This is a genomic window from Agromyces lapidis, from assembly GCF_009749405.1.
In the GTDB taxonomy this organism is placed as follows: Bacteria; Actinomycetota; Actinomycetes; order Actinomycetales; family Microbacteriaceae; genus Agromyces; species Agromyces lapidis.
Genome location: NZ_WBIQ01000005.1, coordinates 169,997 through 225,255 on the forward strand (window position 1 = coordinate 169,997; position 55,259 = coordinate 225,255).

Consider the following 55,259-nt stretch of genomic DNA (forward strand, 5'->3'; position numbering starts at 1 on the left):
CGCCGCCATCAGCAGGTTCTTGGGATTCACGGCCGAGAGCAGGAAGCCGAGCCCCGCACCCTTGCCCGCATTCATCTGGTCGATCGCCGACATCCACTTCGGCAGCGCGGGCTCCTCGCCGGGTCGCGGCCGCGAACGCCACTGCTTGAGGGCCAGCAGCAGCAGCAGCGCGCCGAGGATGATCTTGACCGTGCCCGCGATCGGCTTGGACGCGTCGGGGTCCTCGGCGGGGATGACCGACGCGAGCAGCACGAACACGACGACCGCGACGACGATGCCGACGAGCCAGCCGAGCAGGAAGCCGACGCTCGTGCCCTTCGCCTTCGGCGAGAGCAGCATGAGGATGGCCGCGATGATCGGGATCGGGCTGATCGCGACCCCGAGCGCGAGGGGGAGGATGTCTCCGATGACGGTGCCCATGTCGGCCTCCTACGCTTCGACGATCTCGGGAGCCGACCACGTGGCGAGCTCGTCGAGCCGTGGCCGGTAGAGGCGGATCAAGCAGTTCCATCCCTCGGGCAGGTCGATGCGGTTCTTCACGTCGTCTTCCCAGTCGCCGAGGTGCACGGTCGTCGAGCCGTCGTCGTTCTTCGCCGCGAAGACCGAGTTCACGTTGGTGAGACCCCGTTCGCTCGGTTCGAAGTACCCCGCTGCGTTGTAGACGCTGAGCGACCAGAAGGCGTCGGCCGGAACATCGGTGCCGAACGTCATCGTGTAGCGGCCGACCGGCCGACGGGGGTCGAGGTTCAGATACGACGCCTCGGCGTCGGGCAGCCCGCCCCAGCCGAGTGCCGTGCCGACGAGGTGGCGAACGGGGTCGACCTCGGCCGTCGTGCCGAAGCAGTGGGAGAGTCCGCCCATGGTCTTGCCGAGCACGAGCAGCGCATCGCGCATCTCGCGGTGGCTCACGGGGTCGATGTCGCCGTACTCGAACGGCCGCTGCTCGGCGGTCTCGAGCTGCAGGGCGTCCTGCAGGCGGTGCACCTCGTCGAGGTCGTCCTCGCTCGTGGGGTCGAAGAGGATCCGCGCGGCGACCACGACGTAGTCGCTGCCGAATTCGGTGGTCGTGAGCTCGTGGCGGCCTCCCCCGTGGAAGACCCGGTTGATGTAGTGGTCCTGGTTGATCACCATGACCGAGATGTAGCGCTCGCCGACCTCGGGCACGGTCAGGGTCGCGCCGCCTCCGGCGAGGTCGACGACGGCGACGGAGTAGAGCGTGTCGCGGTTCTGCCGGATCACCGGCTGCCGGTCGAAGGGGGCCAGTTCACGGTCGTGATGGAACGCCCCCAGGCCGCCGATGATGGGCAGCATCCGGTGGATCATGGTGTCGGTCTCGACCCGTGCGAAGTTGTCGATGTCGACGATGATGCTCATTCGTTTCCTTTGGTCAGCGCCGAGATGGCGTCGCGGTTCGTGGGGTAGGTGCGGCGGTCGCCGAGCAGCCCGAGTTGCTCGATGCGCTGCCGCGCGTCGGGGCGCACCCGGCTGAACGAGAGATCGATCTGCTCGCGCTCGAGCCAGGTGAGCATCGCCTCGAAGCTCTCGGCGCCGGTGACGTCGACATCGGTCACGGCCTCCATATCGATGACGAGGTGCCGCACGGGTCCGTTGCCCGCGTCGACCGCACGCCGCACCGACTTCTTCACGGCGTCGCCGAACACGGCGCCGTTGGCGAAGAACAGCGGGGCTGCCAGGCGGATGACGATGACGCCGGGAGCGGTGACCTCGCCCTTCGGCGCCTCGTCGAGCAGCGAGCCTCCCGGCTCCCCGCTCGCCTCGAGCACGTCGATCGCCGGGTTCGCAGCCCGCTTGGCGAGGTTGATGAGGGCGAGCACGAACGCCACGACGATGCCGGGGATCGACCCGACGAAGAGCGTCACGAGGAAGCACACCGCACCGACCGCGAACTCGAAGCGGTCCGTCCGCCACAACGACGCGAAGTCCCTGATGCCGAGCAGCGGCAGGATCGCGACGCCCACGATGGCGCCGATCGCCGGCGAGGGGATGTCGGCGAGGAGCGCCGTGCCGAAGAGGAGGAGCAGGAGGGTTCCGGCCGCGAGCACGAACGACGGCAGCTGGGTGCGCGACCCCGCCTGGTCCATGGCGGCGGTGCGCGACGTCGACGAACCGACGGCGAAGCTGCCCGACGCGCCCGCCGCGAGGTTGCCGAGGCCGAAGGCGAACAGGTCGCGGTTGGGGCTGGTGCGGTACCCGCGCTTCTCGCCGTACGAACGGGAGACGAGCAGTCCCTCGGCCGTGGTCACGAGGGTGAGCGCCATCGCCGACGGGACGAGCGCGAGCCACATCGTCCAGTCGATGACCGGCCAGGTGAGCGCGGGCGGGCCGGCGGGAACCTCGCCGAGCACATCGACGCCGGCCTGATCGAGCTTCGCGGTCACGACGAGCACGGTCGCGGCGACGAGCACGACGAGCGCCCAGGGCACCTGCCCGAGGTACCGCTTGCCGATGAGCAGCACGGCGACCGAACCGGCTGAGATCGCGATCGACCAGAGGTTCGCGGTGCCGAGTCCGGTCACGAGCCCGGCGACCTTGTCGACGAACTCCCCGCCGGAGTCGATCTTCACGCCGAGCATCTTCGCGATCTGGCTGACGAGGATGTCGAGGGCGAGCCCGCCGACGAAGCCGACGAGGATCGGCTTCGAGAGGAAGTTCGCGAGGAAGCCCAGCTTGAACACCGCGAGCAGCACGAACATGATGCCGGAGAGGATGGCCTGGGCGAGCGCGAGCGTCGCGTAGTCGGCGCTGCCCGCCGCCGCGAGCCCGCCGATCGAGCTCGCGACGAGCGCGGCGGCCGCGGCGTCGGGCGAGGCGACGAGCTGTCGGCTCGAGACGACGAGTGCGTAGACGATCGTGGGCACGATGAGCGCGTAGAGCCCCGCGGTCGGGGGGAGCCCGGCGATCTGCGCGTACCCGATGTTGAGCGGGATCGCGATCGCGAGCAGCGTCACGCCCGCGGTCAGCTCGCGGACGAGGTTCCGGTGGGTCAGCCCGGCGAGCGGCTTCTGCATCTGGTTCCTTCGTGTCCTCGGTCGGTCGGCGGTGTCAGGACCGCGCCGGCTCGGCCGGCTCGGCGGGGGTCGTGGGCTCGGCGGGTTCGGGTGCGGTGATCTCGAGTGCCGGGGCTCTCGTCACCAACAACCAGACCGGCAGGATGACGACGCACATGACGGGCAGCACGAGCGGGTCGCCGACGATGATCGCGGCGACGAACAGGGCGATCCATCCGTCGCGCGTGGCGACGAGCACGGTGCCCAGCGCTCCACACGCGATCGCCAGCGAGATCGGCATGCCCGGGATGACCGCGTGGCCGACGAGCCCGATCGCGACGCCGATGAACACCATCGGGAAGATGCGACCGCCGCGGAACCCGGCGCTCGCGGCGACGAGCAGCGCGATGAGCTTGATGACGGCGAACATCACGAGCTGCAGCACCGTGTAGTCGTCGGGGTTCGCGAGGAGCTCGCCGGTCTCCTCGAGACCCTTGAACATCGTGATGGGCCCGCCGATCGCGCCGAGGATGCCGAGCACGAGCCCGCCGAGCGTGGTGAAGACGAGCGGGTTCCTCATGGCGTGGAATGCGCGGTGCACGTAGGGGAACGCCCAGGCGATCGCGATCGCGGCGAGCGCCGCGACTCCGGCGACGAGCGCCCCCGTGAGGAGGTCGATCCCTCCGACCTCGGTCATCGGCTCGACCGCGAATGAGATCGTCGGTGCGCCGAGCAGGTGCATGGTGATCGCACCCGCACTCGCGGAGGCGAGCGGGAGGAACAGCCGGTCCCAGAGGGAGCCGCCGCCCTTCACCGCGGCGAGCGTGCCGGTGAACGCCAGGGCGGCGCCGACCGGGGTGCCGAAGAGTGCGCCGAGCGTGCCCGAGGCCGCGAGCATCACGGTGAGGTTCGCCGGCACCGCTTTCGACATGCGCGCGAAGACGGCGACCGTGAGTGCGCCGTTGATCGCCATGATCGGGTTCTCGGGACCGAGGCTCACGCCGCCGGCGAGTCCGAGCACGACCGCGATGAGCAGGCTGGGCAGCGCGAGCAGCGGAGGCGGAGGCCCCTCCAGCCCCCCGACGGCCGAGTCGTTGCCGGCGTGTCCGGGCATGAGCCAGACGACGAGGCCGACGGCGGCGCCGATGAGCGTCATCGTGAGGATGATCCACCAGGGCGTCGAACCGGTCGCGCCGACGAGGCCGGGCAGGGTCGTCCAGAGCTGCTCCTGCAGCCACGCCGAACCGATGTCGAGCAGCCACAGCACGAGCGCGGAGCCCGCTCCGACCGCGACCGCGGGGAGCGCGAGCACGATGAGCTGCTTCACGGTCGGGCCGGCAGGGGTGAGCGGCATCCTGATTCCTTCCTCAGAGTTCCAGCGACGGCGTCAGCGGCGCGGAGGGCACGTCGCTCGTGACGACGGCGGCGATCCCGTGCGCGGCCAGCGCGGCCGACACCGCGTCGACGACGGCATCCGTCACGGCGATGCCGTGCAGCGGATGGTGCCAGAAGCGCACCCGATAGACCGAACGGTCGGGGGCGAGCGCGATCGGGCGGAGCTGGACCGACTCGCGACGATGCACGCCCTCGGCGCCGTTCGTCGCCTCGACGACGAGCGCCCGGACCTCGTCGGATCCTGCGCCGTCGGAGCCGGCCGCGACCCGCACCTCGATCTCGGAGCGACGAGCGCCGTGGGCGGAGTTGTTGACGAGCCGCTCCTGCAGCACCTGGCCGTTCGGCACATGGACGGTGCGCCCGTCGACCGTGCGGATCACCACGGCGCGGCCGTTGAGCTCGGTGACGACCCCGACGAAGTCGCCCGACTCGATCTCATCGCCGAGCGCGATGGGATGCCGCGTCTGGAGCACCACGCTCGCGGCGAAGTTGTCGGCGACGCCGCGGAGCACGAGCACGAGCACGACGGCGACGATGAGCGCGATCGCGAGCACCGGTTGCACGGAGGCGCCGAGGAAGCTCAGGGAGATGCCGATGCCGAGCAGCCAGATCGAGTACACCGCGATCCGCTCGGCCAGCCGCTGCACGCCGACGGTGAGGTTCGGCAGACGGGCGAGTGCGGCTCGCACGCCCTTGCGGGCGAGCGTGGCGAGCAACCAGCTCGCGAGCAGGGTGATGACGATCCCCGCGATACTCCAGCCGTTGATCTGCAACGACGCCCAGACATCCGCCATGCGCACCTCCCCGTCGCGAGGCTATCGCGCCGCGGGGCGCAGGCGCCGGTCCCGCACCGGGCGATTTCCGCGCCGTTCGCCAGATCGCGGCACGGAATCCCCCCGAATGGGCGCGCTCTCACGCTAGTGTCATGCTCAGGCCGTCTTCGGCCGGGGGGCACGGGGAGCTCGAACGTTCCTCACGACTCTTCTGCGGAGGGCGTCTCGGCACCGCACTCCTGCGGCGCCACCCTCGTATCGAAGAAAGGCTCGTAATGAGTTTCTGGGAGAGTTTCTGGGACCTGATCTGGTGGTTCCTCTGGGCGTTCGCGTTCATCGCCTACCTCTTCGCCCTGTTCGCGATCATCGGCGACCTGTTCCGCGACCAGAAGCTGAACGGCTGGTGGAAGGCGGTGTGGATCATCTTCCTGATCTTCGTGCCGTTCCTCACCGCGCTGGTCTACCTGATCGCCCGCGGCAACGGCATGGCCGAGCGTTCGGCCCGTGACGCCAAGGCTGCGCAGGCCGCGACGGAGGCGTACATCCGTCAGACCGCCGGCGCCGCAAGCCCGGCCGACGAGATCGCGAAGGCCAAGGCGCTCCTCGACTCCGGCTCGATCAACCAGCAGGAGTACGAGGCACTGAAGGCGAAGGCGCTCGCGCACAGCGCCTGATCCCCGCTTCTGACGAAGGGCCGGATGCCACGTGGCATCCGGCCCTTCGTCATCGCTGCGCTACTCGGCGTCGATCGCCGACGGCGCGACCGCCGCCGCATCCGCCTCGCTCGCCCCGGAGGCGGACGCCGTGCGGAGGAACACGATGATCCAGCTGAAGATGAGGCACGCGGCGACGAGTTCGACCGCGGTGAGGTTGTAGTAGCCCGTCGCGAAGAAGATCGCGACCACGATGATCACCACGACGTAGAGGTAGCCGAGGCCGACGAACACCTTCGGCACGCTGCGGATGAACCAGGGCAGCCCGACCACGATCACCGCGAAGCAGACGGCCATGCCGGTCGCGACGGTGTTGTGCACGATGAAGAACTCGTCGACGGGGAAGATGCCGACGCAGGCGAGGAAGATGCCGATCAGCACGAGGCCGACGCGCACGAGGTCGCGCCCTCGCCGAGCGGGCGGGGTGCCGATCGGCAGGGTCGCCGTCGCATAGCGGGCGACGATCGTGACGATCGCGCCGGCGACGATCAGGGTGACGTTGAACGCCATCGCCGAGATGTCGTCGGTCATGCCGAGCGCCGAGAGGTTCTCCTTCCACCAGTGCGGGTCGCTCGCCGAGAGCATGCTCGTGAGCGCGCCGACCACGAGGAAGACGGCGAGCACCAGTGAAAGCAGCATCGGCGTCATCCGCGCGGAGGAGAGGAAGGCGACGTAGCCGGTGAGCGCGATCGCCACGCCGGCCAGCGCGGTGGCGGGCAGCGTGAACACGACGGCGTCGCGGAAGCTCTGCTCGAGCACGGTCGACAGCGCCACCCAGCCGAGGAGCGCGATGACGGCGTGGGCGATCGCGAGGGCGGCGACGTCGAACCAGTGCAGCCGTGCGCCCGGCACCGAGAGTCCCTGGCCGATCTCGCGTCGCAGCGCCGCGTTCTCGGTTCGGCGGGCGAGCACCCGCCCGAGCACGAAGGCGAGCACCGCCGTCACCGCCGAGGCGATGGCGACGAACTCGCCGAGCGAGCCCTGGCCCGAGATGGGCAGGTCGCGCCCCCAGAACGCGATGCCGCCGACGAGGCCGCCGACCACGAAGAACGCGGCACCGACGAGCAGCGCCGCCGATTCGAGCGACTCGACGTTCTCGGCGGGATGTCGCAACGCTGCGCCGACGGTGGCGGTGTGCTGCGCGGTGGGTACGGGGGCCTCGGCCTCGGTCCGGGTCTGCGTCATGGTGGCTCGCTCCGATCTCTCGGGCACCACTCTAGGGGCGAGGCTCACCCATCGGTGGGATCGAGCACCTCGAGCATCGAGCCCTGCACGAAGCCCGCCCATTCGTAGGCGGCGCGAAGGTAGTCGTCGCGGGTCTCGGCGTCGACGTCGGGCTCGTCGTCGTCGAGGTCGTCGACACCGACCCGTTCGGCGAGGATGAGCCGGAGGTCGGTGAGGAAGGTGAGCCAGCCCCACGCCTCGGACTGGTCGAGTTCGATCTCGACGACCCCGCTCCCGGCGGGCGCGGCGGTCGCGTCGCGCACCCGCTGGGCGGCCTGCCGCTTGCCGTCGACGAGGCTCTCGCGCGTGTAGCGGGTGTACTCGGCCGAGGCCTCGGCGTCGTCGGGGTACGCGCTCGGCAGCAAGCGCCCGAGCGCCGGGTCGTCGGGTTCGCCGAGCAGCAGCACCGAGTCGACCTGGTCGGCGAGCTCGGAGAGGAGCATCGCCTCTTCGGTCTCGAGCACGAGGCGCACGCCCTCGCCGCCGCCGCCGCGGCCCGCGACGATCACCCCTCGCCCCTCACGACCGTCGCCTGCAGTCCGTACCCGTGCATCGCCTGCACGTGCCGTTCCATCGCCTCGCGGTGGCCGGAGGCGACGACCGCCCGCCCCTCGTTGTGGACGAGCAGCATGAGCCGCTCGGCCTCGTCGCGGGGGTAGCCGAAGTAGCTGCGGAAGACGTAGCTGACGTAGCTCATCAGGTTGATCGGGTCGTCCCACACGATCGCGCGCCACGGCACCTCGGCGGCGCCCTGGGCGGCGAGGTCGAGGTCGAGCTCTTCGAGGGTTGCGGTCACCAGTCCAGCCTGACACGAATCCGGCGAAGCGGACACCCACCCGGGGTCAGGCTGCGCGCACCGACGCCGTGATCGTGAACTTCGGGTTGCGTGCGATCTGCCGTGTCGGCCCGACCGTGCGTTCGAGCAGCGGCCGATAGCGCAGGTGCGAGTTCCAGACGCACCAGAGCTCGCCGCCCGGGGCGAGCACGCGGCCCGCGTCCGCGAAGAGGTGCGCGGCGATGCCGGTCGAGATCGCCGACTCGCTGTGGAAGGGCGGGTTCAGCACGATGAGCCGCTCGCTCGCGTCGGCGAAGTGCTCGAGCCCGTCGGCCTGCTTCGCCTCGACGCGGTCGGCGACGCCGTTCGCCTCGGCGGTGAGCCGGGCCGACGCCACCGCGGCCGCCGAGCGATCGGTGGCGACGACGACGATCCCGGGGCGCGCCGACGCGAGCCCGGCCGCCACGATCCCGGTGCCGCAGGCGAGATCGACGGCGCGCGTGGCATCCGGCACCGCCTCGCCGAGCTGCCGCAGCAGGAACCGCGTGCCGATGTCGATGCCGGTGCCCGCGAAGACGCCGCCGTGCGCGACGACCTCGAGGCCCTCGGCCTCGTGGCGTTGGCGGCGCGGCCATCCCGGGTGCGACGCGCGCGCGGCGGGCCGCGCCTCCGACGCTGTGAGCGCCCGCGACTTCTGACGGGCGAGGCTCACGTCGACCCGGCCGAAGTGCCGGCCCAGCACCTCGTTCATCGCGGGGGTCATGTGCTTCAGGCGCCCGGCAGCGACGATGACGACCTCGGATGCCGCGTGGCCGGCGACGAGCTCGGACAGCTCGTCGAGACGGTCGAGCGACCGCGGCAGCCGCACGAGCACGAGGCGGGCGCCGGCGACGAGTTCGGGCGCGAGGGGCATCGACACGACCTCGTCGCCGAGCGCGAGCCGCTCGGCGTTCGCGGCGAGGGCGCGTTCGCCCGTCACGAGATCCTGGTGCACGCGAATCGGTCGGGCCGCGGTCGCGCCGAACCGCTCGGCCGCCGCGAGCGCGATCGCCCCGTACGCGTCGTCGACGACCACGATCTCGTCGGGCGCGGGCTGCGGTGCGGTCGACGAGGCCCGCTCGGCCGCAACGTCGAGGAGGAGCCGATCGGCGGCGTCGGAGGCCTCGAGCCCCTGCCCCTCGACGTCGGGGTACCGCCTGAGGGCGCCGAAGTCGAAGGGCATGCCACAAGGGTACGCGGCGGCGCACGACCGGATTCCTGAGTGCGGCGTCCGGTTCCATTTGCTACCCTCGGCTCCGCATGCGGCGAGATCGGCACGGGGGCGCGATTCGCGGCGGGCGATCCGTCCGCCGCCCGTTCGGCGTACTCGCCGCGATCGCCGTGTTCGGCCTCACCGCGACGGTCGCCGTCGCACCGCTCACGAACCTCGAGACGATCCGCGCCGCTGCCGCCGATGGCCTCGCACGCGACTCGGTCGCGGCGGCCGCGCAACGGGTGAGCGTCGAGCCGGGCACCGAGCCGGCGGCGCTCTCGACCGAGTCGTACGTCGCCTCCACCGGCCCCGAGACGCTCATCGACGGCGGCACCAACCTCGACTGGGCCAAGCTCGTCATCGTCGAGGGCGGGTGGCCGCTCACCGAGGAGAACGTGACGTTCATGATGCGCTGGATGCGTCAGGAGAACGGCGCAGACAACTGGTGGAACCGCAACAACCCGCTCAACAACGGACAGGGTTCGGGCGGCGGATCAGGCCTCGGCAGCTACCCCACGCTCGTCGAGGCGGCGTACTACGCGGCCGAGAACCTGCAGTCGGGTCGCTACCCCGAGGTCGATGCCGCGCTCGCGCGCGGCGACTCGGCCGACGCCACGGCGCAGGCGATCTGGGCCTCGGCCTGGGCGTCGAGCCATTACGGCTACGGCACGCACTGGAGCTCGCGACCCTACGAGGTCATCGAGGCGCCGCCCTCGGCCTGGGGCCGCTGACTCGGGCTACCCGCGTTCGAGCGGCCGCCACACGACGACCGCGTTCTCGCGGCGCACCCGGGTGCCGGCCTTGAGGCTGATCACCTCGCCCGCCGAGCCCGCCGCGAAGACGCGACGGCCCGGGCGGTTCAGCATCTCGTCGGCGAGCGCGCCCTCGAGTTCGCGCACGCGTGCGCGCAGGACCGCGACCTCCTCTTCGAGCCCGAGCACCCGGCGGATGCCCTCGAGGCTCACGCCCTCGCTCGAGAGCTGGGCGATCTCGCGCAGCTGGACGACGTCGTGCATCGAGTACCGACGCGACTTGCCGGCGGTGCGGGTCGGCGAGACGAGCCCGAGCCGGTCGTACTGCCGCAGCGTCTGCGGGTGCATGCCGGCGAGTTCGGCCGCGACGGAGATCACGAAGAGCGGGCTCCTCTCGTGCATCTCCATCGCCTAGCCCTTCGCCTTCGCGAGCAGTTCGTCGCGCGGGTTCTCGTCGGGCAGCGCCGCGGCGAGCGCCTCGACGGCGGCCTGCGCGTCTTTCGAGAGGTGCGAGGGCACCGCGATCTGGACCACGGCGAGCAGGTCGCCCGTGCCCTTCTTCGTCTCGACGCCGCGACCCTTCACGCGCAGCACGCGCCCGCTCGGCGTGCCGGGGGCGACGCGGAGCTTCACGGGGTCGCCGCCGAGGGTCGGCACCTGGATGGTCGCGCCGAGCGCGGCCTCGGCGAAGGTCACCGGCACGGTGACGCGCAGATTCAGGCCGTCGCGCTCGAAGACGGGGTGCTTGCGCACGTTGACGGTGAGGATGAGGTCGCCCGCCTCGCCGCCGTCGGGGGACGGATGCCCCTTGCCGCGCAGGCGGATCTTCTGGCCGTCCGAGACGCCGGCGGGGATGCGCACCGTGAGCGGCTTGCCCTCGGCCGTCTGCAAAGTGACCTGGTCGCCCTTGGTCGCGGTGATGAAGTCGAGGGTCGTGGTCGCCGTGACGTCGCGCCCGGGCGTCGGCCCGCCGTAGCCGCGGTAGCCGCCGCTCGGCTGGCCGAATCGGCCGCCCCCGAAGAGGCCGCCGAGCAGGTCGTCGTAGTCGCCGCCCTGCTGGAAGGTGTACGACTGGCTGCGGCCCGGACCGCCCTGGCCGAACATGCCGCCGAAGACGTCGTCGAATCCGCCCGCACCGTTCGCACCGCCCGGGGCGGTGAATCGCGCACCCGAACCCATCGCCCGGATCGCGTCGTACTCCTTGCGCTGCTCGGGATCGGCGAGCACGGAGTGCGCCTCGCTGATCTCCTTGAACTTCGCCTCGGCGGCGGCGTCACCCGCGTTGGAGTCGGGGTGGTACTTGCGCGCGAGCTTGCGGTAGACCTTCTTCAGCTCCGCGTCGCTCACGTCTTTGGAGACGCCGAGCACCTGGTAGAAGTCCTTGTCGAACCAGTCCTGACTGGCCATCGGCACCTCCTCTCTCTGAGTCTGTCTGAATGTGGGACGCCGGTCGAGTGGCGAAGGGTCGCCACTCGACCGGCGTCACGGCGGTTCGCTACGCCGACGGTGTCGTGACGACGACCTTCGCGACGCGCAGCTGCACGCCGCCCAGCGTGTAGCCGGTCTCGACGACGTCGGCGACCGTGTCGACCTCGACCTCGTCGCTCGGCTGCTGGAAGATCGCCTCGTGGCGCTGCGGGTCGAACGGCTCGCCGACCTCGCCGAACGCGGCGAGCCCGAGCTTCTCGACGGCGCCACGGAGCTTCGCGGCGATCGTCGCGAAGGCGGTGTCGCCCTCGAGGTCGCCGTGCTTCTCGGCGCGGTCGAGGTCGTCGAGCACGGGCAGCAGCACGGACACGGCCGCACCGACCGCGCGCTCGCGCTCGATCTCACGGTTCGCCTCGGTGCGCTTGCGGTAGTTCGCGTACTCGGCGGTGACCCGCTTGAGGTCGGCGAGGTGCTCGTCGCTCGGGTCCTGGACCTCGGCGTTCGCCGCGTTCAGGATGTCGTCGACCGTGAGTTCGGTCTCGTCGTCGAACGAATCGGATGCCTCGGCGCCCGAGCCGTTCGAACCGCCCGTCTCGGGGGCGCCCGCTTCGGGCGCCCCGTCGGCGGCCGGCTGCCGAACCGCACCCGTCTCGGGGTCGATGCGACGCTTGTCGCGGATCACCGGCTCCTCGTGGTTCTGGTTCTGCTCGTCGGTCATGATTACTTCTTCTCGTCCTCGTCGTCGACGACCTCGGCGTCCACGACGTCCTCATCGGAGGACTCGTCGGAGGCCTGGCCGGTCGCCGAGGCGTCCTCGCCGGCGGCGGAGGCATCCGCCTGCGACTGGGCGTAGATCGCCTCGCCGAGCTTGGTCTGCGACTGCGACAGCTTCTCGAACGCGGTCTTGACCGCGTCGTCGTCGTCGCCCGCGAGTGCCGACTTCAGCGCGTCGACGTCGCCCTGCACCTCGGACTTGACGTCGTCGGGGAGCTTGTCGTCGTTGTCCTTGATGAGCTTCTCGACCGAGTAGGCGAGCTGCTCGGCGGAGTTGCGGGTCTCGGCCGACTCGCGACGCGCCTTGTCTTCGGCGGCGTGCTCCTCGGCTTCGCGCACCATGCGGTCGATGTCGTCCTTCGGAAGGCTCGAGCCGCCCGAGATCGTCATCGACTGCTCCTTGCCGGTGCCCTTGTCCTTGGCGGACACGTGCACGATGCCGTTGGCGTCGATGTCGAAGGTGACCTCGATCTGCGGGATGCCACGGGGCGCGGGTGCGATTCCGGTCAGCTCGAAGGTGCCGAGCGCCTTGTTGTCGCGGGTGAAGTCGCGCTCGCCCTGGAAGACCTGGATCGCGACCGACGGCTGGTTGTCGTCGGCGGTCGTGAAGGTCTCGCTGCGCTTGGTCGGGATGGCCGTGTTGCGCTCGATGAGCTTGGTCATGATGCCGCCCTTGGTCTCGATGCCGAGGCTGAGGGGGGTGACGTCGATGAGCAGCACGTCCTTGCGCTCGCCCTTGAGGACGCCCGCCTGGAGGGCCGCGCCGACGGCGACGACCTCATCGGGGTTGACGCCCTTGTTGGGCTCCTGGCCGGTCTCCTTCTTGACGAGCTCGGAGACGGCCGGCATGCGGGTCGAGCCGCCGACGAGCACGACGTGCGCCACGTCGGAGAGCTTGATGCCCGCCTCGCGGATGACGTCTTCGAAGGGCTTCTTCGTGCGGTCGAGCAGGTCGCTCGTCATGTTCTCGAACTCGGCGCGCGTGAGCGTCTCGTCGAGGTTCGCGGGACCGTTCTCGGTGAGCGAGAGGTAGGGCAGCTGGATGGAGGTCTTCAGGTTCGAGGACAGCTCCTTCTTGGCCTGCTCCGCCGCCTCCTTCAGGCGCTGCTTGGCGATCTTGTCGTTCGCGACGTCGACGCCGGTCGAGTCCTTGAACTTCTTGACGAGCCAGTCGACGATGCGCTGGTCCCAGTCGTCGCCGCCGAGGCGGTTGTCGCCGGCGGTCGCGCGAACCTGGATCGTCGAGAAGTCGTCGTCCTTGCCCACCTCGAGGAGGGAGACGTCGAAGGTGCCGCCACCGAGGTCGAAGACGAGGATGAGCTCGTCCTCCTTGCCCTTGTCGAGGCCGTACGCGAGGGCGGCGGCCGTGGGCTCGTTGATGATGCGGAGGACGTTGAGGCCCGCGATCTCGCCGGCCTCCTTCGTGGCCTGGCGCTCGGCGTCGTTGAAGTACGCGGGCACGGTGATGACCGCGTCGGTGACGGTGTCGCCGAGGTACTGCTCGGCGTCGCGCTTGAGCTTCTGGAGGATACGGGCCGAGATCTCCTGCGGCGTGTACTTCTTGCCGTCGATCTCGTCGGTCTTCCAGTCGGTGCCCATGTGGCGCTTGACCGAAGCGATGGTGCGGTCGACGTTGGTGACGGCCTGGCGCTTCGCGGTCTCGCCGACGAGCACCTCGCCGTCCTTGGTGAATGCGACCACCGACGGGGTGGTGCGGAAGCCCTCGGCGTTCGCGATGACGACGGGCTCGCCGCCTTCGAGGACCGAGACGACCGAGTTGGTGGTACCGAGGTCGATTCCTACTGCACGTGACATGTGTTTCTCTCCTTCTCCCCTCCCGCCGGTCGAGCAGGCGCGCAGCGCCGTATCGAGACCCTTGCGAGGGATACCGGTTCGGCCTTCCTGGCCCGCAACCGAAGTCAGATGCGTCAAGACTTGAGCCTTGACGACTCAAGCCTCCCAGTGCCGAATGAACGTGTCAAGTCGAGACCGTGAAACTTGAGTGCACTTGACTCAACTCACGGCTGGCGTTCAGTATTCCACTAACCTGCCGGTGTGGACGCACGCGACCAGGACGAACGACTCGTCGCCGCCGAGCTCGCCCGGTACGACCGCGAGCTGCGACGGTACCGTCGCCTGCGCAGTCGCATCGAGGCCGACTTCGCGCGCCGCCTCGACGCGGCCGGTTTCCGGTACTTCCAGGTCACCGCGCGGGTGAAGTCCCGCGAATCGTTCGAGCGCAAGGTGCGCCGCGCGCCCGACCGGGAGGTGCGCGACATCCTGGGCGTTCGCGTGATCGCGCACTTCGAAGGCGACCTCGCCGCCATGGAGCAGGTCGTCCGCGAGGCGCTCATCGTCGACGACGACTCCTGGGTCGACAAGTCCGAGCTGCTCCCGATCGATGCGTTCGGCTACCGGTCGGTGCAGTTCGTCGGACAGATCCCCGGTTCGTCCGACTCGGGCGGCGGTGCTGCCGACCCTGCCGGAGACGCCGGCTCCGGCGACGCCGAGATCGATGCACCGCTGGTCGAGGTGCAGCTGCGCACCGCCCTGTCCGACACCTGGTCCGAGCTCGAGCACGACTTCCGCTACAAGTCCGCGCGTCAACTCCCCCGCGAGGTCGACCGCCTCTTCGCCCTGTCTGCGGCGCTCCTCGAGCAGGCCGACGGCAACCTCGACCAGATCCGCCTGCAGGTGGAGGAGGCGCGCACGGCCGGCCCGGCCACCCGCGGCGACGGCGGCGGCGAGCGCGGCTACATCGGCCGGTTCATCCAGTACGACGGCGACTCCCGCACCCTCGACCAGATCGTGACCGCCGCGCTCGACGTGCCGTTCGGCATCGTGACCGGCGCGGGCCGCGAGCTGCGCAGCGTCGTGCGCGCCGCCGGCTGGCACAGGTACGAGGCGCTCGTCGACGGCTTCGGCGAGTTCTCCGAGCTCGGGCGCCGGCTCGCGATCGCGTGCGCGTCGACGAGCCACGACCTCCTCCTGGCCGATGCCGAGCCCCAGCGCCCTGCGCGCGCGTTCCGCGGGATCGGCACCTACTGGACCGCGCTGGCGGCGGCGCTGCTCGGGGGCGAACCGATCCGCGAGAGCCGCGTCCCCGACGGGCGCCTCGCCGAGTACCGGGTGGTCGCGGCGTACCTGTACGCGAACCCGGATGCCTCGGCCCTCGGTGTGCGCAGTCGATACGGCGCGATCGCGGCGCCGGTCGGCACGCTCGACGATGCAGGGTTCCGGCCGATCGACCTCGGCTGAGCCGCGCCCCTTCCCGACTTCCGGCGAAGCGAGGAGAATCGAGGCATGGACGAGACCGAAGAGGACCGTACTCCGACACGATCGCTCACCGAGGCGGACTGCTGGGAGCGGCTCGCTCGTGCACCGTACGGACGCATCGCGATGGCCGCCGGCGGCGAGGTCGACATCTTCGCCGTGAACCACGTCGTCGACACGAGCGGACCGGGCGGGCCGGTCATCGTGTTCCGCACCGCGGCGGGCACGAAGCTGCTCGAGCTCACGATCCGGCACGGCGTGGCCTTCCAGATCGACGGGTTCAGCGACACCGAGGCGTTCAGCGTCGTCGTCAAGGGCACCGCCGAGGAGTTCGACCACGAGCGCGAGATCGAGGCCGCCGAGGCCCTCGGCATCACCCCGTGGGCGCCCGAGTCGAAGGATCGCTGGGTGCGGATCACCCCGACCGAGGTGCATGGCCGCGAGTTCGACCGGGCGACCACGTGAGTCGGCCATGAGGCGATGCGCATCAGGGCGCTCCCCGATGCAGGCGACTCCGGTCGACGCATAGACTCCGGCGCATGCGTGCTTCCCTGCAGAGCCTCATCGTCGCCGCCGCCTCCCTGCTCGTCGTGGCCGGGCTGAGCGCCTGCACCGCTGCAGGCGCACCCGACGGCTCGGCGGAGCCCACCGCCGCGCCCACTGCGGCGCCGACGACCTCGGCGAGCGCGACACCGACCGACTCCCCGGCACCGACCTCCGTCGCCGTCACCTGCGACACCGTCCTCGCCCCCGAGGCGTACGCGCAGCTCGAGAGCGACGGGCTCACACCCCGCGATCCGATCGCGCACACCGAGTTCATGGGCGCGATGCTCGACGCCGGCGCACTCGGCTGCCGCTGGGGCAAAGAGGCGACCGACCTCTCGCTGGATGTCGCGCGACTGACCGTCGACGACGCCACCTGGCCCGAATGGGAGGTCGCGCTCACCGCGGCGGGCTACACCTTGACCGACGACCCCGTCCCCGGTGCATACACGGGGCCGGTCGACCCCGGCACCGGCCTGAGCCCCGTCGTCGTCAAGACCGACGACGCGATCGTCTACGTCGGTGCGCCCGTCTTCGCGGGCTGGATCGCCTCGCCCGACGAGAGCGAGTGAGCCGGGCCGGCGCACGCTCGGACGTCACACGGCGCGGCCGGAGGCATCCGGCCTGATTGAATCGTCGGATGCGCCGAATCACCGTGACCGCCCGATGAACCCGCTCGAGTTCGCCGCCCTCGTGCTCGGCGGCATCGTCGCCGGCGGCATCAACTCGGTGGTCGGGTCGGGTTCGCTCGTGACCTTCCCGATCCTGCTCGCGTTCGGCTACCCGCCCGTGCTTGCGAACGTCACGAACAACGTGGGCGTGCTGCCCGCCTCGCTCGTCGCCACGTTCGCGGGGCGTTCCGAGTTCCGCGGCGAGTGGCGCCGCCTCGGCGTCTTCCTGTGCTTCTCCGCGGTGGGCGGCGTGACCGGCGCACTCCTGCTGCTGCAGCTGCCGAGTGAGGCGTTCGACATGATCGTGCCGGCGCTCATCGTGCTGGCGCTGCTGCTCGTCGTCTTCGGACCGCGGATCAAGCGGTGGACGACCCGGCTGCACGGCCAGGCCGAGCACCACGACCATCCCGTCGCGACGATGGCGGTCGCCGGGCTCACGGCCGTCTACGGCGGCTACTTCGGGGCGGCGCAGGGCGTGCTGCTGCTGGCGCTGCTCTCGATCACGATGGCCGGATCGCTCGTTCGTGCGAACGCGTACAAGAACGCGATGGCCGCGACCGCGAACCTCGTCGCCGCGATCGTGTTCGTCGCCGTCACCGAGGTCGCCTGGCTCGCAGCGCTCGCGATCGCGGTCGGTGCGTTCGTCGGCGGGGCGCTCGGCGGTCGCTACGGCCGGTACATCCCGCAGACGGCGTACCGAACCGTGATCGTCGTGATCGGGCTCGCGGCGCTCGCTTACTTCATGGTGCGGTAGGCCCGGGCGGCGCGACCCCGACCGCCGCGACGACGAGGGTCGCCATCGCGGCCGGGATGCGCGCCTCCTCGAGCGCGCCGACGAGGATCGGCGCGAACTGCGCCTTGCGACCCGCGTGGGTGCCCATGAAGCGGTGGAGTTGCGCGTCGAGCGCGCGCCCGCGCTGGAACGGCTGCCGTTGGAAGGTTCGGAACCGCGCCAGTTCGCCCTGGTCGGCGAGCAGCTCCTCGACCCGGGCGGGACCGAGCGCGCGGATCAACTCGCCCTCGAGGTCGGGCTCGCACGAGTAGAACCCGCGTTCGTCGAGCGGTGCGCCCGTGCCTCCGAGCCCGGCGCCGTCGACGGCGCGGCGCACGTACGCGGTCTCGGCCGCATCGAAGAGGCCGAGCACGCGGCGGTGCGGACGGCCCGCGGGCCCGGTCTGCGCCTCTGCCGCGAGCGCGGCGAGGTGGTGGTGCAGGTTGGTCACGCCGTGCATCGGGACGACGGCGACGTCGGCCGCCGCGAGGTCGGCGCCGAGGCGCACGGCGAGCGCCTCGAGGGCGAGGCGGTCGCTCTCGCCCTCGACGAGCACGACGGTGGATGCCTCGGCGATGACCACGTCCCGCATGGTGCGACCCTACTCCGCACGCCCGGCGCGCCTCCTGCTCGGGTCTACCGGCGGTGAGCGCGCGCGTCTAGAGTTCAGCACGTACGCAGGCCGGACGATGACGGAGAACTCGTGAACAGGATGCGGGCACGACTGCTCGGCGGCGCGACCGTCGCGGCACTGGCGTTCGGCGGTCTCGGCGCGATCGGCGCCGCCGCAGCCCCGAAGGGGCCGGGGCCCCGGTACACGGCGGGCGCCACCGGCGCCGGCGACGCGTACTTCCCGTTCGCGGGCAACGGCGGCTACGACGTGCGGCACTACGACCTCGACCTCGACTACACCCCGCCCGAGCCCGAGCCCGCACCCCTCGAGGGCGAGCTGCACGGCACCGCGACGATCGACCTCGTCGCGACCCAGGACCTCGACCGCTTCAACCTCGACCTCCGCGGCATGGAGGTCGAGTCCCTCACCGTGAACGGCAAGCGCGCGGCCGCCGTCGCGCCGCCCGCACCCGGTGCCGCCGTCGACGGTGCCGCGTACTGGCACGTGCAGGACGACGAGGCGCGCGTCTGGGAGCTCACGGTGCAGCCCCGGCCGAAGCTCAAGGCGGGCCAGCACGCGCAGGTGGTGATCGAGTACGGCGGTGTCACGACGCGACCCGAGGACATCGAGGCGGCGCTGTACGGATGGGTGACGACGCGCGATGGCGCGATCGTCGCCAGCGAGCCCGACGGCTCGATGACCTGGTATCCCGTCAGCGACCACCAGACCGACAAGGCGAGCTACAGCTTCGCGATCACCGTGCCCGAGGGCAAGGTCGCCGTCGCCAACGGAATACAGCCGAGGCCAGAGGAGACGGCCGACGGCCTGACCACCTGGTACTGGGATGCGCCCGACCAGCAGGCCAGCTACCTCACGACCGCCTCGGTCGGCGACTTCGAGCTCCGCGAGGCGACCTTCTCGGCGAGCGGGGTGCCCATCATCGACGCGGTCGATCGAAACCTCTCGCCCGCCCGTCTCGCCACGACCAACGCGAGCCTCGCCCGGCAGGCCGCGATGATCGACTTCTTCGAGAGCCGCTTCGGACCGTACCCGTTCACTGCGTTCGGCTCGATCGTCGACGACGACTCCGTCGGCTACGCCCTCGAGACCCAGACCCGTCCGGTGTACTCCAGCCAGGCCGGTCAGGGAACCGTCGCGCACGAGCTGGCGCATCAGTGGTTCGGCGATGCCGTGAGCCCCGAGCGCTGGCAGGACATCTGGCTCAACGAGGGCTGGGCGACGTACGCGACCTGGATGTGGACCGAGCAGAACGGCGGCGCCACCGCGCAGCAGAGCTACAACACCTGGTACGACACCCCGCGGGCGGCCTCGTACTGGCAGCTGCAGATCGGCGACCCGGGGCCGCTCGGGCTGTTCGCCACGCAGGTCTACAACCGCGGCGCCGGCACCCTGCACGCGCTCCGCGTCGAGGTCGGCGACGAGGCGTTCTTCGCGGGCGCCCGGCTCTGGCTCGAGCGCTACGACGACTCCGCGGCGACCGCCGACGATTTCCAGGCCGTCTACGAGGAGGTCTCGGGCGAAGACCTCGACGACTTCTTCGAGATCTGGCTCTTCGACCAGGTCAAGCCGCCGGCGACCTGGCGGCTGCCGTAGTCGCCTCGGCCGCCGGACCTACGATGACGGGATGACCCGCGCTTCCGTGCCCGCCACCGCACCCGAGCCCGGCAGCGCCGCCGACGTCGTGCGCTCGTGGGACGCGCGCGCCGACCACTACCTCGAGCTGTTCCGCGACGAGCTCGAGGGCAAACCGCACGACCTCGCGCTGCTCGCCGACTTCGCCCGCCGCCTCGGCGAGGGCGCGCGCGTGCTCGACGTCGGGTGCGGGCCGTGCGGGCACGTCGCGGCCGCGCTCGACGCGCACGGGCTCGACGTCACCGGCCTCGACCTCTCACCGCGGTGCATCGAGCTCGCCCGTCGGGAACGGCCCGGGCTGCGATTCGAGCTCGGCGACCAGCGCGCGCTCGACCTCGACGCCCTCGGCGGTCCGTTCGACGGGATCGTCTCGAACTACTCGCTGCACGACCAGCCGAAGGCGCTGCTGCCGGGAACGTTCGCCGCATGGGCCGCCGCGCTGAACCCGGGCGGCCGCCTGCTCGTCGTGGCGAAGGAGGGCGATGCCGACGGCGTGGTCGCCGACCCGCTCGGCTCCGGCATCGCCGTGTACTGGGCCGAGGTCACCGCCGCAGAGCTCGCCGAAGCAGCCGAGGCGGCGGGGTTCACGGTCGAGCGACTCGCCGATCGCGCACCCTACGAGCAGGAGATCGCGTCGCAGCGGCTGTACCTCGAGGCATCCCTGCCCTGAGAATCGGGTCTGGACGTCGGCCGCCGCGCGCCCTAGACTTCCCAAGCCGCGTGCATCGCGCGGAATCGGGTCCGGAGCGTCCGGCTGAAGGAGAGGAGACGACCATGGCTGTCTTCGTCATGCACCTCGACATCCCTTCATCCTGCGAGGCCCTCAGCCGCTAGTCGCGGCCCGGTGGCCTCCGCAATCTTCGGAGAAACCACCTTGCATCTCATCTCGTCACTCGACGAATCCGCTGTCGTGCGCTCGATCGTCACCGCACGCGACGCATCCACGCCCCTCACGACCCCGCGCTTCGACGCGGGCGACCTCGCCTTCCTCGACGCGGAACCCGGCGAGGGCCAACGCTGGTCGACCTGGCCGGCGACCACTCCCTCCGAGCGCGGCCCGGCGCCGCGACCCGACTGGCTCGTGACCTCGGCCGCGGCGATCGACACCGAGCTCGGCATCGTGAAGACCGGCAAGGAAGCCGACCTCTCGCTCATCGAACGCGCCGTGCCGGGCGCCGACCCGCAGGTCGCCGGCAACTCGGTGCTGCTCGCGGCCAAACGGTACCGCGGCACCGAGCACAGCGACTTCCACCGCTCGACCGTCTACACCGAGGGCCGAGGCACCCGTCGCAGCCGCGACGCGCGCGCCCTCGCGAAGGGCACGACCTTCGGCCGCGAGGTCGCGCGGGTGCAGTGGGCGTACGCCGAGTTCGAGGCGCTGTCGCGGCTCACCGAACTCGGCGCGGCCGTGCCGTATCCGGTGCAGGTCGGCGGCACCGAGGTGCTCATGGAGTTCATCGGCGACGGCCGCGTCGCAGCGCCCCGGCTCGCGCAGGTGCGGGCGACGCCCGACGAACTGCGCGAGCTGTTCCACCAGATCGTCGGCTTCATGCACACGCTCGCCGCGGCGGGGCTCGCGCATGGCGACCTCTCGCCGTACAACCTGCTCGTGCACGAGGGGCGGGTGGTCGCGATCGATCTGCCCCAGGTCGTCGACCTCGTCTCGAACCCGCAGGGCTTCGACCTGTTGCACCGCGACTGCGTCAACGTGTGCTCGTGGTTCACGCGGCAGCGGCTCGAGTGCGACCCCGAAGAGCTGTTCGGCGAGCTCGTCGGCATGGTCGCGATGTGAGCGCCGGCGGCGCGCGGGCGAGCGAGGCGACGTCGTGGATGCCTCGCCGCCCTGCGGCGCGGTAGTGTGCAACTCGATCGACGCGGATCGGCCCCCGGTGCGCGTCGTCACCACCCGTTCACCGGATGCCGGGAGACTGCCCCCATGACCGACCCGACCGAGCACGGCGCGAACGACGCGTACGGCGCCGTCAGCGTTCCGCCCGCCACCGCCGACAGCGGCGCCATCCGCGTGATGGGGCTGCAGCGGCAGGAGGGGCGCAAGGTGCCGCGCCGCCAGGTCGTCTCGTGGGCGCTCTGGGACTGGGCGACGCAGCCGTTCAACTCGGTGATCCTCACCTTCGTCTTCACCGCGATCTACCTCACGAGCGGCACCTTCCTCGATCCGGCGGTCGCTGCGCTCGGCGAGGACGATCCCGCCTACGAACGCGGACTCGCCGAGCTCGCCTCGAGCCTCGGTTGGGCGATCACGATCGCCGGCATCCTCATCGCCGTGCTCGCGCCCGTGCTCGGCCAGCGCGCCGACGTCGCGGGCCGCCGCAAGGTCTGGCTCGGCGGCGCGACCGCCGCGCTCGTCGCGTGCATGCTCGCGCTGTTCTTCGTCGAGGGCTCGCCCGCGTACTTCGTGCTCGGCATCTCGCTCATCGCGGCGGGCACGGTCTTCAGCGAGATCGCGGGCGTCAACTACAACGCGATGCTCGTGCAGGTCTCGACCCCGAAGACGGTCGGCAAGGTGTCGGGCCTCGGCTGGGGCCTCGGCTACATCGGCGGCATCGTGGCGCTCGTGCTCGTGGTCGTGGCGACGAGCTTCGACTGGTGGGGCATGCCGACCGACAACGGTCTCGCCTTCCGGGTGATCGCGGTCGGCTGCGCCATCTGGACCGTGATCTTCGCGTGGCCCGTGCTCGTCTACGTACCCGAGGCGCCGCCCGCACCGCGCGGCGAGCGGGTCTCGTTCTGGCGCAGCTACGTCGTGCTCGCGAAGGACATCACGGCGCTCTGGCGCGACTCGCGTCCGACGTTCTGGTTCCTGCTTGCGAGCGCGGTGTTCCGCGACGGACTCGCTGGCGTGTTCGCCTTCGGCGCGGTGATCGCCGCGGTCGCGTTCCATTTCAGCTCGAACGAGGTCATGATCTTCGGCATCGCGGCGAACCTGCTCGCGGGTGTCTCGACGATCGTCGCAGGCCGCTTCGACGACCGGTTCGGTCCGCGCGCCGTCATCCTCACCGCGCTCGGCGGCCTGATCGTGGCCGGAATGCTGGTCTTCTTCCTGCACGACTCGGGCAAGCTCGTCTTCTGGATCTTCGGCCTCGTGCTCACCCTGTTCGTGGGGCCTGCGCAGGCGGCGTCGCGGTCGTTCCTCGCCCGGGTCACGCCCGCCGGCCGCGAGAGCGAGATCTTCGGCCTCTACGCGACGACGGGGCGCGCGGCGAGCTTCCTCTCGCCGATGCTCTGGGCCCTCTTCATCGCGCTGTTCGGCGCGACCTACTGGGGTGTGCTCGGCATCGTGCTCGTGATCGCGGCGGGCTTCGTGCTCATGCTCTACGTGAAGGTGCCCGAAGCGCAGCGCTGAGCGGCGCCCGGCCCGCTGCCCACGTGATCAGTCGCGCGGCCAGGCGGCGACGAAGCGGGTGAGCAGCCGGGCGAACTCGGCGGACTCCTCGGGGCTGAACCCGGCGAGCGCGGTCTCGACGGCGCCGCGGCGGGTGTCGCGGGCGCCGGCGAGCACGCGCCGGCCGGCTGCGGTGAGCACGATCGCGCTGCGGCGCGCGTCGGCCGGGTCGATCTCGCGGCGGGCGTGCCCCGCCTCGACGGCGGCCTGCACGAGCCGGCTCGCGCGAGGCTGGTCGACGCCGATCGCCTCGGCGAGCTGCCCGACCGACGGCGGCTGCGGCGCCGCCTCGAGCGCGTCGAGCAGCCGGAAGCGCGCCGCTTGCGCGAGCCCCGGACCGCCTCGGCCTCGGCGATGAGGCCGGCCCGCGGCATCCGCTTCGTGCTCGTGCGCGTGGTCGTGGTGCCCGTGGTGGTCGCCGTGCGGGCCGTGCCCGTGGTGCGGCCCGCCGCGCTCGCCGCGGCGCTGCAGCCGGCGGCGACCCGCGTCGCGTCGCATCGCGACGAGCGCCGCCTCGACGGCGGCGACCGGGTCGGATGCCTCGGGGTCGCCCGCAGCTGGGTGTTCGCCGGGAGGGACTTGACGGCCGTCATTCATGTATGTCATTGTACATATACATGTCATGCGACATGCAATCGACCGGAGTCTCCGACCGCCCGCTCCATCGGCGCGGAGGAACTCGCAGCACCGGCGCGCCGCCAGAGCCGCCGACCCCGACGCGCGTCGCGTCACGAAAGGAACCACCATGACCTCCCCTGAGAACACGCAGCACCCCACCCCCGCCCAGCGCCCCATCGGCTACTGGCTCCGCGTCGTCGACCGCAAGCTCGACGACGCCATGCTCGAGCTCTTCGCCGACGAAGGCATCACCCGACGCGACTGGCGACGGCTCAACGTCATCGCCGGCACCGTCGACGACGCGCGCCTGCGCGACAAGATCGCCGCGCACCCCGACCGCCTCGCACCCCTGGTCGAGCGCGGCTGGGTCACGGACGAGCCCGACGCACCGCGCCTCACCGAGGAGGGCGAGGCGTCGTACGCTGCGCTCCTCGAGCGCGTCACCGCGCTGCGCTCGCGTGTCGCGGGCTCCGTGACGCCCGAGGACTTCCAGACCACCCTCGACTCCCTCGAGGCGATCGCCCGCGAACTCGGCTGGTCCGAGGGCGAGCGGATGCCCCGGCACCACCGCCGCGGCGAGAAGCACCGCGGTCGCGGGCACGAGCACGGGCACGGACACGGGCACCACGAGCACGGGCACGAGCACGGGCACCACGGGCACGGGCACCGCGGGCACGGGCACCGCGACTTCAACGGTCACCCGCACGAGCACCACCAGCACCCTCGACACGAGCACCACCACCGCCCTGCCCGCGGCGACCTCGGCCACGGCGCCCCGTGCGCCCATCCGCAGCGCTTCGCCGACCACCAGGGCCCCTGCCGGTGACCTGATCTCGACCACGCCAGGGGAGCCGCTGAGAATACCCGTTGGCTCATGGGCCGCCGCAGGATAGTATCGCCTGACCCCCTACCACCCCAGGACGCATGATGCCCGAAGCATTCGTCATCTGCACGCCGACGCCGGCCCCCCGTCCGGCATGGGCGCGCCCCCGAACCGGCCCCGCACCGCTGCACGGTGCGCGAGGTCGCCGGCCGTGAGCGCCGACGGCACGCCGCGCCGCGATCGATCGCATCGGCGGCATCGACGGCGCCGGGTGTGGGTGATCGCCGCCGCCTCCGTCGTGATGGTGCTGCTCGGCGGCGGCGTCGCGACCGCGGTCGTGCTCACCGGCCAGGGCGGTGCGGTCGGTTCGACGCCGACCGCCTCGATGACCGCGGAGCCCGGCATCTTCCCCTCCGACCACCCGTCGGCCCACGACGGCAAGAAGCCGTGCATCTCGCTCAACGTGCTCTCGTCGTACGAGAACGCCGAGCTGGCGACCCGCCTCGTCGACGGCTACAACGCGCAGCCGCGCAGCGTCGAAGGACGCTGCGTCGACGCCGTCGCGACGAAGGCGGTCTCGGGCACGGCCGCGACCGACGCGGCGGGCGGCTTCCCCGGCGTCGCCGCCGACGACAAGCCGACCGTCTGGCTGCCCGATGCGAGCTCCTGGCTCGCCGTCGCGCAAGACGCGGGCGGGGCCGAGAACGTGCCCACCGAGGGCACGAGCATCGGCTCCTCGGCGATCGTGCTCGCGATGCCCCAGCCGCTCGCCGACGCGATCGGCTGGAGCGAGACGCCCCCGAGCTGGAACGACGTGTTCAACGCCGCACGTGACGAGGCCACCTGGAGCTGGATGGACCACCCCGAGTGGGGCACCTTCAAGCTCGGCAAGACGAGCCCGCTCATGGCGAGCTCGGGCCAGGCCGCCATGCTCGCCGAATTCGGCGCCGAAGCGGGGAGTCTGGCCGAGCTCACCACGAGCCAGATCCATGACACCGAGGTGACGAACGCCGTCCGGCAGGACGAGCTCGCCACCAGCCACTACATGGCCACGCCCGAACGCTTCCTCGCCCAGGCTCGCGCGTCCGAGAAGCAGGGTTCGATCGCCGACTTCCTCTCGGCGGTCATCGTCGACGAGAAGACGGTCTGGGACTACAACCGCGGCATCACGAGCTCCGACGGCGTGAGCCGCGCCGAATCGACCCCGCCCGGCGAGCAGCTCGTGCCGATCTATCCGAGCGACGGGTACTACGTCGCTGACAACCCCCTCACCGTGCTCAACGGCCCGTGGGTCGACGCAGCCGAGAAGGAGGCGGCACGCGACCTCCTGCAGTTCGCGGGCACGAAGCAGGGCCAGCAGATCGTGCGCGCTTCCGGCCACCACGACCTGAACGGTGCGCTCGATCCCATCGTCAGCGAGGTCGGGCGCCTGCCCCAGCGTCCGTCGGGCGCTCTCCCCTTCCCGGGCCGCGAGGTGCTCGCCGCGATCGACAGCACTTTCCCCGACGTGCGCAAGCGCGCCCAGGTACTGTTCCTCGTCGACGTATCGGGCTCCATGGAGGAGAAGATCCCGACCGGCGAGACCAAGCTCGCCGCGGCCAAGCAGGCGATAGAGAAGGCGCTCGGCCACTTCTCGAAGGGCGACAACATCGGCCTCGCCGCGTTCAGCGCCGTCGACGACGGGCCGGTCACCCCTGGTCTCGTGAGCCCCGTCGCCGATGCACGAACCGACCGCACGAAGTTCCTCGACGCGCTCGGCGCTCTCCAACCCGTCGAGTTCACGCCCCTGTACACGGCGATCGAGACGTTCGCGAAGCAGCGCGGCGAAGACTGGGACCCTGAGCGCATCAACGCGATCGTGCTCCTGAGCGACGGCAAGAACGAGACGCTCGGGCCGAGCCCGACCTCGAAGAAGCAGATGCTCGCGGGCCTCGAGCGGCTGCGCGACGACACCCCCGTGCTCGTCTTCACGCTCGCGTACGGCGCCAACGCCGACACCAAGACCCTCCGCGAGATCTCGACGGCCACGGGCGCGCAGTTCTACGACGCGACCGACCCGACGAAGCTCACGGCCGTGCTGGGCGACCTCGTCACGAGCTTCTGACCGACGAGGAGGCGGTTTCGCGGCCTGGCATCCGATGCGTATCAGGTGATCGGAAGCTGCTCAGGACGCGTTCCCCCTGCTCGTCCTGAGCAGCTTCCGACCCCCTGAGTCGGTACCGACGGATGCCTCAGCGCCGCTGCTCCTCCCCCGAGAGCCGCTGGGCGATGTAGATCGGGATGATCGAGACGAGCACGAGCACGACCGCGATCACCGAGACGATCGGCGCCTGGTTCGGCCGGAACATGTTGTTCAGGATGAAGATCGGCAGCGTCGTCACCCCCGATCCGGCGGTGAACGTCGTCACGATGATCTCATCGAAGCTCAATGCGAACGCGAGCAGGCCGCCCGCGAGCAGCGCCGAGCGCAGCTGCGGGAAGGTGACGAGCCGGAACGTCGTCCAGACGCCGGCGCCGAGGTCGGCCGACGCCTCCTCGAGGTTGAGGCCGAGGCGGCGCAGCCGCGCGATCACGTTGTTGAAGACGGTCACGATGCAGAACGTCGCGTGGGCGATCACGACCGTCCAGATCGAGAGCGGCACCCCCATGATCGTGCGGAAGAAGTTGTTGAGCGCGATACCGGTGATGATGCCGGGCAGGGCGATCGGCAGGATCACGAGCAGGCTGATCGCCTCGCGTCCGAAGAACTCGAACCGCTGGAGCGCGAGCGAGATGAGCGTGCCGAGCACGAGCGAGACGGCCGTCGCGACGAGCGCGACGACGATGCTCGTGCCGACCGCGTCGAGGGCGCCGGCGCTCTGGAACGCCTTGCCCCACCACTCGAGCGTGAAGCCCGGCGGCGGCCACGTGAGCGAGGTCGACGTCGAGAACGAGTTCACGAGCACGACGAGGAGGGGCACGTAGACGACCACCAGGATGACCGTGGTGATGACGCCGAGGGTGATGCGGAAAGGCCGCGACAGTCGCATGCGTTCGCCCCTTAGAGGTTGTCGAGGGCGCCGGTGCGACGCACGAGGAAGAGGTAGCCGAAGATGATCACGATCGGGATGAGCGCGATGGCCGACGCGAGCGGGAGGTTGTTCGCCGCGCCGACGTTCGTGTAGACGAGGTTTCCGAGCATCTGGCTCGCACCGCCGACGATGTTGACCGTGATGTAGTCGCCGAGCGAGAGCGAGAAGCTGAAGATCGTGCCCGCGATGATCGCCGGCAGCACGAGCGGGAACACCACGTGCCTGAGGGTGGGCCAGGTGCGTCCACCGAGGTCGGAGGAGGCCTCGAGCAGGGAGTCGGGCACGCGCTCGAGCCCGGCGTAGATGGGCAGGATCACGTACGGCAGCCAGAGGTACGACAGGGTGATGATCGTCGCCGGGAGGCCGTAGCCGATGGTCTCGCCGCCGAACGGCGCGACGAGCCACTCGAGGATCCCGTCCTGCGAGAGCACCGAGCGCCACGCGTACGCCTTGACGAGGTAGCTGGCCCACAGCGGCGTCAGCACCATGATGAGCAGCACCCGCCGCATGCGCGGCGTGGCGACCTTCGCCATGAAGAAGGCGATCGGCAGCGCGAGGGCGACGTCGATGAGCGTGACGGCGAGGGCCACGCCGACCGTGCGCACCGTGACCGTCTGGTACAGCGAGCCCGTCAGCACCTCGATGATGTTGTCGAGCGTGAACTCGGTCGTGATGTCGCCCGTGAAGCTGTCGACCGACCAGAACGCGGTGACGAGCAGCAGCACGAGCGCCACGATGTAGACGATGCCGAGCCAGAACAGCGGGGCGCTGAGCAGCAGGGCGAGGCGCGTGCGCGGGTGGGTGCTGAGGAAGACGGAGGCCGCGCGCGCGGGGGTCCGCCGCGGGCGCGGGACCGATGGGCGCGCCGGTGCGGGCGCGGTGACCCGGGTGTTCGTCGTCATGCGTGTCCTGTCGTCTCGTACGGAGGGTGGGGCGGCCCGGCAGTCGGGCCGCCCCGTCGGTCGGGCTGCGTCAGCCCTTGATCTCCTGCCAGGCCGCGGTCCAGGCCGCGTAGTCGGTGCACTGCACGTCGGTGCGCCCGTCGATGCAGTCCTCGATCGGCGTGGTCCAGTACCAGATCTGCGACGCGTAGTCCTCGTCGCCCGCGTGGTAGGCCTCGCAGTCGTCGCGGAAGTCGCACGCGGCGTCGCTCGAGGGCGCCTCGCCGAAGTACGCGGTGGCGGCGGCGTTCGCCTCGGGGCTCGCGATGTAGTCGAGCCACGCGTAAGCGCAGTTCGGGTTCTTCGCCTGCGACGAGATCATCCAGGTGTCCGACCATCCGGTGGCGCCCTCCTCGGGCAGGGTGACCGCGGTCGCGGCGCCCTCGGACTCGAGCACGTTCTGGATGACCTGCCAGCTCGTGCCGACGACCGAGTCGCCGGTCTGGAACGCCTGGATCTCCTTCAGGTAGTCCGACCAGTACTCGCCGACGTTCTCGCGCTGCTGCTTGAGGAGGTCGACGGCGGCCGCGAGCTGCTCCTCGTCGAGCGAGTAGGGGTTCTCGATGCCGAGGTCGGGCTGGTGCGCCATGAGGTACATCGCGGCGTCGGCGATGTAGATCGGCGAGTCGTACGCGGTGACCTTGCCCGCGTAGTCGCCCGACTTGTCGAACACGACGTCCCACGAGGTGGGCTCGGCGGTGAACACGTCGGTGCTGTACATCAGCAGGTTGGCGCCGTAGCCGTGCGGCACGCCGTAGTTGACCCCGTCGACGGTGTTCCAGTCGCGGTCCTTGAGGAAGTCGTAGATCCCGTCGTAGTTCTCGAGGAGGTCGGTGTTGACGGGGGCGACGTCGCCGCCCGCGACGAGCCGGAGCGAGGCGTCGCCCGAGGCCGAGACCACGTCGTAGTCGCCCGTCTTCATGAGGTTGAGGGCCTCGTCCGAGGTGCCGAAGGTCTTGGTGGTGACCTCGCAGCCGGTCTCCTCCTCGAAGGGCGTGACCCAGTCGACGTTCGGGTCGTTCGAGCCGTCCTCCACGTAGCCGGGCCACGCCAGGATCGAGATCTGGCCCTCGGTCTCGCCGAGCTCGGTCGCGGCGTCGCCGCTCGTGTCGCCGCCGCCTCCGCCGCCCGAGGTGCCGCAGGCGGTGAGCAGCGCGACCGAGGCGATCGCGAGTCCGACGGTCGCGCCTCGTCGCGCGTTCCGCATTCGCATCATGGTTCTCTCCTGTTTCTCTTGGTGGTGCAGTTCGGGATGCCTCAACCGGCCGTGCCGGGGAGCATGGCGCCGATCGAGGCGGTCGGCGTCGGGTTCTGGGGGCCGACGGCGGTGCCGTCGACCGCGACGACGTCGCCGTCGTGCCACGAGACGACGACCCGGTCGCCGTGCTCGTCGTCGTGCACCCGGCCGCGGACGTTCTGCTCGAGGACGCTCACGCGGGGGCCGGCGTCGAGGTCGACGACGAGCCGCACGCCGCTGCCGAGGTAGATCGCCTCGACGACGGTGCCGGCGGCGTTCCGCACGCCGTCGCCGTGCTGCACCTCGGCGCTGACCGTCATCTTCTCGGGGCGCAGCGAGTGGTGGCCCTCGCGCTCGAGCAGCGCGAGCGAGTGCTCGGGGTCGAAGAGGTTCGAGGTGCCGACGAAGTCGGCGACGAAGCGCGAGACGGGCCGCTCGTAGAGCTCGGCCGGCGTGCCGAGCTGCTCGATGCGGCCGGCGTTGAAGACGGCGATGCGGTCCGAGAGGGTGAGCGCCTCCTCCTGGTCGTGCGTGACGAAGATGAAGGTGATGCCGAGCTCGCGCTGGATCTGCTTGAGCTCGACCTGCATCTGCTCGCGGAGCTTCAGGTCGAGGGCGCCGAGCGGCTCGTCGAGGAGGAGCACCTTCGGCTGCACGACGGTGGCGCGGGCGAGCGCGACGCGCTGGCGCTGGCCGCCCGAGAGCTGCGAGGGCTTGCGGTCGGCCATCTGCTCGAGCCGCACGCTCGCGAGCGCGCGGCGGGCCCGCTCGTTGCGCTCCTTCTTGCCGAGGCCGCGCACCCGCAGGCCGTAGGCCACGTTGTCGAGCACGCTCATGTGCGGGAACAGCGCGTAGTCCTGGAACACCGTGTTCACGTCGCGGTCGAACGGGGCGCGCTTCGTGACATCCTCGCCGAAGAGCTCGATGACGCCGCCCGTCGGCTGCTCGAATCCGGCGATGAGTCGCAGCACCGTGGTCTTGCCCGAGCCCGAGGGGCCGAGCATCGAGAAGAACTCGCCCGCGGCGATCTCGAGGTCGACGTGGTCGACGGCGGTGACGGCGCCGAACTCCTTCGTGAGCCCGGTGAGCCGGATCGCCGGCTGCGCTTGGGTCATGACATCTCCTTCGATGCTGACGACGTTCAAACATCTGGTTCCAGATGTTCGTCAGTTCCAAATCATATGACTCCAGATGTAAATGTCCAGACCCCCGTGTTACGGTCATGTCACAGATCCGAAGCGACACGTGCACAGGAGGTCGGATGCCGCAGGCCACCAGCCGCGCCGATGCCACCCACGCCGTCGTGTTCTCACCGCTCGACGGCGCGGGCCGCGCCGAGCTCGTCGAGCAGCGGCTGACCGATGCGATCGTCGCCGGCGTGCTCCGCGACGGCGAGCGGCTGCCGAGCGAATCCGAGCTCGCCAAGCGCCTCGGCGTCGCCGTCGTCACCGCGCGCGAGGCCCTCGTCGCACTGCGCGACAAGGGGCTCGTGCTCACCCGACGCGGCCGCGACGGCGGCAGCTTCGTGACGCACGACCGCGATGCCGCGGTGCGGATGCTCGACGAACGGGTGCGCGCGCTGAGCCGCATCGAACTGCGCGATCTCTCGCTGCACTACGCCGCGATCGCCGGCATGGCGGCCGAGGTCGCCGCCGACCGGGCCAGCGACGACGACCTCGCGAGCCTCGCCGACATCGACGCCCGAGCCGACCTCATGTCTGCTGGCGGCGCCCGGCGCGCGATCGGGCGGTTCCAGCTCGAGATCGCCGCGGTCAGCCAGTCGCCCCGCCTCGTGCACGAGGAGTTGCGACTGCAAGCCGAGGCCGGGCCGTTGCTCTGGCTGTGCATGCGCGAACAGGCGTATCGTGACCGCAGCAGGAAGACGAGGCTCGATGTGATCCAGGCGATCCGCTCGGTCGATCCCGCCGACGCGCGCCGGGCCACGACCGCCCACATCGAATCGGCCGTCGAGTGGCTCATCGACGAGAAGGTCCGCCTCGAGACCCCGGCTCCCCTGCCGTAGCGACGGCGATCCGGCGGCACCGCGTTCGACCACCCTCCCCCGACGCTCGACGCCCCTCCTTCTCCTCAGTCCCGTTCTCCAGTCCCCCGTCCCCTGCTCCCGTTCCACCTCCCCCACAGAAAGGACCGAGGCCATGACCGTCACCGTCGACGTCTCCGCGCTGCAGATCGCTGCGCGCATCGCCTCGACCATCGATCCCGTCTTCACGATGATCGATCGCTGGCGCGACCGCATCGAAGCCGAGCTCCTGGCCGTCGCGACACCCAGCGCCGCTCGGCTCGACCCGCGCATCGCCCAACTCGTCGGCCCCGCACTCGAGGCTCCCGGCAGCCTCATCACGGGTGCCGGGTTCGTCGCCGCGCCGGGCTACCTGGCCGACGCGCCCTGGCACCTCGCGTGGTGGCTCAGCGGCGCGAACACCTTCGGTGCCGGCGAAGGGCAGGGCCTGCGCCGGCTCGATGCGGTGAGCGACCCCGACGCCGAGCAGTTCCGCGACTACACGGTGCTCGAGTGGTGGCGGGTGCCCGCCCGCACCGGCACCCGTCACCTCACCGGCCCCTACGTCGACTACCTCTGCACCGACGACTACACGGTGACCATCACCACCCCCGTGCGCGCCGCGGGCGAGATGGCCGGCGTCGTCGGCACCGACCTGTACGTCGCGAGTCTCGAACGCGAGCTGCTGCCGGTCGTGCGCGAGTCGGGGTATCCGTGCACCCTGGTGAACGCGTCGGGCCGCATCGTCACCTCGACCGACTCGCACCGCGCCACCGGCGCGCTGCTCCGCCTCGACGGGCTCGGCGAGGCGCTCGCGCCGCTGCGCGAGCGCGAAGGCGGTGCACCGGCGGATGCCACGGCGCTGCCGGGTGGCGGGGCGCTCGTGCCGTGCGGCGACACCTCGCTGGCGCTCGTGCTCGAGAACCTGCGCGACTGAGGCGCTGACGGGTTCGGGCGGTCACCCGCCCGCGACGACCGCCTGCTCGATCAGCCGTGCAGTGGCGGCCGCACCGTCGGCGCCGCGGTACGCCTCGCGCACCTCGTCGGCCGCGATGCGGATCGCCGGGTCGTCGAGCACGCGCCGCACCGCGGCCGTGAACTCGGGCCGACCCACGTGCTTCGGCGGTACGGCGATCGCGTTGCCGCGACGCTCGCAACTGCGCACGTGCCAGGTCTGCTCGGGCTGGAGGCCCATGCCGACGAACGGCACGCCCGTCGCGCACGCGGTCTGCACAGTGCCCTGGCCGCCGTGCAGCACTGCGGCGTCGACGAGTCCGCCCAGCTCGTGCGCCGGCAGCAGCGGGGTCACGTGCACGTTCGCCGGCACGCGATCGCCGGCTTCGAGGTAGTGGCCGATCGGCGCGACGACGTTGACCGGCAGGCCGCCGAGCGCCTCGGCCGCGGCGAGCGCGAGCCTGCGGTCGGCCGACGACCCGAGCCCGAGGTAGACGAGCGGCTCGGGCGCGGCGGCGAGCTCTGCGACGATCGCGGGCATGGGCGCGTCGAGGTGCGCGAAGATCGGGCCGACGAGTTCGAAGTCCCGGGGCAGTTCGAAGCCGTCCATCTCCCACGGCATCTCGGTGATGAGGTTGCGGTCGGCGGTGAGCAGCGACGAGACGGTGCGCAGCGGCGGCACGCCGTTCGCCTTCGCGACGCTCGTGAACGCCCGCGGCGCGAGCGGGGCGGAGTTGTAGATCCACCGGAACGCGGCGGTCGCCACCCGGTCGGCGGCCCGTGCCAGTCGCCCGGCGCCGGTCACGAAGCCCATCCGCTTCGTCTGCGCGACCTGCGGGCGGGTGAGGGGGAACGGCACCGGGTAGAACAGCGGCACGCCTTCGGCCCTCGCCGAGATGAACGAGGTGAGGTTCGACCCGGTCACGACGGCCGCCGCACCGAGCTCACGGATCGTACGTCGCTCGAGCTCCACCCGCGCGCCGACGAGCTCTCGGGTGAACGGGCTCCGGAACGAGTGCCCCTGGTCGAAGGCGATCGCCTGGTCGCGCTCGGCACGGCTCCAGGCGGGCTCGCCGGCGAGGTATTCGAACCCCGCGTCGCGGATGAGGTCGACGAAGTCGGTCTCATAGCCCTGGAACACGACCCGGTGCGCCGGGTCGAGTGCCCGCGCGACCTGGATCATGCGAGTCGTCTCGGCGAGGTTGAAGGTCACGGGGCAGAACAGGATCGTCGCCATGCGAGCAGGCTAGCGGTCGCACGACGACGCACGGCGCCGATGCAGCCCGGTGTCTGCGACGACGAGGCGACGGCGACGCTCCTTCCCGCCCTGGTCGGCATCTGAGATCCGAGTCCGCCCGGGTGTTCCTCCTCCGCAGCGGGCGGCCACATGACCACATGACCACACGTTCTCCAAAGGGACGCCCCGGCAGTCGGCACGGGGAACGCCACGCCCAGGGCGAGGTGCACGAGCACCGCGATCGAAGCGCGCGGCCGAGCCGCGGCCTGGCCGCGGGTCGCACGGCGACATGCGGCGCGACTTCGGAGGCACGGTTTGCGACGATGGTGCGATGACGACGCTCGTTCCCGCCCTGGTCGGCATCTCGCACGGCACCTCCTCGCCCGAAGGGCGACTGGCGGTGCGCGGGCTGCACGAGGCGGTGACCACGGCGCTCGCGACGAGGCATCCGGATGCGACGCCGAACGCACGCCTCGGGCACGTCGACGTCGAACAGCCCGACGTGCCCGCATCGCTCGGGTCGCTCCCGCCCGGCGAGCCCGGGGTCGTGGTGCCGCTGCTGCTCTCGGCCGGGTACCACGTGCACGTCGACCTCACCGAGGCCGTCGAGGCCACCGGCGACCGGCAGGTCGTGCTCGCGGGCGCCCTGGGACCCGACGATCGTCTGGCGACGGTGCTCGCGCGCCGGCTCGCCGAGGCGGGCACGCGCGCCGACGACACCGTCGTGCTCTCGGTCGCCGGATCGAGCGACGCACGTGCGGTGCGCGACTGCCACGACATGCGCGATCGCCTCGCCGCGGCGACGGGGCGCGAGATCCGGATCGGGTTCCTCTCGGCGGCCGAGCCTCTGCTTCCCGACGCGATCGCGCAGGCGAGAGCGGATGCCCCGGGCTCGCGCGTCGTCGTCGCGAGCTACCTGCTCGCGCCCGGCTACTTCCAGGATCTCGCCGAGGCGGCCGGCGCCGACCTCGTCACCGAGCCGCTGCTCGTGCCCGATGCCGCGGCGCCGGCCGAGCTCGTCGAGATCGTGCTCGACCGGTACGACGCCGCGGTCGAGCATGCGATCGCGGCGGGCTGACGGGAACGCCGGTCACACGCCGAGCATGCCGATGCAGGGTCCGAGCACCACGATCCAGGCCGCCGCGGCCACGATGAGCATGCCGATCGCGACGCCACGCGTCTTCGGGAAGAAGAGCATGACGATCGCGGCGAGCGCGACGAGCACGAACGGCCAGACGAGGCCGAGCACGTTCGGGCCGGTCGTCGACATCGCGAACACGGTCGCGAGCATGAGCACGAACGCGACCACGTGCGCGCCGCAGCCGATGCCGACCCCGATGCCGATGCCGGCGCCGGTGCTGAGCCCCGGCTTCGCCGCCCCGGCGTCCGGCGCACCCGGCGTTCCCGGCGCGCCGTAGGCGGGAGGCGCTCCCGGTGCGCCGTAGGCCGGCGGCCCTTGCGGCGCGGCCGGCACCGCGGGCGGGCCGTACACCGGCGGCACCGGCGGGGGCGGCGGCACGTCGGGAGGCGGGGTCGCAGCGGGCGGCGCCGGCGGGGTCGCAGCGGGCGGCGCCGGCGGGGTCGGCTCGGTCGGCGGCTGCGACGTCGGCTGCTCGGGCTCCCCCTCGGGCGCGTCGGGCTGATCAGGTTCTGGCACCATCGACGTTCATCCTCTCCGGTTGTGCGGCGAGCCGGCCGCGCGACGCCTTCCAGGCGAGGCGGGCGACGAGCAGCGGGATCGTGACCAACAGGAACATCTGCGGGCGGGTCAGGCCCATCCACGCGACCTCGTTGCCGCGCACGAACTCCACGAAGAACCGGAAGATCGCGTACGCGGCGATGTAGATCGTGAGCGTCTCGCCTGCGGCGATCGGCCGATGTCGCAACCAGAACCACAGGGCGATGAACGCGGCCGCCTGGAAGACGATCTCGTAGACGAAGCTCGGATGCAGCGGCACCCCGGCCGGGCCGCCGACCCGCGCGGCCGCCGCCTCGTCGAGCACGATGCCCCAGCCGGCACCGGTCGGGGTTCCGGGCAGCTCGGTGAAGAGGCATCCGAACCGGCCGATCGCCATGGCGAGCGCGACCGCCGGGGCGAACAGGTCGCCCGTGCGCAGCGGATACTTCACGATGCGCTTCGCGACGTGCACGCCGAGCCACGCGCCGACGAGGGCGCTCAGCACCGAGGCGTTGCCGCGCGTGAGCTGGGTCACGAGGTCGAGGTTCTGCGAGGGATCGAGGTGCTGCGCCCAGGTGCCGAGCCGAGAGAAGATCGCCGCCCCGGCGAGCGCGCCGAGCACGAGCGCCGCGACGCGGGCGTCGGTCTGGCCGCGGCGGCGCGACTCGACGACGAAGACGAGACCGGCGGCGAGCATCGCGAACCCGACGAACGCCGAGTGCGTGTCGATCGGCGGGCCCCAGCCGAGGAGATCCTGCAACGTCGGATACACGGCATCAGCTCCAGACGCCGGCCCAGAGCATCACCCAGAACGGCACGGCGACGAGCGCGAGCACCTCGAGCACGATGAGGTAGGCGAGCACGTTGCGGGTGTCGCCGAGCTTGCACTTCGAGCGCAGCAGGCCCGCCCTGCGGGCCTTCGCATACCCGGCGATCGCGATGCCCGCGAAGACGGCGAGCGCGATCGGGCCGAAGACGCAGGTGATGAGGGCGATCGTCGCGAAGACGCACAGCCGCAGCGGGTCGTAGGGCGCGGCCGTGGGCGGCGCACCGACCGCCTCGTCGAAGCGGTTCAGGCCGGAGGCATCCCAGGTGCCGAACTCGTCGCCCGCGCTGCTCATGCGCCCGTCCCCTCGCCCGTCATGCCCTCTGCCCTCTGCCCTCGGCTCACGCCACCGTCACGGGCAGCCGGCGGCGACCGCCGGCCGCGCCGGCGCCGCCTGCCGCCCCGTCACGAGCGGCGGATGCCCCAGCCGAACCCGTCGCCGTCGAGATGCGCGTGCGCCCGAGGGGCGCCCACGCCTGCACGGCGCAGAACGGGGCGCACTGGTGCGCCGAGGTCTCGGCGTTGACGGTCGCGACGTGAACGCAGCACTGGGTGAGGCGCTCCTCGATCATCGTGTTGATGTCCATGAAGGGCTTCACGGTGATGCGCTTGACGCGTTCGCCGAGGAACCGCCGCAGCCGCTTGTGCTGGCCCGGCAGCGCCGAGGTCGCAAGCTGGGTGAGCGTGCCGATGCCGAGGTCGCAGCCGGTGCAGATGTCCTTCCACAACGACCCGATCGACGGGTGCGACAGCGACGACTGCTCGCTGAGCAGGTCGAGCAGCGACTGCTTCACGCTGTCTTTCAGGGCCTGGTTGATGTTGCTGTCGGCGATTCGGTTCGCGATGAGGTCGGGGTTGAGGTCGAGGAACTGCTTCAGGCGGTCGTGGCCGACGAGCGCGGTGAGCGAGTTCCACGTGCCCGAGTCGTCCTGCAGCAGGTAGCCGACCGAGCAGCAGTGCGGGTGGCTGCAGGGCAGTGCGGTGAGGTCGCGCCAGGTGACCTCGCCGCCGGTCTGCGCCTCGAGCCGCGCGAGCACGCCCGTGTGGGTGAGCCGGTCGTTCGGGTCGATCCCGGCCGAGCGGCCCGAGCCGAACACGGGCTGGATCGTTACGCCGCCCACGTACGGCGTCGTCATCGCCCGGCGGATCACCGCACCGATCTCGCCGTCGTTGACGCCGAGGGCGGCGGTCATGGTGAGGGTCGTGAACACGCCCGCCTCCGACAGGCGCTCGAGCGCGCGGTCCTTGAAGCGGCGGATGTCGGCACCACGGTGATAGGCGGACGCCTCGGCGCTCTCGCCGTCGAACTGCAGGTAGACCTCGACGCGCTCGCGGTGCTTCTTGAGCGTGGCGACGAGGGCGTCGTCCTGCGCGATGCGCAGGCCGTTCGAGTTGAGCAGGATGCGCACGACCGGCCGCGCGACGAGGTGGTCGAGCAGCTGCTCGAGCCACGGGTAGAGGGTCGGCTCGCCGCCCGAGAGCATGAGCACGTCGATGCGGTCGTTCTCGCGCGCGAGCTTCGCGTCGACCGAGGCGAGCACCTCGGCGAGCGGCGCGACCGCGGTCGCCGCGGGGCCCGACTCGGCGAAGCACGTCGGGCAGCGCAGGTTGCAGTGGTCGGTGAGGTCCTCGAGCAGGATGCACGTGTGCTGCGTCTGCATCTCGGGCAGTCCGTCTTCATAGGCCGACGGCACGGGCTTGAAGTTGCCGGCCAGGTCGGGCGTGTGCACCTTCGTCGGCGCCGTCCACTCCTCGAGGTAGCTCAGGATCTCGGGCGACTCGTCGTACATCGTGCTCACGAGCCCATGCGTCGGGCAGCCCCGCTCGAGCCAGACGCGGTCGTCGCGGATCGCCAGCCAACCCGACAGCCGAGCGACCTCGGCGAGCGGCCGCTCGGGGTCCTCCTCGTGGCACCGCGGGCAGAACGCGTTGACGTAGCGGTGGACGCGGTAGTCGCGCAGGGGCATCCCGGTACCAGCGGTGGTCGGCATGCGCTCACGATAGCGGGCGGTCCGCCGGCGGTCGAGAAGTGATCCGAGCGTCGGGCCGAGGAGGGGCGCTCGCGGCACGTCGCGAGTCGCTAGTACTCGCCGACGACGCAGACGCTCTCGCCGTCGAGGGCGACCTGACCCGGGATGATCGTCATCTCCATCCCTTCCACAGGACCGCCACGCCCGGTGAGCCAGATCAGCGTGTCTCCCGACTTCGAGCGATCATCGACGTCGGTGACGAGCCCCGCCGATTCCCAGTGGGCGCGCACCTTGTCGACGAGCTCCGCCGGGTCTGGGTCGGTCTCGCCGGCCCAGTACCGGGCGTCGACGAAGTTAACGCCCGCTTCGTCGTTCGAGAGGCTGCAGGGGTCCGGCTCGAGCTCGTACGCAGCGTCCCAGCCGGCCTCGTCGAGCCCCATGACCGCCCGCGTCGAGGCCATGAGATCGACGAGTGCCTGTTTGGAATGCTCTGGAGTCATCGTCTGCTCGCCATCGGTCGTTCGCTGTGCGCATCCGGCAGTCAGCGCCACGGTCAGAAGTGCGACCGAACAGGTTGCGATCGCGGCGGGAATCGTGCGGTTCATCGGGGGCCATCCTGTCCGAGGTCGGTCCATCCGTATCCGCGGCCGGGAGTGAGATATCCGCGTTCGGTCATGGTCAGCCCCGGTTTCACGTACTCGCTGATGTCCGCCTCGCGGCCGGTGGTCACGAGGGCGACGTTCCTGAGCGATTCCGTGCGATCGTCGAAATAGCCGGCCCCGTCCGTCGCGTCGTACGGCATCAGCGGGTCGTGCGCCGTGACCGGGCGCTGGTTCGCGTCGTCGGGCTCGCCGTCCACCCCGAACGCGATGAACCCGGAACCCGGGCTGATCGGGTTGGCGCGGCCGCTGAGGTCCCGTCCGATCCCGGCCCACTCGTCACCCTTCCCGGCTTCGACCAGCGGAATGACGTCTCGGGCCTGCCCGGCGTACGCGTGATCGACGTGCAGATCCTCGAGGGCGATCGCCGGATCGATGCCCGCCGACCCGAGCGAGACGAAGGCGTCGACGCCGAGATCCGTCGTCGCGAGCGCGTAGGCGGCCGTCGTGGTGCCGTAGGAGTGCGCGACGACGTAGAGGTTCACGCTTCGATCCTGCCGTGTCGCCGTGAATCCCTCGAGTTCGGCGACCAATCGGGTCGCCCCGTCGCGGGCGTAACCGCTCTGGGCGACCCCGAGGTCGAGATTCCCGACGAACGGGACCGGCGGGGTGTCGTATCCGATCCACGCGACGACGGCCCGCGGCGCGTCGCCGGCGACCGCTCGTTGCTCGGCGTAGAGATTCTGCGCACCTCGAGCCCAGGTCGGCATGTTCTCGGCGGTGGTGCTCATGCCGGGGATGCTGAAGGTGACGTCGTCGGCCGCATCGAGATCACCGACCGAGACGGCCGCGAGCGGATCGCCCTCGTCGATGAACGCGATGAGCTGTCGGGGCACTCCGGCACGTTCGCCGAGCGACTTCCGGATCGCCTCCAGCGACTCCAGACGGCGAACGTCGCCGGCGGCGTCGGCCTCGGCGATCGCCGTCGCCAGTTCGGCACGATTCGCGACGTCGCGTATCCGGTACGGCACTCCGCCGAGATTGCCGATGACGGCGGGCATCCCGCTGATCAGCGCGCGCTGCGCTCCGCGCGCCAGACCGGCCCACCAGGCGGCGACCTCGCCCGGGGGCGCCTTCAGGAGCTTGTCGGCGAGCTCGGGATGAAGCTCGAGCAGGACGGCGAGGTCGGTCGGCGACATCGTCTCGAGCTCGTCCAGCAGCCCGGTCGCCGAGGACGACGAGACTGCGAGATCGTCGATGCGCCCCACGCCCGCGACGGTGTCGCCCAGGTGGGACACGAGGGTGCTGTCCGCGCGTCGTCGCGCCTCGATGAGCTCCTGCCATTCGACCTCGAGTTCGACGAGCCCTGCCTCGGCCTCATCGATGCGCTCCTGGGCGCGGTCGCGGGCGTCGTCGGACACGCTCGAAGCTGCGCGAGCACTCACCGGCGACGTCAGCATGCCGAGCCGGTACCCGGCGGCGAAGCGCTCGCCTTCGAGCTCGTCACGACGATCCCTCAACCGCTGCTCGGTGTGCTGCAGCTCTTCGAGCGTGTCGGCGTATCCGCTCAAGTGCTCTGCATGATGCGCCATCCCGCGGGCGAGCCGTCTGAGATCGGGGCGCGGCGCCGCGACCAGGGTGAGGAACTTCTCCCGCGCCTCGCCCGTCCACCCGTCGGAGGACGCCGTGGCCGCGGCGGTGTCGAGCCGTCCGAGCGCCCCGTCGACGTCGTCGGCGGAGGCCTGCCGCGAGCGCGCCACCGCGCGAATGCGGCCGATATCGCCGGCCGAGGGATTCTCGTCGGTCCACCCCATCAGCGGGTCTCGCCGAGCACGCGATCCTGAAGCGCGAACTGCTCTGCGACCTCGACCGGACGCTCCGCCAGTTCTCGCAGCACCCCCCAGAGCACTTCGGCCAATGCGGCCTGCTCGCGGGCGGCGGCGGCGAGCGCCTCCTCGGCGGCGGTCGAGTTCAGGCCGGCATCGCCGGGCACGCGGACGTAGCTGCTGAAGGACAGCGCGTCGGTCGCATCGTAGAGCTGCGCCGAGATCGTGGAGAGCAGTTCCTTCTCGATCGAGACGTCGCTCATCTGCCCCCTCCGGCGTGCACGGAATCCGAGCGTATCCGATCTGCACGGTGCATCCCGCTGGTTCTCCACAGGGGGAAGCGGTGCGGCGGTACCCGACCGACGGATTCGGATCAAGACTGTGACGCAATGCGGCGCCGTGAGACTGCCGGTGACGCACCGTGACGGAGGCCGCCGTCACGAACGTGCCGCACGAGCATCCCTCGCCTAGCGTCGGCTCATCGGCGGGGCATCCGTCGTGATCCAGACCACCGGGAGGCAGCCGTGACGCTGAGCGAGACGACCCGCGCGCCGCGCGCCGAGCGGCCCGAGCGACCCGCGCGCCCCGAAGGCCGCCCCGCCCGCCCGGGCGCCAACCGCCCCAACGGCCAGTGGAAGGTCGACGGCACCGAGCCCCTCAACGCCAACGAGCAGTGGAAGCAGGAGGACGGCGGGCTCGCCGTGCGCGAGCGCATCGAGACGATCTACGCCGAGGGCGGGTTCGCGTCGATCGACGGCACCGACCTGCACGGCCGCTTCCGCTGGTGGGGCCTCTACACCCAGCGCAAGCCGGGCATCGACGGCGGCAAGACCGCGACGCTCGAACCGCACGAGCTCGAAGACGAGTTCTTCATGCTGCGGGTGCGCATCGACGGCGGCCAGCTCACGACCGAGCAGCTTCGCGTCATCGGCGAGATCTCGACGGAGTTCGCCCGCGACACCGCCGACCTGACCGACCGGCAGAACATCCAGCTGCACTGGATCCGCGTCGAGGACGTGCCCGAGATCTGGCGGCGGCTCGAAGGCGTCGGGCTGAGCACCACCGAGGCGTGCGGCGACGTGCCCCGCGTCATCCTCGGCTCGCCCGTCGCCGGGATCGCGGCCGACGAGCTCATCGACCCGACGCCGCAGATCTTCGAGATCCAGGAGAAGTACATCGGCGATCCCGAGCTCGCCAACCTGCCCCGCAAGTTCAAGTCGGCGATCACCGGGCACCCGAGCCAGGACATCGTGCACGAGATCAACGACGTCGCCTTCGTCGGCGTCGAGCATCCCGAACTCGGCATCGGCTACGACGTGTGGGTCGGCGGCGGCCTCTCGACGAATGCCCACCTCGCGGTGCGGCTCGGCGCCTTCGTCGCGCCCGAGCGGGTCGCCGACGTCTGGTACGGCGTCACCGCGATCTTCCGCGACTACGGCTATCGGCGGCTGCGCAACCGGGCGCGCCTGAAGTTCCTGGTCGCCGACTGGGGTGCCGAGAAGTTCCGTCAGGTGCTCGAGACCGAGTACCTGGATGCCCCGCTGCCCGACGGCCCCGCAGCGCCGAAGCCGCTCACGCAGGGCGACCACGTCGGCGTGCACCGCCAGCACGACGGGCGCTTCTACATCGGCGTGACCCCGTTCGTCGGCCGTATCTCGGGTACGACGCTCACCCGGCTCGCCGAGCTGCTCGAGCGCGTCGGCTCGGGGCGCCTGCGCACGACGCCGCACCAGAAGCTCGTGCTGCTCGACATCGAAGAACAGCACGTCGAGCAGCTCGTCGCCGAGCTCGACGCACTCGGTCTGCAGGCCCGTCCGAGTCTCTTCCGCCGCGGCACGATCGCCTGCACGGGAATCGAGTTCTGCAAGCTCGCGATCGTCGAGACGAAGCAGACCGCGACCGACGCCGTGATCGCCCTCGAGGAGCGCCTCGCGGGCATCGACCTGCCGCACCCGATCAGCCTGCACGTCAACGGCTGCCCGAACTCGTGCGCCCGCATCCAGACGGCCGACATCGGCCTCAAGGGCCAGCTGCTGCCCGACGGCGACGGCGGCCAGACGCCGGGCTTCCAGGTGCACCTCGGCGGTGGCCTCGCCTCGGCCACGCGCGAGGAGGCCGGCACCGGCCGCACCGTGCGCGGCCTCAAGGTCACCGCAGACGGCCTCGCCGACTACGTCGAGACCGTCGTTCGCCGCTTCCTCGAACAGCGGGATGCCTCGGTCGACGAGACCTTCGCCGAGTGGGCCCATCGCGCCGACGAGGAGGAGCTGCGATGAGCGCCCGCAACCTCGGAGCGTCCGCCGGTCGAGTAGGCGCGCAGCGCCGTATCGAGACCACGGACGCCGGTTTCGATACGCTCGCTGAGCTCCCTCCTCAACCGGCGAAGCGCGACGCCGCGACACTCCGCGCCCTCGCCGAGGCGGGCAACGCCGAGCTCCGGAGCCTGGCCGACGGCGAGGCATCCGCCCACGAGGTCGTCGCCTGGGTGGCGCGCAACTTCTCGGTGGATGCCGCGGCCGTCGCGTGCTCGATGGCCGACGCCGTGCTGCCGCACGTGGTGGCGCAGTCCCTGCCGGGGGTCGACGTGCTCTTCCTCGACACGGGGTACCACTTCGCGAAGACGGTCGAGACGCGCGATCGCGTCGCCGCCTCGCTCGACGTGCGCATCGTCGACGTGCTGCCCGAGCTCACCGTGGCCGAGCAGGACGCGAAGTACGGCAAGGACCTCTTCGCCCGCGACGCGGGCGCCTGCTGCGCGATGCGGAAGGTCGAGCCCCTGCAGCGATCGCTTGCCGGATACGAACTCTGGTTCACGGGCGTACGCCGCGACGAGGCCCCCACCCGCACGACGACGCCGCTCGTCGCGTGGGACGAGCGCAACGGCCTCGTGAAGGTCAACCCGCTCGCGGCCTGGAGCTTCGACGACCTCATCGACTACGCCGGCGCGTTCGGGGTGACGGTGAATCCGCTGCTGACCGAGGGCTACCCCTCGGTCGGCTGCGAGCCGTGCACGAAGCCCGTCGCCGCGGGCGATGACCCCCGATCCGGCCGCTGGTCGGGCCTCGACAAGACGGAATGCGGGTTGCACCTATGACCGAGACGACGACCGATGTCGGTCGAGTAGCGCAGCGTATCGAGACCACGTCGACAGGTGTCGATACGGTCGCTGCGCTCCCTACTCGACCGACTCAGCTCGACACGCTCGAGCTGCTCGAAGCCGAGGCGATCCACATCATCCGCGAGGTGGTCGCCGAGTTCGAGCGCCCCGTGCTGCTCTTCTCGGGCGGCAAGGACTCGGTCGTCGTGCTGCACCTCGCGGCTAAGGCGTTCTGGCCGGGCCGGGTGCCGTTCCCCGTGCTGCATGTCGACACGGGCCACAACTTCCCCGAGGTGCTCGCCTTCCGCGACGCCACGGTCGAGCGGCTCGGGCTCCGGCTCGAAGTGGCACGCGTGCAGGACTACCTCGACGACGGCCGCCTGCAGGAGCGTGCCGACGGCACCCGCAACCCGCTGCAGACGCAGCCGCTGCTCGACGCGATCGCGGCGGGCCGGCACGACGCCGTCTTCGGCGGCGCACGCCGCGACGAGGACAAGGCGCGCGCCAAGGAGCGCATCATCTCGCTGCGCGACGAGTTCGGCCAGTGGGACCCGCGCAACCAGCGCCCCGAGCTCTGGAACCTCTACAACGGCCGGCACACGCCCGGCCAGCACGTGCGCGCGTTCCCGATCTCGAACTGGACCGAGCTCGACGTGTGGAGCTACATCGAGCGCGAGGGCATCGAGCTGCCGCCGCTCTACTACGCGCACGAGCGCGAGGTGTTCCGCCGCGACGGCATGTGGCGCGCGGTCGGCGAGGTCTCGCAGCCCCGCCCCGACGAGCTGGTCGAGCGACGCCTGGTCAGGTATCGCACGGTCGGCGACATGAGCTGCACCGGCGCGGTCGAATCGGATGCCACGGACGTGACGGCCGTCGTGCGCGAGGTCGCGCAGTCGACGCTGACCGAGCGCGGCGCCACCCGGGCCGACGACCGGATCTCGGAGGCCGCCATGGAGGACCGCAAGAAGGACGGGTACTTCTGATGACCGAGACCATCACCACCGTCGGTCGAGTAGCGAGCGCCGGCGAGCGTATCGAGACCACGACCACCGAGGGTTTCGATACGCGTCCTCCTGCGTCGGGCGCTATTCAACCGGCGACGCTCTTCCGCTTCGCCACCGCGGGCTCCGTCGACGACGGCAAGTCGACGCTCGTCGGGCGCCTGCTGCACGACTCGAAGGCGATCCTCGCCGACCAGCTCGAGGCCGTCGCGCGCACCTCGGCTGAGCGCGGCTTCGGCGCCGGCACGGGCTTCGACTTCGCCCTGCTCACCGACGGCCTCCGCGCCGAGCGCGAGCAGGGCATCACGATCGACGTCGCGTACCGCTACTTCTCGACGGGGGCACGCAGCTTCATCCTCGCCGACTGCCCCGGACATGTGCAGTACACGCGCAACATGGTCACGGGCGCGACGACCGCCGACGCCGTCGTCGTGCTCATCGACGCCCGAAAGGGCGTGCTCGAGCAGACCCGCAGGCACCTCTCGGTCGTCGCACTGCTGCGCGTGCCGCACGTCATCGTCGCGGTCAACAAGATCGACCTGCTCGGCTACGACCGCGGCGCGTTCGAGCAGGTCGCGGCCGAGGTGCGCCGCGTCACCGGCGAACTCGGGCTCGACGGCGTGCACGTGCTGCCCGTCTCGGCGCTCGAGGGCGACAACATCGTCGAACGTTCGGCGAACACCGCCTGGTACGACGGTCCGGCCCTGCTCGAACTGCTCGAGTCGCTGCCCTCGCACGACGAGCTCGACACCGAGTACGACCCGTTCCGGCTCTCGGTGCAGCTCGTGCTGCGCCCGCAGGGCGGCTTCGCGCCCGACGTCGCCGACGACCCCGAGCGGGCCGAGGCATTCCGCGACTACCGGGCCTTCGCCGGCCGCATCGGTTCGGGGCGGGTACGGGTAGGCGACCGCGTCACGGTGTTCCCCTCGGGCATCGAGACCACGGTCACGGGCATCGACCAGGCCGGGGCATCCCTCGACGAGGCCGTCGCACCGCAGTCGGTCGCGCTGCGCCTCGCCGACGAGATCGACGCCGCCCGCGGCGCGGTCATCGCGGCGGCGGGCACCCTGCCCGAGGCCAGGCGGGAGTTCGAGGCCGAGCTGTTCCAGCTCGACCCGCGGCCCCTCGCCCCCGGCACCCGCGTGCTCGTGAAGCACGGCACCACGACGGTGCAGGGTCTCGTGGCCTCCATCGACGCCAAGCGCGACCTCGACACGCTCGAGCACGTGCCCGCTACCTCGCTCGAGGTGAACGACATCGGCCGGGCGACGATCCGCGTCGCCGCCGACCTCCCCCTCGAGCCCTACGGCGAGAACCGGCACGCCGGGTCCTTCCTCGTCATCCATCCGTCCGACGGCCGCACCCTGGCCGCCGGCATCACCGAACAGTAGGCACCAACGATCCGTAAGGAGGCGACAACCGTGAACAGCACCATCCGCACCACCCGCAAGACCCTGACGATCACCGCTCTTGGAGTGGCGGCGATGATGCTGGCCGGTTGCTCCGCCGCCGCGGGCGCTGCACCGAACGACGGCGCCGCGACGTCGACCTCGCCCGCCGCCGAACTGCGTCTCGGCTACTTCGCGAACGTCACCCATGCTCCGGCGATCGTCGGCCTCGAAGAGGGGCTCCTCGAAGACGCCCTCGGCGACACCGAACTCACCACCTCGGTGTTCAACGCCGGCCCCGCCGCGATCGAGGCGCTCTCGGCCGGCGCGATCGATGCGACCTACATCGGTCCGAACCCGTCGATCAACACCTTCATCCAGTCGGGCGGGCAGTCGGCGCACATCGTCGCGGGCGCCGCGACGGGCGGTGCCGCGCTCGTCGTGCGCGACGGCATCGACTCGGTCGACGACCTCGCGGGGGCGACCCTCGCGACGCCGCAGCTCGGCAACACGCAAGACGTGGCGCTGCGCTCCTGGCTCGCCGACGAGGGCTTCGAGACCGACACGCAGGGCGGCGGCGACGTGCACATCACGCCGACCGAGAATGCGCAGACGCTGACCCTGTTCCAGCAGGGCGAGCTCGACGGCGCATGGCTGCCCGAGCCCTGGGTGTCGCGGCTCATCGTCGACGCGGGCGCGCACGTGCTCGTCGACGAGGCCGAGCTGTGGCGCGAAGGGGCCTTCCCGACGACGGTGCTGCTCGTGCGGGCCGAGTTCCTCGCCGAGCACCCCGAGACGGTGCGGGCGCTGCTCGAGGGGCACGAGGCATCCGTCGCGTGGCTCGCCGACAACGCCGACGAGGCCGCCGGCGTGATCAACGCGGGCATCGAGGCCGAGACGGGCAAGCCGCTCGCCGACGCGGTCATCGACCGCGCACTCGAGCACGTCGTCTTCTCGGTCGACCCGCACGCCGAGACCTTCGCCGACCTCGTCGCGAACGGCCTCGAGGCGGGCACCCAGAAGGACGGCTCGATCGACGGGCTGTTCGACCTCCGCATCCTGAACGAGCTGCGCGAGGAGGCCGGCGAGGAGCCCGTCTCCGCGGGCGGCCTCGGCGAGGAGTAGTCGCATGAGCGGGCAGACGGCCATCCGCATCGAGCACCTCGGCAAGCGCTTCGGCGCAGGCCCGGTCGTGCTCGACGACGTGAACCTCGACGTCGCGGCGGGCGAGTTCGTCTGCCTGCTCGGCGCCTCGGGCTGCGGCAAGTCGACACTGCTGAACCTCATCGCCGGACTCGACCGGCCGACGACGGGCACCATCACGACACCTCACGAGGGCGCCGCGGTCATGTTCCAGGAGTCGGCGCTCATGCCGTGGCTCACCGCGGCGCAGAACGTCGAGCTCGCGCTGCGCCTGCGCGGGGTCGCGCGCGCCGAGCGCAGGGCGCAGGCGCTCGAGCTGCTCGCGACCGTCAACCTCGCGGATGCCTCGGCGAAACGCCCCCACGAACTCTCGGGCGGCATGCGCCAGCGCGTCGCCCTCGCCCGGGCGCTCGCGCAGGACCGCCCCGTGCTGCTGATGGACGAGCCCTTCGCGGCGCTCGACGCGATCACCCGTGACCTGCTGCACGAGGAGCTCGAGCGGGTGTGGCGCCTGACCGGCCGCACCATCGTCTTCGTCACGCACAACGTGCGCGAGGCGGCACGGCTCGGCCAGCGCATCCTCCTGCTGTCGAGCCGCCCCGGCCGGGTCGCCGGCGAGTGGCGCATCGACGCCGGCGAGGGCCGGCGTATCGAGTCGCCCGAAGTGGCGGCGCTCTCACTCGAGATCACCGCCGAGCTGCGGAAGGAGATCCGCCGAAATGCCGCATGACACCGAAACCGTCGAGACCGCAGGTGGCCTCGATACGGTCGCTCCGCTCCCTACTCGATCGACCGGATCCGTCGAGACCGCAGGTCGAGTAGCGGAGCGTATCGAGACCCCCGCCAGGGTGAGTCCCCCTGACCTCCCCGCCGGTTCCATGCCCTTCCCCGAGCTCCTCGAGCCGGCCGCGGCGCCCGAGCCCGAGGACCTGCAGTCCCTCACCGCGGGACTCGACCGCCTGCAGACCGACGCCGACGAACGCCCCGGCCCCTGGAAGGTCTTCACGCGCAGCGTGCTGCCGCCCATTCTCTTCGTCGTCGTGCTCGTCGTCGCGTGGCAGCTCTACGTCGTGATCGCCCAGCCGCGCCCCGACATCGTTCCGGGCCCGCTCGACGTCGCCGCGGCGCTCGGCCAGGCCTGGGAGTCGGGCCGCCTGCAGCTCGCCGTCGCGACGAGCCTCGAACGCGGCGTCTTCGGATTCGTCATCGCCGTCGTCGTCGGCACGCCGCTCGGCCTGCTGCTCGCCGAGGTGAAGCCGCTGCGCCGCGCCGTCGGCCCGATCATCTCGGGGCTGCAGGTGCTGCCCTCGGTCGCCTGGGTGCCCGCCGCCATCATCTGGTTCGGGCTCAGTGACGCGACCGTCTACTTCGTGGTCCTGATGGGCGCCGTGCCGTCGATCGTGAACGGCCTGATCTCGGGCGTCGAGCAGGTGCCGCCGCAACTGCGGCGGGTGGGCACGGTGCTCGGTGCAGGACCGGGACGCCTCGCGACCCTCGTCGTGCTCCCCGCCGCACTCCCCGGTTACGTGGCCGGGCTCAAGCAGGGCTGGGCGTTCTCGTGGCGCTCGCTGATGGCGGCCGAGATCATCGCCGTGGGCGGCACGATCGGCTTCGGGCTCGGCTCGATGCTCGACCAGAGCCGCGAGCTCGCCGATCTCGCCGGAGTGCTGTCGACGATCCTCGTGATCCTCGCCATCGGCATCCTCATCGAGCTGGTGTTCTTCGCCCCGCTCGAGCGCCGGATGCTCCGCCGCCGCGGCCTGCTGCAGGGAGCATCGCGATGAGCGCCGGGCGAGTCGTGCTCGTCGGCGCCGGGCCCGGCGATGCCGGCCTCCTCACCATCCGCGGCCTGCGCGCGCTCGAGGCCGCCGACGTGATCGTCGCCGACCGGCTCGGCGCCCGCGGCGTGCTCGACGGGCTCGCCGCCGAGGGCGTCGTGCTGCGCGCCGAGGTCGTCGACGTCGGCAAGCTGCCCGGGCATCATGCCGTGCCGCAGGATGCGATCAACGCCCTGCTCGTCGCCCTCGCCCGCGACGGCAAGCAGGTCGTGCGGCTGAAGGGCGGCGACCCGTTCATCTTCGGTCGCGGCGGCGAAGAGCTCGCCTTCTGCCGCGATGCCGGCATCGCGGTCGAGGTGGTGCCCGGCATCACGAGCGCGATCTCGGTCCCCGCGATCGCGGGCATCCCGCTCACCCATCGCGGCCTCGCGACGACATTCACGGTCGTCACCGGGCACGAGCAGATCCGGTCGCTCGGCGGCGGCCGCGACCACACCGTGGTGCTGCTCATGGGCATCGGCACCCTCGCGAATTCGGCGATCACCCTCGCCCGCGGCGAGCGCGGGGGCGAATGCCCAGTCGCGATCGTCGAAGATGGATACGGCGAGCACCAGCGCGTCACCATCGGCACGCTCGACTCGATCGCGCTGCAGGCGGCACGCCGGGGCATCCGATCGCCCGCCGTCGTCGTGGTCGGCGACGTGGTGGCCCTGAGCCCCTACGCGCCCGAAGCGCTCTCCACCAGCACAACCCGAAAGGCATCGCAGCAATGACCCGTTCCCTCCGCGTCGCGATCGTGGGCGCCGGCCCCGCCGGCATCTACGCCGGCAACATCCTCCGCCGCCAGGTCGCCGAGCAGGGCGGCGAGGTCGCGATCGACCTGTTCGAGTCGCTGCCGGCGCCGTACGGCCTGATCCGCTACGGCGTCGCCCCCGATCACCCCCGCATCAAGGGCATCGTCAACTCGCTGCACGAGATGCTCGACGCGGGCGACATCCGGCTCATCGGCAACGTCGAGATCGGGCGCGACCTCGAGGTCGGCGAGCTCACCGAGCGCTACGACGCGGTGATCTTCGCGACCGGCGCGCTGCGCGACGCCCCGCTGGACATCCCCGGCATCGAGCTGCCCGGCTCGTACGGCGCGGCCGACTTCGTCGCCTGGTACGACGGTCACCCCGACGTGCCGCGCAGCTGGCCGCTCGAGGCGCAGTCGATCGCCGTGATCGGCAACGGCAACGTCGCACTCGACGTCGCACGGGTGCTCGCGAAGCACCCGAAGGACCTGCTCTCCACGGATGTCCCGGCGAACGTGGTGGCCGGCCTCGAAGCCTCGCCCGTGACCGACGTGCACGTCTTCGGCCGCCGCGGACCCGGGCACGTGAAGTTCACCCCGATCGAGCTGCGCGAGCTCGGCGAGGTGCCCGACGTCGACATCGTGGTCTACGACGCCGACTTCGAGCGCGCCGAGGGCGACGCCCACGCCGAGGCGCTGCACGCCTCGAACAACCAGGTCAAGGTCATGACCCGCACGCTCAACGGCTGGCGCACCTCACCGGGTTCGACCGGCACCGGCACCGCCTCGCGCCGGCTGCACCTGCACTTCCTGCACGCCCCCGTCGAGATCACGGGCGACGGGCGCGTCGAGGGCATGCGCTTCGAACTCACCCGCCCCGTCGGCGACGGCACGGTCGAGGGCACCGGCGAGTTCGTCGACTACCCCGTGCAGGCGGTCTACCGCGCCGTCGGCTACGCGAGCTCGCCGATCCGCGACGTGCCCTTCGACGAGAAGGCCGCCGTCATTCCCAACGAGGGCGGCCGGGTGCTGGATGCCTCGGGCTCGCCCATTCCCGGCGTCTACGCGACCGGCTGGATCAAGCGCGGCCCCGTCGGCCTCATCGGCCACACCAAGGGCGACGCGCTCGAGACGATCACGAACCTCGTCGCCGACGCGAACGAGGGCGTGCTCGCCGCTCCGGTGGTCGACGCCGTCGACGGCGAGGAGATCTTCGAGCTGCTGTCCTCGCGCGGGGTCGAGTACACGACCTGGCAGGGATGGCTCGAGCTCGACGCGCACGAGCGCGGCCTCGGCGAGTCGTTCGAGGCTCCCGAGCAGTACGCGGGCGTCGTGCGCGAGCGCGTCAAGGTCGTGCCCCGCGAAGACCAGGTGTCGATCTCGCGCGACGGCGCGCTCGCCCGCTCGTGACGTACGTCATCGCGCTGCCCTGCGTCGATGTGAAGGACCGGGCCTGCATCGACGAGTGCCCGGTCGACTGCATCTACGAGGGTGAGCGTTCGCTCTACATCCACCCCGACGAGTGCGTCGACTGCGGTGCGTGCGAGCCGGTGTGCCCGGTCGAGGCGATCTACTACGAAGACGACCTGCCCGACGAGTGGGCCGACTACTACAAGGCCAACGTCGAGTTCTTCGAGGTGACTCCCGGCGGCGTGCCGCCGCTCGGCTCGCCGGGCGGCGCGGCGAAGACGGGCGCGCTCGCGTACGACCACCCGCTCGTCGCGGCGCTCGCTCCCCAGGGCGAGTAACACTCAGTCGGTCAGGCGAGCACTCAGTCGGTCAGGCGAGCACTCGGTCGTCGACCTCGGCGAGCCGTTCGAGCACGGCCGGCTCCGCGCCCGCCGCGGCGAGGCGGGCGACCAGTGCGCGCCGCGCGTAGACGTACGGCTCGCTCGATCCGCTCATGACCGAGCGGGTGTTCGCCGCATCGAGCAGCGCGGTCGCCTCGAATGCGAACTGGGCGGGATCGCCCTCGAGTTCGCCTTGGGCGACGGCGTAGCCGTACGACGCCGCGAGGTAGCCGCTCCAGCTGTCGAGGGCTCGGGAGAGTGCGTCCCGTACCGGGCCCGGCTTGGCGTCGAACTCGGCCGCAGCGGCGGCGAAGAAGCATCCGCCGGGGAAGACGCGGTCCCGCGAATAGGCGATCCACCGGTCGACCAGGGCGACGATTCGCCGCACGCCCCGCGGTTCGACGCGCGCCGGCTCGATGACGACCCGCGTGAACCGCTCGGCGGCGGCGTCGACGGCGGCGAGCTGCAGCCGCTCCTTGCTGCCGAAGAGCGTCGCAACCCCGCTCTTCGACACCTCGGCCGCCTCGGCGAGCCGCCCGATCGAGAGCCCGTCGAGCCCCTCGACCGAGGCGAGGTCGACGGCGCGGTCGAGCACGAGTCGTCGTGAGGCGTCGCCTCGTGCGCGTCGGCCGTCGTGTTGCTCCATGTCTTGTATTTTACGCACGATCGTTCGTATAGTGTGAGTACGATCGTTCGTATTGTTTGAGGAGTCGAGATGTCCGCCCTTTCCACCGTCGCCGCAGGAGTCCGTCTGACCGGGGCGGTCTCGCCGCGCGCCGGTGGCGCGCTCGCCTATCCGCTCTTCATGCGCGTCGGCCCGCGAACGCCCGTCGCCCCGGCCGATCGCGCCACCCACGAGTCGGCCCGGCGCAGCTCCGTGCACATCCCCGGCCTGCGTCGCCGCGGCGTCGACGTGGTGAGCTACGAGTGGGGCTCGGGCGACGAGACCGTGCTGCTCGCCCACGGATGGCAGTCGCGCGCGAGCGTCTTCGCACCGCTCATCCGCGAGCTGCGCAGCGAGGGCTTCCGCATCGTCGCGTTCGACGGCCCGGCCAACGGCGGCTCACCGGGTCGTGGCACGTACCTCATCGATCACCTCGACGCGATGGAGGGACTGCAGCGCCGCCACGGCCGTTTCCATGCGGTCGTCGGTCACTCCTTCGGTGCGCTGGCAGCGCTCATGGCCGCGCACGACGGCCTCGACGCCCACCGGGTTGTCGCCATCGCCGGCGCGGCCGACCCGCGGACGTTCATCGAGGGATTCGGCGAGATGCTCCGCCTCGACCGCCCCACTCGCGACGCGCTTGCGGCGCGGTTCTCGGCGAAACTCTTCCCGGGCGGCGGCGACCCCTTCGAGCGGTACTCGGCGGCGAGGCATCCCCTTCGACCCGAGACCGCACTCCTGCTCGTCCACGACCGCGGCGACCGCCGCGTGCCGTACGCCGAGTCCGAGCGGCTGCTCGCCGTGAACCCCGGCGCCCGCCTGGTGCCGACCGAGGGTCTCGGGCACAACCGGGTGCTCCGCGCCGACGTGACGCTCGACGCCGTCGTCGACTTCCTCACCGCGTCGGACGCGGCGCTCGCAGGGTCGGCGGCCGCGGCCGCGGGCGCGGGCGCCGGCGCCGGCGCCACGGTCGGTGCCGACGCCGCGGAGCTCGCAACTCGAGTCGGCCCGCCGGCCTGAGCGACGCGGCGGGCATCAACCGGGTCGACGGCCGTCAGCGCACGCGGCCGTTGCCAGGGCCGTTTCCGCCCGAATGCCGGCCGAGCGGCTCGCCGGTCGGTCGGTCGGCGACCGGTCGGTCGGTGCTCGCCCCGTTCTCGTTCGCGCGTTCGCCGCTCGCAGTCGTGGTCGCGGTTGCATCGGCGACCCGGTTGCCCTCGGCAGCGACGTCGGGGTCGACGTGGTCGGCCTTCCTGAGGCGTTCGTCCGCCTCGGTGCGGAGTTCATCGGCCGCGGACTGCCGCTCGGCGCTCTCCTGGGCGAGCCGGTCGGCTTCGAGGCGAGCCTCGGCCGCCGCCGCTTCGGCCTGCTTCGCATCGGCCGCCGCCCGGGCGGCGTCGGCGTCGCGCTGACGCGCGGCCGCATCCGTCTCGGCTGCACTCTGCCGCAGCTCGGCCGCCTTGCGCCGACCGGCTTCGGCCTGCGCCTCCTGACGCCGCCGATTGGTGGCCATCACGACGATGACGATGATCGCGATGACCACGACGATTCCGACGACGATCCAGATGATGGTGCTCGTGTCCACGGTGATCGGCCTCCTCAGCTCGATCACCCCATCGAACCGCGGCGCGACGGCAGCGGCAACGCCTTGTGGATCGCGCTGATGTGCGGGATGATCCGGCGGCGCGGGCGCCCCGCGACAACCCGTCGGAGGCTATTCGCCCTTCGCGCCGGCGTCGGTGACGCTCACGTCGGAGCGGTGGAAGTTGTGGAACGAGCGCGAGGCCGTCGGCCCCCGCTGGCCCTGATAGCGGCTCGAGTAGTCGGCCGAACCGTACGGCTTCTCGGCGGGCGACGACAGCCGGAAGAAGCACATCTGCCCGATCTTCATGCCGGGCCACAGCTTGATCGGCAGCGTCGCGACGTTGCTGAGCTCGAGCGTGACGTGCCCCGTGAAGCCCGGGTCGATGAATCCCGCCGTCGAGTGCGTGAGCAGGCCGAGACGGCCGAGCGAGCTCTTGCCCTCGAGGCGCGCCGCGACGTCGTCAGGCAGGGTGACGGCCTCGAACGTCGAGGCGAGCACGAACTCGCCCGGGTGCAGGATGAACGCCTCGTCGGGCTTCACCTCGATGAGGTGGGTCAGCTCGGGCTGGTCTTCGGCCGGGTCGATGAAGGGGTACTTGTGGTTGTCGAACAGCCGGAAGTACCGGTCGAGCCGCACGTCGACGCTCGACGGCTGCAGCATCGACGGGTCGGAGGGCTCGAGCCTGATGCGCTGGAGGTCGAGTTCGGCCCTGATGTCACGATCCGAGAGAAGCACCCGCCCAGCCTACCGAGGGCTCCAGCCGGTCGAGGAGCGAAGCGTCTCGAGACCCACCAAGGCCGGTCGAGTAGCGAAGCGTCTCGAGACCCACTCGAGCCGGTCGAGTAGCGAAGCGTATCGAGACCCTTGCTACGATGGTCACCGCTGCACCCTCTGGATGCCGCATGCCGATGTAGTTCAATGGTAGAACTTCTGCTTCCCAAGCAGACAGCGCGGGTTCGATTCCCGTCATCGGCTCTGAACGAACCGGCGCTACTCGAGCTCGAGCGCGAACTCCGGCTCGAAACCGTCGAGCTTCACGATGACGGTCACCGGCCGCCCGTCGACCGTGGGCGGCAGCTCGAACACGTGCGTGGTCGCCGCCATGTCTGCCGTGCACGGGTCATTGGGCGACTGACCGAACTCGATCTGCACCTCGCGTGCGCCGAGCACCTCGAGCTCGCGCGCGACCGCCGGGCAA

Annotated in this window: 57 protein-coding genes and 1 tRNA gene (2 of these 58 running past the window's edge); 27 read left to right on the top strand and 31 right to left on the bottom strand. The window is 71.2% G+C overall.

Going from position 1 to position 55,259, the window contains the following annotated elements; translation table 11 throughout:
- The 5 genes in view from GQQ93_RS07720 to GQQ93_RS07740 are tightly spaced (at most 34 nt apart) and all read right to left on the bottom strand, a layout consistent with a single transcriptional unit that may run on beyond the window.
- Positions 1-420, bottom strand: the 5' portion of a protein-coding gene (locus GQQ93_RS07720; RefSeq protein WP_157423663.1) for a GAP family protein. It extends 252 nt beyond the left edge of the window; the window shows 420 of its 672 coding nt (coding positions 1-420); it begins with the start codon at positions 418-420; its stop codon lies off the left edge, out of view.
- A gap of 9 nt (positions 421-429) precedes the next feature.
- Entirely contained in the window at positions 430-1,374 is a 945-nt protein-coding gene (locus tag GQQ93_RS07725) for a DUF1254 domain-containing protein (RefSeq protein WP_157423664.1), read from the bottom strand.
- A complete protein-coding gene (locus tag GQQ93_RS07730) occupies positions 1,371-3,029 on the bottom strand; it encodes a SulP family inorganic anion transporter (RefSeq protein ID WP_157423665.1) in 1,659 nt (552 codons plus the stop codon). Before GQQ93_RS07730 ends, GQQ93_RS07725 begins: the two co-directional genes overlap by 4 nt.
- A 34-nt stretch (positions 3,030-3,063) precedes the next feature.
- Positions 3,064-4,362, bottom strand: a complete 1,299-nt coding sequence (locus tag GQQ93_RS07735; protein WP_157423666.1) for an ion channel protein — start codon at positions 4,360-4,362, stop codon at positions 3,064-3,066.
- Positions 4,363-4,375: 13 nt separating this feature from the next.
- Entirely contained in the window at positions 4,376-5,197 is an 822-nt protein-coding gene (locus GQQ93_RS07740) for a mechanosensitive ion channel family protein (RefSeq protein WP_157423667.1), read from the bottom strand.
- Positions 5,198-5,451: 254 nt separating this feature from the next.
- Between GQQ93_RS07740 and GQQ93_RS07745 the strand changes: the two genes are divergently transcribed.
- On the top strand, positions 5,452-5,850 hold the full coding sequence (locus tag GQQ93_RS07745) for an SHOCT domain-containing protein (protein ID WP_157423668.1): 399 nt from the start codon (positions 5,452-5,454) through the stop codon (positions 5,848-5,850).
- A gap of 60 nt (positions 5,851-5,910) precedes the next feature.
- Here the strand turns inward: GQQ93_RS07745 and GQQ93_RS07750 are convergent, their stop codons facing one another.
- The 4 genes from GQQ93_RS07750 to GQQ93_RS07765 are packed head-to-tail and all read right to left on the bottom strand — an operon-like array spanning position 5,911 to position 9,110.
- Positions 5,911-7,074, bottom strand: a complete 1,164-nt coding sequence (locus tag GQQ93_RS07750; RefSeq protein ID WP_157423669.1) for a DUF998 domain-containing protein — start codon at positions 7,072-7,074, stop codon at positions 5,911-5,913.
- A gap of 44 nt (positions 7,075-7,118) precedes the next feature.
- Positions 7,119-7,622 carry a DUF2017 family protein gene (locus GQQ93_RS07755; protein ID WP_157423670.1) on the bottom strand — a complete coding sequence of 168 codons (504 nt, stop codon included), beginning with the start codon at positions 7,620-7,622 and terminating at the stop codon, positions 7,119-7,121.
- The gene (gene clpS / locus GQQ93_RS07760; protein WP_246192179.1) at positions 7,619-7,909 is read right to left on the bottom strand and encodes an ATP-dependent Clp protease adapter ClpS; all 291 of its coding nucleotides are present in this window, start codon (positions 7,907-7,909) and stop codon (positions 7,619-7,621) included. The genes GQQ93_RS07755 and clpS overlap by 4 nt, the downstream gene beginning before the upstream one ends.
- Before the next feature lie 46 nt (positions 7,910-7,955).
- Positions 7,956-9,110 (bottom strand): class I SAM-dependent methyltransferase, encoded by a 1,155-nt coding sequence (locus GQQ93_RS07765; protein ID WP_157423672.1) that lies wholly within the window; start codon positions 9,108-9,110, stop codon positions 7,956-7,958.
- A gap of 77 nt (positions 9,111-9,187) precedes the next feature.
- On the opposite strand from GQQ93_RS07765, the gene GQQ93_RS07770 reads away from it, so the two are divergent.
- Entirely contained in the window at positions 9,188-9,871 is a 684-nt protein-coding gene (locus GQQ93_RS07770; RefSeq protein ID WP_157423673.1) for a hypothetical protein, read from the top strand.
- A 6-nt stretch (positions 9,872-9,877) separates the two neighbouring features.
- On the opposite strand, the gene GQQ93_RS07775 is transcribed toward GQQ93_RS07770, so the two are convergent.
- The 4 genes from GQQ93_RS07775 to dnaK form a co-directional block, all read right to left on the bottom strand.
- Entirely contained in the window at positions 9,878-10,294 is a 417-nt protein-coding gene (locus GQQ93_RS07775) for a heat shock protein transcriptional repressor HspR (protein WP_157423674.1), read from the bottom strand.
- A 9-nt stretch (positions 10,295-10,303) separates the two neighbouring features.
- A complete protein-coding gene (locus GQQ93_RS07780) occupies positions 10,304-11,299 on the bottom strand; it encodes a DnaJ C-terminal domain-containing protein (protein WP_157423675.1) in 996 nt (331 codons plus the stop codon).
- 88 nt (positions 11,300-11,387) lie between these two features.
- Complete coding sequence (locus tag GQQ93_RS07785) at positions 11,388-12,038, bottom strand: nucleotide exchange factor GrpE (RefSeq protein ID WP_157423676.1); 651 nt, start codon at positions 12,036-12,038, stop codon at positions 11,388-11,390.
- 2 nt (positions 12,039-12,040) lie between these two features.
- Positions 12,041-13,909, bottom strand: a complete 1,869-nt coding sequence (gene dnaK, locus GQQ93_RS07790) for a molecular chaperone DnaK (RefSeq protein WP_157423677.1) — start codon at positions 13,907-13,909, stop codon at positions 12,041-12,043.
- Positions 13,910-14,149: 240 nt separating this feature from the next.
- Here dnaK and GQQ93_RS07795 point away from each other — a divergent pair, with 240 nt between their 5' ends.
- The 4 genes from GQQ93_RS07795 to GQQ93_RS07810 all read left to right on the top strand — a co-directional run bounded on the left by GQQ93_RS07795 (position 14,150) and on the right by GQQ93_RS07810 (position 17,335).
- Positions 14,150-15,352 (top strand): GTP pyrophosphokinase, encoded by a 1,203-nt coding sequence (locus GQQ93_RS07795; RefSeq protein WP_157423678.1) that lies wholly within the window; start codon positions 14,150-14,152, stop codon positions 15,350-15,352.
- A gap of 45 nt (positions 15,353-15,397) precedes the next feature.
- Positions 15,398-15,832 (top strand): pyridoxamine 5'-phosphate oxidase family protein, encoded by a 435-nt coding sequence (locus tag GQQ93_RS07800; protein WP_157423679.1) that lies wholly within the window; start codon positions 15,398-15,400, stop codon positions 15,830-15,832.
- A gap of 74 nt (positions 15,833-15,906) precedes the next feature.
- Positions 15,907-16,482, top strand: a complete 576-nt coding sequence (locus tag GQQ93_RS07805; protein ID WP_157423680.1) for a hypothetical protein — start codon at positions 15,907-15,909, stop codon at positions 16,480-16,482.
- 94 nt (positions 16,483-16,576) lie between these two features.
- Positions 16,577-17,335 (top strand): sulfite exporter TauE/SafE family protein, encoded by a 759-nt coding sequence (locus GQQ93_RS07810; RefSeq protein WP_157423681.1) that lies wholly within the window; start codon positions 16,577-16,579, stop codon positions 17,333-17,335.
- Here GQQ93_RS07810 and GQQ93_RS07815 read toward each other — a convergent pair.
- Entirely contained in the window at positions 17,322-17,945 is a 624-nt protein-coding gene (locus GQQ93_RS07815) for a TOPRIM nucleotidyl transferase/hydrolase domain-containing protein (RefSeq protein ID WP_157423682.1), read from the bottom strand. The genes GQQ93_RS07810 and GQQ93_RS07815 overlap by 14 nt on opposite strands.
- 120 nt (positions 17,946-18,065) lie before the next feature.
- Here GQQ93_RS07815 and GQQ93_RS07820 point away from each other — a divergent pair, with 120 nt between their 5' ends.
- The 4 genes from GQQ93_RS07820 to GQQ93_RS07835 all read left to right on the top strand — a co-directional run bounded on the left by GQQ93_RS07820 (position 18,066) and on the right by GQQ93_RS07835 (position 22,983).
- Positions 18,066-19,580, top strand: coding sequence for a M1 family metallopeptidase (locus GQQ93_RS07820; protein WP_157423909.1), 1,515 nt, complete (start codon positions 18,066-18,068; stop codon positions 19,578-19,580).
- 31 nt (positions 19,581-19,611) lie between these two features.
- Entirely contained in the window at positions 19,612-20,289 is a 678-nt protein-coding gene (locus GQQ93_RS07825; protein ID WP_157423683.1) for a class I SAM-dependent methyltransferase, read from the top strand.
- 204 nt (positions 20,290-20,493) lie between these two features.
- Positions 20,494-21,411, top strand: a complete 918-nt coding sequence (locus tag GQQ93_RS07830; protein ID WP_246192180.1) for a serine protein kinase RIO — start codon at positions 20,494-20,496, stop codon at positions 21,409-21,411.
- A 144-nt stretch (positions 21,412-21,555) separates the two neighbouring features.
- Positions 21,556-22,983, top strand: a complete 1,428-nt coding sequence (locus tag GQQ93_RS07835; protein ID WP_212277281.1) for an MFS transporter — start codon at positions 21,556-21,558, stop codon at positions 22,981-22,983.
- A gap of 27 nt (positions 22,984-23,010) precedes the next feature.
- Here GQQ93_RS07835 and GQQ93_RS07840 read toward each other — a convergent pair whose 3' ends face one another.
- Positions 23,011-23,619, bottom strand: a complete 609-nt coding sequence (locus tag GQQ93_RS07840) for a MarR family winged helix-turn-helix transcriptional regulator (protein WP_157423684.1) — start codon at positions 23,617-23,619, stop codon at positions 23,011-23,013.
- Between the two features lie 148 nt (positions 23,620-23,767).
- On the opposite strand from GQQ93_RS07840, the gene GQQ93_RS07845 reads away from it, so the two are divergent.
- Together GQQ93_RS07845 and GQQ93_RS07850 are read left to right on the top strand one after the other, a co-directional pair.
- Entirely contained in the window at positions 23,768-24,466 is a 699-nt protein-coding gene (locus tag GQQ93_RS07845; RefSeq protein WP_157423685.1) for a MarR family winged helix-turn-helix transcriptional regulator, read from the top strand.
- 208 nt (positions 24,467-24,674) lie between these two features.
- Positions 24,675-26,567, top strand: a complete 1,893-nt coding sequence (locus tag GQQ93_RS07850) for a vWA domain-containing protein (protein WP_170296152.1) — start codon at positions 24,675-24,677, stop codon at positions 26,565-26,567.
- 127 nt (positions 26,568-26,694) lie between these two features.
- Here the strand turns inward: GQQ93_RS07850 and GQQ93_RS07855 are convergent, their stop codons facing one another.
- The 4 genes from GQQ93_RS07855 to GQQ93_RS07870 form a co-directional block, all read right to left on the bottom strand.
- Entirely contained in the window at positions 26,695-27,492 is a 798-nt protein-coding gene (locus GQQ93_RS07855; RefSeq protein ID WP_157423687.1) for an ABC transporter permease, read from the bottom strand.
- 11 nt (positions 27,493-27,503) lie between these two features.
- Positions 27,504-28,436: an ABC transporter permease gene (locus tag GQQ93_RS07860; protein WP_157423688.1), complete on the bottom strand. Its 933-nt coding sequence runs from the start codon at positions 28,434-28,436 to the stop codon at positions 27,504-27,506.
- Positions 28,437-28,506: 70 nt separating this feature from the next.
- A complete protein-coding gene (locus GQQ93_RS07865; protein ID WP_246192182.1) occupies positions 28,507-29,691 on the bottom strand; it encodes an ABC transporter substrate-binding protein in 1,185 nt (394 codons plus the stop codon).
- A 41-nt stretch (positions 29,692-29,732) separates the two neighbouring features.
- Positions 29,733-30,827 carry an ABC transporter ATP-binding protein gene (locus tag GQQ93_RS07870; protein ID WP_157423689.1) on the bottom strand — a complete coding sequence of 365 codons (1,095 nt, stop codon included), beginning with the start codon at positions 30,825-30,827 and terminating at the stop codon, positions 29,733-29,735.
- A 146-nt stretch (positions 30,828-30,973) separates the two neighbouring features.
- Between GQQ93_RS07870 and GQQ93_RS07875 the strand changes: the two genes are divergently transcribed.
- Together GQQ93_RS07875 and GQQ93_RS07880 are read left to right on the top strand one after the other, a co-directional pair.
- A complete protein-coding gene (locus tag GQQ93_RS07875; protein ID WP_170296153.1) occupies positions 30,974-31,735 on the top strand; it encodes a FadR/GntR family transcriptional regulator in 762 nt (253 codons plus the stop codon).
- A 133-nt stretch (positions 31,736-31,868) separates the two neighbouring features.
- Positions 31,869-32,669, top strand: coding sequence for a cache domain-containing protein (locus GQQ93_RS07880; protein ID WP_157423691.1), 801 nt, complete (start codon positions 31,869-31,871; stop codon positions 32,667-32,669).
- 21 nt (positions 32,670-32,690) lie between these two features.
- On the opposite strand, the gene GQQ93_RS07885 is transcribed toward GQQ93_RS07880, so the two are convergent.
- Positions 32,691-33,923 (bottom strand): glycosyltransferase, encoded by a 1,233-nt coding sequence (locus GQQ93_RS07885; RefSeq protein ID WP_157423692.1) that lies wholly within the window; start codon positions 33,921-33,923, stop codon positions 32,691-32,693.
- A gap of 331 nt (positions 33,924-34,254) precedes the next feature.
- Here GQQ93_RS07885 and GQQ93_RS07890 point away from each other — a divergent pair, with 331 nt between their 5' ends.
- Positions 34,255-35,001, top strand: coding sequence for a sirohydrochlorin chelatase (locus GQQ93_RS07890; protein ID WP_157423693.1), 747 nt, complete (start codon positions 34,255-34,257; stop codon positions 34,999-35,001).
- Between the two features lie 12 nt (positions 35,002-35,013).
- Here the strand turns inward: GQQ93_RS07890 and GQQ93_RS07895 are convergent, their stop codons facing one another.
- The 7 genes from GQQ93_RS07895 to GQQ93_RS07925 form a co-directional block, all read right to left on the bottom strand.
- A complete protein-coding gene (locus GQQ93_RS07895; protein WP_157423694.1) occupies positions 35,014-35,583 on the bottom strand; it encodes a hypothetical protein in 570 nt (189 codons plus the stop codon).
- A complete protein-coding gene (locus tag GQQ93_RS07900; protein ID WP_157423695.1) occupies positions 35,567-36,373 on the bottom strand; it encodes a prolipoprotein diacylglyceryl transferase in 807 nt (268 codons plus the stop codon). Before GQQ93_RS07900 ends, GQQ93_RS07895 begins: the two co-directional genes overlap by 17 nt.
- 4 nt (positions 36,374-36,377) lie before the next feature.
- Positions 36,378-36,722, bottom strand: a complete 345-nt coding sequence (locus GQQ93_RS07905; RefSeq protein ID WP_212277282.1) for a hypothetical protein — start codon at positions 36,720-36,722, stop codon at positions 36,378-36,380.
- Positions 36,723-36,768: 46 nt separating this feature from the next.
- The gene (locus tag GQQ93_RS07910) at positions 36,769-38,418 is read right to left on the bottom strand and encodes a radical SAM protein (protein WP_246192183.1); all 1,650 of its coding nucleotides are present in this window, start codon (positions 38,416-38,418) and stop codon (positions 36,769-36,771) included.
- Between the two features lie 89 nt (positions 38,419-38,507).
- Entirely contained in the window at positions 38,508-38,897 is a 390-nt protein-coding gene (locus GQQ93_RS07915; protein ID WP_157423696.1) for a hypothetical protein, read from the bottom strand.
- 101 nt (positions 38,898-38,998) lie between these two features.
- Positions 38,999-40,810: an alpha/beta hydrolase gene (locus tag GQQ93_RS07920; RefSeq protein WP_157423697.1), complete on the bottom strand. Its 1,812-nt coding sequence runs from the start codon at positions 40,808-40,810 to the stop codon at positions 38,999-39,001.
- Positions 40,810-41,085, bottom strand: coding sequence for a hypothetical protein (locus GQQ93_RS07925; protein WP_157423698.1), 276 nt, complete (start codon positions 41,083-41,085; stop codon positions 40,810-40,812). The genes GQQ93_RS07920 and GQQ93_RS07925 overlap by 1 nt, the downstream gene beginning before the upstream one ends.
- 267 nt (positions 41,086-41,352) lie before the next feature.
- Between GQQ93_RS07925 and GQQ93_RS07930 the strand changes: the two genes are divergently transcribed.
- The 10 genes from GQQ93_RS07930 (at position 41,353) to fdxA (ending at position 51,770) form a co-directional block, all read left to right on the top strand.
- On the top strand, positions 41,353-43,098 hold the full coding sequence (locus GQQ93_RS07930; protein ID WP_157423915.1) for a nitrite/sulfite reductase: 1,746 nt from the start codon (positions 41,353-41,355) through the stop codon (positions 43,096-43,098).
- Positions 43,095-43,916, top strand: a complete 822-nt coding sequence (locus GQQ93_RS07935) for a phosphoadenylyl-sulfate reductase (RefSeq protein ID WP_157423699.1) — start codon at positions 43,095-43,097, stop codon at positions 43,914-43,916. The genes GQQ93_RS07930 and GQQ93_RS07935 overlap by 4 nt, the downstream gene beginning before the upstream one ends.
- Positions 43,913-44,902 carry a sulfate adenylyltransferase subunit CysD gene (gene cysD / locus GQQ93_RS07940; protein WP_246192185.1) on the top strand — a complete coding sequence of 330 codons (990 nt, stop codon included), beginning with the start codon at positions 43,913-43,915 and terminating at the stop codon, positions 44,900-44,902. Before GQQ93_RS07935 ends, cysD begins: the two co-directional genes overlap by 4 nt.
- The gene (locus GQQ93_RS07945; protein ID WP_157423700.1) at positions 44,902-46,311 is read left to right on the top strand and encodes a sulfate adenylyltransferase subunit 1; all 1,410 of its coding nucleotides are present in this window, start codon (positions 44,902-44,904) and stop codon (positions 46,309-46,311) included. Before cysD ends, GQQ93_RS07945 begins: the two co-directional genes overlap by 1 nt.
- 30 nt (positions 46,312-46,341) lie before the next feature.
- Positions 46,342-47,433, top strand: a complete 1,092-nt coding sequence (locus GQQ93_RS07950) for an ABC transporter substrate-binding protein (protein ID WP_246192187.1) — start codon at positions 46,342-46,344, stop codon at positions 47,431-47,433.
- Positions 47,434-47,437: 4 nt separating this feature from the next.
- Positions 47,438-48,181: an ABC transporter ATP-binding protein gene (locus GQQ93_RS07955; protein WP_157423701.1), complete on the top strand. Its 744-nt coding sequence runs from the start codon at positions 47,438-47,440 to the stop codon at positions 48,179-48,181.
- A gap of 148 nt (positions 48,182-48,329) precedes the next feature.
- On the top strand, positions 48,330-49,235 hold the full coding sequence (locus GQQ93_RS07960; protein ID WP_157423702.1) for an ABC transporter permease: 906 nt from the start codon (positions 48,330-48,332) through the stop codon (positions 49,233-49,235).
- Positions 49,232-50,002 carry a uroporphyrinogen-III C-methyltransferase gene (gene cobA, locus GQQ93_RS07965; protein WP_157423703.1) on the top strand — a complete coding sequence of 257 codons (771 nt, stop codon included), beginning with the start codon at positions 49,232-49,234 and terminating at the stop codon, positions 50,000-50,002. Before GQQ93_RS07960 ends, cobA begins: the two co-directional genes overlap by 4 nt.
- Positions 49,999-51,432, top strand: a complete 1,434-nt coding sequence (locus GQQ93_RS07970) for an FAD-dependent oxidoreductase (protein WP_157423704.1) — start codon at positions 49,999-50,001, stop codon at positions 51,430-51,432. The genes cobA and GQQ93_RS07970 overlap by 4 nt, the downstream gene beginning before the upstream one ends.
- Positions 51,429-51,770, top strand: a complete 342-nt coding sequence (gene fdxA, locus GQQ93_RS07975) for a ferredoxin (protein ID WP_157423705.1) — start codon at positions 51,429-51,431, stop codon at positions 51,768-51,770. The genes GQQ93_RS07970 and fdxA overlap by 4 nt, the downstream gene beginning before the upstream one ends.
- A gap of 31 nt (positions 51,771-51,801) precedes the next feature.
- Here the strand turns inward: fdxA and GQQ93_RS07980 are convergent, their stop codons facing one another.
- Entirely contained in the window at positions 51,802-52,458 is a 657-nt protein-coding gene (locus tag GQQ93_RS07980) for a TetR/AcrR family transcriptional regulator (protein WP_157423706.1), read from the bottom strand.
- Positions 52,459-52,527: 69 nt separating this feature from the next.
- Here GQQ93_RS07980 and GQQ93_RS07985 point away from each other — a divergent pair, with 69 nt between their 5' ends.
- Entirely contained in the window at positions 52,528-53,496 is a 969-nt protein-coding gene (locus GQQ93_RS07985) for an alpha/beta fold hydrolase (RefSeq protein WP_157423707.1), read from the top strand.
- A 34-nt stretch (positions 53,497-53,530) separates the two neighbouring features.
- Here GQQ93_RS07985 and GQQ93_RS07990 read toward each other — a convergent pair whose 3' ends face one another.
- Together GQQ93_RS07990 and dcd are read right to left on the bottom strand one after the other, a co-directional pair.
- Positions 53,531-54,061: a hypothetical protein gene (locus tag GQQ93_RS07990; RefSeq protein ID WP_157423708.1), complete on the bottom strand. Its 531-nt coding sequence runs from the start codon at positions 54,059-54,061 to the stop codon at positions 53,531-53,533.
- 129 nt (positions 54,062-54,190) lie between these two features.
- Positions 54,191-54,796 carry a dCTP deaminase gene (gene dcd / locus GQQ93_RS07995; protein ID WP_157423709.1) on the bottom strand — a complete coding sequence of 202 codons (606 nt, stop codon included), beginning with the start codon at positions 54,794-54,796 and terminating at the stop codon, positions 54,191-54,193.
- A 169-nt stretch (positions 54,797-54,965) separates the two neighbouring features.
- On the opposite strand from dcd, the gene GQQ93_RS08000 reads away from it, so the two are divergent.
- Positions 54,966-55,036 (top strand) — tRNA-Gly (locus GQQ93_RS08000).
- 15 nt (positions 55,037-55,051) lie between these two features.
- On the opposite strand, the gene GQQ93_RS08005 is transcribed toward GQQ93_RS08000, so the two are convergent.
- Positions 55,052-55,259 carry the final stretch of a hypothetical protein gene (locus GQQ93_RS08005; RefSeq protein WP_157423710.1) on the bottom strand. The gene runs 266 nt beyond the window's last position, so only the last 208 of its 474 coding nucleotides appear in the window; its start codon lies off the right edge, out of view; the stop codon is at positions 55,052-55,054.

Coding starts and splice junctions, on each gene's coding strand:
- GQQ93_RS07730 (WP_157423665.1), bottom strand. CDS start 3,029: ATGCAGAAGCCGCTCGCCGGGCTGACCCACCGGAACCTCGTCCGCGAG.
- GQQ93_RS07785 (WP_157423676.1), bottom strand. CDS start 12,038: ATGACCGACGAGCAGAACCAGAACCACGAGGAGCCGGTGATCCGCGAC.
- GQQ93_RS07815 (WP_157423682.1), bottom strand. CDS start 17,945: ATGCGGGACGTGGTCATCGCCGAGGCATCCACCGTCGTGCTCGTCGAG.
- GQQ93_RS07875 (WP_170296153.1), top strand. CDS start 30,974: ATGCCGCAGGCCACCAGCCGCGCCGATGCCACCCACGCCGTCGTGTTC.
- GQQ93_RS07945 (WP_157423700.1), top strand. CDS start 44,902: ATGACCGAGACCATCACCACCGTCGGTCGAGTAGCGAGCGCCGGCGAG.
- cysD (WP_246192185.1), top strand. CDS start 43,913: ATGACCGAGACGACGACCGATGTCGGTCGAGTAGCGCAGCGTATCGAG.
- GQQ93_RS07880 (WP_157423691.1), top strand. CDS start 31,869: ATGACCGTCACCGTCGACGTCTCCGCGCTGCAGATCGCTGCGCGCATC.
- GQQ93_RS07820 (WP_157423909.1), top strand. CDS start 18,066: ATGCGGGCACGACTGCTCGGCGGCGCGACCGTCGCGGCACTGGCGTTC.
- GQQ93_RS07765 (WP_157423672.1), bottom strand. CDS start 9,110: ATGCCCTTCGACTTCGGCGCCCTCAGGCGGTACCCCGACGTCGAGGGG.
- GQQ93_RS07980 (WP_157423706.1), bottom strand. CDS start 52,458: ATGGAGCAACACGACGGCCGACGCGCACGAGGCGACGCCTCACGACGA.
- GQQ93_RS07920 (WP_157423697.1), bottom strand. CDS start 40,810: ATGGGGTGGACCGACGAGAATCCCTCGGCCGGCGATATCGGCCGCATT.
- dnaK (WP_157423677.1), bottom strand. CDS start 13,909: ATGTCACGTGCAGTAGGAATCGACCTCGGTACCACCAACTCGGTCGTC.
- GQQ93_RS07985 (WP_157423707.1), top strand. CDS start 52,528: ATGTCCGCCCTTTCCACCGTCGCCGCAGGAGTCCGTCTGACCGGGGCG.
- GQQ93_RS07970 (WP_157423704.1), top strand. CDS start 49,999: ATGACCCGTTCCCTCCGCGTCGCGATCGTGGGCGCCGGCCCCGCCGGC.
- GQQ93_RS07885 (WP_157423692.1), bottom strand. CDS start 33,923: ATGGCGACGATCCTGTTCTGCCCCGTGACCTTCAACCTCGCCGAGACG.
- GQQ93_RS07935 (WP_157423699.1), top strand. CDS start 43,095: ATGAGCGCCCGCAACCTCGGAGCGTCCGCCGGTCGAGTAGGCGCGCAG.
- GQQ93_RS07775 (WP_157423674.1), bottom strand. CDS start 10,294: ATGCACGAGAGGAGCCCGCTCTTCGTGATCTCCGTCGCGGCCGAACTC.
- GQQ93_RS07905 (WP_212277282.1), bottom strand. CDS start 36,722: ATGAGCAGCGCGGGCGACGAGTTCGGCACCTGGGATGCCTCCGGCCTG.
- GQQ93_RS07895 (WP_157423694.1), bottom strand. CDS start 35,583: ATGGTGCCAGAACCTGATCAGCCCGACGCGCCCGAGGGGGAGCCCGAG.
- GQQ93_RS07800 (WP_157423679.1), top strand. CDS start 15,398: ATGGACGAGACCGAAGAGGACCGTACTCCGACACGATCGCTCACCGAG.
- GQQ93_RS07740 (WP_157423667.1), bottom strand. CDS start 5,197: ATGGCGGATGTCTGGGCGTCGTTGCAGATCAACGGCTGGAGTATCGCG.
- cobA (WP_157423703.1), top strand. CDS start 49,232: ATGAGCGCCGGGCGAGTCGTGCTCGTCGGCGCCGGGCCCGGCGATGCC.
- GQQ93_RS07910 (WP_246192183.1), bottom strand. CDS start 38,418: ATGCCGACCACCGCTGGTACCGGGATGCCCCTGCGCGACTACCGCGTC.
- GQQ93_RS07845 (WP_157423685.1), top strand. CDS start 23,768: ATGACCTCCCCTGAGAACACGCAGCACCCCACCCCCGCCCAGCGCCCC.
- GQQ93_RS07750 (WP_157423669.1), bottom strand. CDS start 7,074: ATGACGCAGACCCGGACCGAGGCCGAGGCCCCCGTACCCACCGCGCAG.
- GQQ93_RS07810 (WP_157423681.1), top strand. CDS start 16,577: ATGAACCCGCTCGAGTTCGCCGCCCTCGTGCTCGGCGGCATCGTCGCC.
- GQQ93_RS07915 (WP_157423696.1), bottom strand. CDS start 38,897: ATGACTCCAGAGCATTCCAAACAGGCACTCGTCGATCTCATGGCCTCG.
- GQQ93_RS07780 (WP_157423675.1), bottom strand. CDS start 11,299: ATGGCCAGTCAGGACTGGTTCGACAAGGACTTCTACCAGGTGCTCGGC.
- GQQ93_RS07835 (WP_212277281.1), top strand. CDS start 21,556: ATGACCGACCCGACCGAGCACGGCGCGAACGACGCGTACGGCGCCGTC.
- GQQ93_RS07725 (WP_157423664.1), bottom strand. CDS start 1,374: ATGAGCATCATCGTCGACATCGACAACTTCGCACGGGTCGAGACCGAC.
- GQQ93_RS07870 (WP_157423689.1), bottom strand. CDS start 30,827: ATGACCCAAGCGCAGCCGGCGATCCGGCTCACCGGGCTCACGAAGGAG.
- GQQ93_RS07840 (WP_157423684.1), bottom strand. CDS start 23,619: ATGAATGACGGCCGTCAAGTCCCTCCCGGCGAACACCCAGCTGCGGGC.
- GQQ93_RS07805 (WP_157423680.1), top strand. CDS start 15,907: ATGCGTGCTTCCCTGCAGAGCCTCATCGTCGCCGCCGCCTCCCTGCTC.
- GQQ93_RS07745 (WP_157423668.1), top strand. CDS start 5,452: ATGAGTTTCTGGGAGAGTTTCTGGGACCTGATCTGGTGGTTCCTCTGG.
- GQQ93_RS07960 (WP_157423702.1), top strand. CDS start 48,330: ATGCCCTTCCCCGAGCTCCTCGAGCCGGCCGCGGCGCCCGAGCCCGAG.
- GQQ93_RS07955 (WP_157423701.1), top strand. CDS start 47,438: ATGAGCGGGCAGACGGCCATCCGCATCGAGCACCTCGGCAAGCGCTTC.
- GQQ93_RS07860 (WP_157423688.1), bottom strand. CDS start 28,436: ATGACGACGAACACCCGGGTCACCGCGCCCGCACCGGCGCGCCCATCG.
- GQQ93_RS07825 (WP_157423683.1), top strand. CDS start 19,612: ATGACCCGCGCTTCCGTGCCCGCCACCGCACCCGAGCCCGGCAGCGCC.
- GQQ93_RS07865 (WP_246192182.1), bottom strand. CDS start 29,691: ATGATGCGAATGCGGAACGCGCGACGAGGCGCGACCGTCGGACTCGCG.
- GQQ93_RS07890 (WP_157423693.1), top strand. CDS start 34,255: ATGACGACGCTCGTTCCCGCCCTGGTCGGCATCTCGCACGGCACCTCC.
- GQQ93_RS07925 (WP_157423698.1), bottom strand. CDS start 41,085: ATGAGCGACGTCTCGATCGAGAAGGAACTGCTCTCCACGATCTCGGCG.
- GQQ93_RS07770 (WP_157423673.1), top strand. CDS start 9,188: ATGCGGCGAGATCGGCACGGGGGCGCGATTCGCGGCGGGCGATCCGTC.
- GQQ93_RS07735 (WP_157423666.1), bottom strand. CDS start 4,362: ATGCCGCTCACCCCTGCCGGCCCGACCGTGAAGCAGCTCATCGTGCTC.
- GQQ93_RS07855 (WP_157423687.1), bottom strand. CDS start 27,492: ATGCGACTGTCGCGGCCTTTCCGCATCACCCTCGGCGTCATCACCACG.